We start from the raw sequence: 54918 nt of genomic DNA on the forward strand, positions 1-54918 counted from the left end.
AATTGATCTTGATGACTATAAAGGTCTCTTTGGATTGAGGAAACTGAGCAATGAACTGATCCGGGAGTTTAATCCTGACTGTATTGCCAATCTTCATGATGTAATCCGGACCAAGGTTTTAGACAGGATATATAGAAGAAAAGGACTTAAAGTTTTCAAAATAGATAAGGGTAAAGAGGAGAAAGAACACCTTACAGATGTCTGGAATCTTGAGAAAGTGCAGCTGAGGAAAACCGTGGAACGTTATGCTGATGTATTCCGTAAAATGGGATTCAAAGTTGAGCTTTCACATCAGCTCAGACCTACTTCGGAGCATCAATCAGGAATTGGTTTTGCCCCTTTTGCCCAACACAAAGGAAAGATGCTTCCTCTGGAAAAATCCTATGAACTGGTCAGAATTCTGGCTCAGAAACATACGGTGTACTTCTTTGGTGGAGGTAAAAAAGAAACCGAAACCCTTGACAAATGGGAAAGTGAGATTCCCAATACCAAAAATCTTTCCGGAAAATTAAACCTTACCGAAGAACTCAATCATATTGCCGGGCTGGAACTGATGATATCCATGGATTCTGCGAATATGCATCTTGCGAGTCTTGTAGGAACAAGATGTGTTTCTATTTGGGGTGCTACTCATCCCTATGCAGGATTTTTAGGATTCGGGCAGAGTGAAGAAGATGTTGTTCAGGTAAAAGATCTCACCTGCAGACCATGTTCTGTTTTTGGAGATAAAGAATGTTACAGAGGAGACTGGGCTTGTCTTGAGGAATTCAATATTCAGAAAGTGATAGATAGGGTTAATTTTTAAAAATAATCTTTACCATCTCTTCGGCTTTAGTATGATCCGAATGTGTTTTTTCTAAGATTTGCTTTCTTTTTTCAGTATCATTATAATCTTTTTCGGCAGAGCTGATAATCTGTTGGCGAATTTCAGCCATATCAGCCCCATACAGGCATAAATCCTTCAAAGCAGGGTTATCTGTAATATTTCCATTAATAATCACAAAACGACTATTGTAAAGGGTGTTGAAAAGCTTCACCTTGGTTCCTGAATTCTGGTAAGAAATCAGAATGTTGGCATGGGCATTTTCCAGGAGATGGTGAAGGTTTTCTGTCGTCAGGATAGGAGTGAGGGTGATATTTTCAACCGCTGACATCCTTTTTTTAATATCTTCATTGGCACGATCGGAGGCAACAATCAGTTTATACTGTGGAAGAGTTTTGAATAAATCAATAGTCTCAATCAGTGCTTTTTTATTATCAGCAGTAGTGAGATCTCCATGGAAAAGAAAATAATTTCCTTTTTTATCCAGTTGCTTTACCGATTGATTGCCATGGAAAATATGGATCAATTGTGCATTTCCCGAATAAATATTCACTTCATTATATTCTTTTTCAGACAGGCAGAATACAGTTTCAAACTTCTTTAAAAGCTTTTCCTGGTATCCTTTATATTTTAAAGATTCAATGCTGTAAACAATCTTTTTGAGGATGTTTTTTTCTGATAATGAAAGTCCTTTATAATACGCTGTTTCGTTGTTGTGGTGGCGAAGATACAGTTTATGACGACTGTTTTTCAGAAACTTGATAATATGCGTTGTCTGCAGGCCTTCAAACAATATTGGAGCTTTGATCTTTTCCAGATTTTTAAGGAGAGCTTCAGAATCTCTTATTGCGGCCGCGAAAGGCGTTTTTGAGAAATAAAGAAGAAAATTCTTTTTCTTTTCATAAAAAAATACGCTTTCTGTGATTCCTCCTATTTCCGGATCAATCTTTACAGGAATTTTGTCTACAAAACAATGAAGGTGAATTTTTATCCCCAGATCAGATAAAGCCTTGATCTTGTAATACACATCAATGATGCCGCCATAAGAAGGAGGGTAGGGATAGTTGAACGATATGATATGGAGTTCCTTCACGTCAAGCAAATTCAAATGCAGGCAAAGGTAAATAAATATAAGGAAAAGTGGTGAGGAAACTCTAAAATAGCTTAGGTATAAAAATAAAAAATCTCCCAATTTCTTGAGAGATTTTTGTGGGCCCTGAGGGATTCGAACCCCCGACCCTCTGGGTGTAAACCAGATGCTCTGAACCAACTGAGCTAAGAGCCCTGAAATTTTTTGAAAGGCTTCAGTATCCTTTTTGTGGGCCCTGAGGGATTCGAACCCCCGACCCTCTGGGTGTAAACCAGATGCTCTGAACCAACTGAGCTAAGAGCCCCTATAACTTGTTTCCTCGTTTAGAGTGGTGCAAATATACGACTTATTCGGAAATCTCCAAATTTTTTTCTAAAAAATCTCCCACAACAAAGTTACTTCCCCCGATAAAAATCATTTCTTCATTTGTACATTGTTCTTTTGCAGCAAGATACGCTTCCTGTACAGAATCGAAAATTTTATAAAAAATTTTCGCCTCCTGAAGCAGATTTTCATAATCTTCTGGATGTCTTCCCCTGTTGACAGATGGTTTTGCAAAATAGAACTCAGAATTTCCAGGAAGTAATTTCATCACATCATCTATTTTTTTGTCATTCACAAACCCCAAAATAATATGCTTGTGACGGTCAATTGAATTTAATTGCGAAAAAACATATTCCAAACCTGCCTGGTTGTGTCCCGTATCACAAATTGTAAGCGGATTTTTTGAAAACTCAAACCAACGGCCAATGAATCCTGTGTTCTGATGAACATGGAGCAGTCCGTTTTCAAGATCTTTGTAGGAAATAGGAACCTCCAGTTTTCTTAATTCCTCTACCGCAGCCAATACAACTCTGATATTTTTCTTCTGATAATTTCCTTTCAAATCAGATTCAAGGTTTGTATTAATAAGAGTGGCGTCTATAAGGGGAGCATTTTCTTTAATCGCTTTTTCCTGGATGATATTTTTGACTGTTTCATTCTCATCACCTGAAATAATCGGGATATTACTTTTAATAATTCCCGCTTTCTCAGTGGCAATTTCTTCAATGGTATCTCCCAAAATATTCTGATGATCCAGCTGAACATTCGTAATTACAGAGATCAGTGGTTTAATAATGTTTGTTGAATCCAGTCTTCCTCCCAATCCAACTTCAATAATGGCAAAATCTACCTGTTGCTGATAAAAATATTCAAAAGCCATGATAGTGGTAAATTCAAAGAAAGAAGGGCGGATATCTTCCGGAAGAGCCCTTAGCTTTTGAATAAACTCAAAGACAAATTTTTTATTACAGTTTTTTCCGTTAACCTTGATGCGTTCTGTAAAGTCTATCAGGTGAGGAGAATTGTATAACCCGGTTTTATAACCAGCTTCCTGAAGGACAGATGCCAGCATATTGCTTGAAGAACCTTTTCCATTGGTACCTCCAACGTGGATACATTTGATTTTATCTTGAGGATTTTCAAAGAAAGCACAAAGCTTTGTAATATTGTCAAGTCCGGGTTTATAAGCCTTCTGCCCATCTATCTGATAGTTGGGCATCTGCACGAAAAGCCAGTCAATAGCTTCCTGATATTGTTCATTTGTCATGGTGCAAAATTCCCAAAAGTTTTTTTAAAAAAAAATATAATTTTTCAATCTGTAACTTTTTTATATTTAATTCGTCTAATATTGAAAAATCTTAATATGAAATCGCTGTGATTTACAAATTACAATGCAGGTGACACGATTCCATATGCCATTAAAAACAAATAAACATCTACATAATATGAAAAAAGTTTGGATCATCGTTTTTGGATTAGGTTATCTGGGTTTAAGTGCTCAGAAGAAATGGTCCTTAAAAGAATGTGTAAGCTATGCAGTGGAGCATAATCTTCAGGTTATCCAAAATCAGTATAACAAACAAAACCAGGAATACAATCTTAAAGCAGCTCAAAAAGAATATTTGCCTTCGGTAACAGGGAGTATGACGACTGGGGTGAGTTTCGGACAAGGATCATTAGGAGCCGGAAGCTTTAGAAACGATAGATTCAATAACAGTGTTGGCCTGGGAGCCGATATCTTGGTTTATAATAATAGGAGATTAGAGAAGAATGTTCGAAAAGCTCAGTTTGATGTAGAAGCAAGCCAATATGACATTGAAACCATTAAAAATGATATTTCTCTTCAGATTGCTCAACAATATCTAACCACTTTGTTGAATAAAGAGATTGTTAAAATCTCTCAGAGTGCTGTGGGGAATGCTCAGAAGCAGTTTGACAGAGCTAAAATCACAACTCAGGTTGGAACAACTGCCCAGACGGTTCTGGCAGAGGCTGAAGCAGCACTGGCAAGAGAAAAACAAAACCTTAAAACAGCAGAAGTAAATGTTGGACGTGCTTTGTTTGCCATCGCTCAGCTTTTACAACTGTCAGATTATAAGGGTTTTGATGTGGAAGATGTGAATATTCCGGAAAAACTTGATTTACAACTTACTACCGCAGATGATGTGCTTGCAACTGCATATGAGATACAACCTCAGATAAAAGCAGCGGAAAGCCGTATAAGATCTGCCGAAGCACAAACTGAAGTAAGCAAAACAGCATTCTGGCCTACATTAACAGCAAGCGCTGGTCTTAACACTTTCTATAACAGGCAGTTTGATCCTATGCCAGGTACTGTGCAGGGGAATTTTTTTGAACAATATAAAGATCAGTTTGGACAAAATGTAGGGCTATCACTTAATATCCCTATTTTCAATAAAGGAAAAACAAAATTACAGGTAGAACAATCTAAGGTTAACGAAAGTCTTGCTAAAAATACACTTGAGCAGCAGAAACAGACCGTAAGACAGAATGTACAGAAAGCTCAGTTTGATGCAGACGCCAATTATGAAAATTACCTGGCAGCTGTGGAAGCCGAAAAAAGTTCCAAACTGGCTCTTGATTTTGCAGACAAAAGTTATGCTGCAGGAAGAACAACCATTTATGATGTCAATGTCGCAAGAAATAATTATGCAAATGCACAGGGATCAGTAGCACAGGCAAAATATAATTATCTTTTTAGTCTTAAACTATTGAACTTCTATGCAGGAATTCCATTAAGTTTGTAAAATGCCAATTCAATCATTAGAAAAATATTTACCTAAAAACAATACTCTTAAATATTTAAGGATCTGGTTTTCAGATCACTATATACACATAAAGGTTACTAGAAACAGAAATTCAAAGCTGGGAGATTACAGAAAGCTTCCGGACAATTCCCATGAAATAACGGTAAACTCTACGCTTACCCCGCAGCTTTTTTTCTTTGTATTGACCCATGAGCTCGCGCACCTGATTGCGTTTGAAAAATATGGAAGAAAAATCTCTCCTCACGGTAACGAATGGAAAGAAACTTTCAGAAATATGCTCCTCGAAAGCCTTGAAATTTATGATGAAGAACTAAAGCCTATCATTGTAAAATTTTCAAAATCCCCAAAGGCCAATTTCATGGCCAGCCCGGATCTGGTAAGATATTTTCATACTGAGAAACAAGATGATACTCTTCATTTTATTGAACAACTTCAGAAGGGTGAATTTTTTATATACCGCAACGAAAAGTATTTATTAGAAGGTCTAGTTAAAAAAAACTATCTTTGTAAGAACCTGGCTACTGGAAGGAAGTATTCTTTCAAGCCTTTAGCGAGGGTAGAAAAATGTAGCTAAGAATGTTAAAATCAGATAGATACTGCGTTATAATGGCGGGGGGAATCGGAAGCCGGTTCTGGCCCATGAGCACGCAGAAATTTCCAAAACAGTTTCAGGATATTTTAGGAACCGGACGCACTATGATTCAGCAGACCTATGACAGAATCAGCAAGGTAATTCCTAAAGAGCAAATATTCGTGATTACGAATAAAGAGTATGTGGCTCTTTCTCATCAGCAGCTTCCGGAGATTCCTGAAGAAAACATTGTGGGTGAACCGCTTATGAAAAATACAGCTGCATGTAACCTGTATATGGCCAACAAGATTGCTGAGATCAATCCGGATGCAACAATGATTGTGCTTCCGGCGGATCATCTGATCCTTAAAGAGGATGTATTTTTGGAAAAAGTGGAGCTGGCATTTGAGGTGGCTTCAAAACATGATTATCTGGTAACATTAGGGATTACTCCAACAAGGCCTGATACAGGCTACGGCTACATTCAATTTGTAGAAAAGAAGGGTTCTGATTATTTTAAAGTCAAAACATTCACAGAAAAACCGATCCTTGAAATTGCCCAAAGCTTCTTAGAGAGTGGTGATTTCCTTTGGAATGCAGGTATTTTTATATGGAACGTAAAAAGTATTCACCATGCTTTTGATCTTTATCTTCCTGAGATGATGCAGCATTTTATGGCTTGTGAATACAATTCAGAAAAGGAAAATAGCTGTATTGAAACCATTTATCCAAAAGTTCAGAAAATCTCAATTGATAACGGAATTTTAGAAAAAGCAAAAAATGTATATGTGATTCCATCGGATTTGGGATGGAGTGATCTGGGAACATGGACATCTGTTTACGAAAATACAGAAAAAGATAAAGACGGAAATGCTGTGAAATTAAAGCATTTACTTTCCTATAATTCAAAAGGAAACATTATCCGTCTGAGAAATAATAATAAGGCGGTAATCATTGACGGCCTTGAAAACTACATTGTTGTAGATACCGATAAAGCACTTCTTATCTGCCCGCGAGATAACGACCAGCTTATAAAGGATTATGTCCTTGACTTAAAAAACTTTAAGAAAGGAGATAAGTTTATGTAATATTTGGTATATTTTCTGCTGATTTTTAAATTATGAGTAAAGCCGCAACCCGAATTACAATTCTTACATTTTTACTTTTGGGAATCTTAGGATTTTCTCAGGAGAAGAAAAAATTTTCAAGCATCCCGAATATTTTACAGCAGATCAACCCAAGCAATAGGGTAGACTCATGGATTTTGGTATATAACAGCTATGGAAAAGGGGAGGAAATAAAGGTTTCGGGTAAACTGGATTATACCCCTCAGTTCTCTGGATTTAATCTTTTCCCTAGTGAAGACAGCTTTTATTATATTGCTTATTCAGAAGGTGGTAAAATCAATTATGTTGCCGATGTTGAGGGACTTAAGAAGTTTATAGACCGGATTGATAATGCTCAGGAAGCTGCTGTAATGCTGGCTGCCGAAGGATATATGGTGGATGAAGAATTCAAAGACCTTGCGGGTAACTATCATGAAGATAAATCAAACTATTATCTGGACCTTGGAAAACTGACCTCAAAGGAGTGTCCTTACCAAAAAACACATTATACAGTGACTGTAAATAAATCAACAGGCGCAGTAAGTAATGTGAAGGACAATGGAACCTATATTGAGCTTTACAATAAAAAATGTGCTAATAATCCGAGACTTTTAAAAATCGAAAAAAAAGAAGAACCAAAGAAAGATGAGCCTAAAAAAACACCCAAGCGCAGATAATACCTATGAAACGGAACGATTAATACTTCGTCCGATGTCCCGTGAAGACAGTGATTTTGTCTTTGAGCTTTACAACAGACCCAAATTTATTCAACATATCGGCAACCGTAATGTCAATAGCATTGAAGATGCCGAAAATTATATCCTGAACAGATTTGCTCCACAGATTGAAAGACTGGGATTTGGGAACTATCTTTTAGTAACTAAAGAAGGGAATGAAAAAGTAGGAGCAGTAGGAATCTTTGAAAGAGAAGGTCTGGATATTGTAGATATAGGATATTCTCTACTGGAAGAGTTTGAAGGCAAAGGATATGCTTTTGAAGCGGCTCAGAAGGTCAAATCCATTGGGATGGATGATTTTGGACTGTTAAAAATATCGGCTATCATTTCAAAAGATAACGTTTCTTCCCAAAAACTGATCGAAAAATTGGGACTAAGATTTAAAAATTTTGTAACTCTTCCCGGAGAAACAGAAGAATTAAACTATTACGAAACAGAATAATAAATACATAAAAATTTATTTTCACAAATAACACAGATACATAATTGTGTTATTTGTGAAAATAGTTGTGATATCTGTGTTTCAAAAGAGAAATTATCCCTCCAGAATCTGTTCAGCAGCAGTCTTTGAAGTCACTTTTTCAATGACTCTTGTGCAGATACCATTTTCATCAAAAATAAAAGTGGTTCTTACAATTCCCATATAGGTTTTTCCAAATGTTTTTTTCTCCTGCCATACCCCGAATTTTTCAATGATATTACGGTTTTCATCCGCAATCAGATCATAAGGAAAGGCAAATTTGCTGTGAAAATTCTTTTGTTTTTTTACAGAATCACCGCTTATTCCCAATAATTGGAATCCCGCTTTTTTAAGCTTAGTATAGTTATCACTCAGGTTGCAGGCTTCCACCGTACAGGTTGGCGTATTCGCTTGTGGATAAAAGAAAACCACTAGTTTTTTTCCAATTAATTTTGATGAGGCTACTGTTTCTCCGTCTTGGTTGAGTTCTTCAAATTCAGGTAATTTATCTCCAACTTTCAGCATAATGATTTAATTTTGTTCAAATTTAAGGGTTACATGACAAAAAAACAAAGAGCTGAGCTCGTTCAGATAGAACTGGAGAAATTATATCCTACAACGCCTATCCCGTTAGATCACACTGATCCGTATACATTGATGGTTGCCGTAGCACTTTCTGCACAAACAACAGATAAAAAAGTAAATCAGGTTACCCCTGATCTTTTTGCAGTAGCAGGAACACCACAAAGAATGGCGAAGCTGGAAGAATTTGAAATCAAAGAATTAATCAAAGAAATAGGATTATCCAATACCAAAGCCAAAAACCTGAAAAAAATGGCTGAACTTCTATTGGAAAGGCACAACGGTATTGTTCCCCAGACTTATGAAGAACTGGAAGCACTTCCGGGAGTAGGACACAAAACGGCTTCAGTAGTAATGAGCCAGGGATTCGGATTTCCTGCTTTTCCTGTAGATACACATATTCACCGTCTGATGACACAATGGAAACTTACTTCAGGAAAAAATGTTGTGGAAACAGAGCGTGATGCCAAGAGTTTATTCCCTGAAGAGGTATGGAATAAACTTCATCTTCAGATCATTTTTTATGGAAGAGAATATTCTCCGGCAAGAGGAAAAGGAGAGAAGGATTTTATTACGAAAATGATGTTTGAAAAATAATTTTAACATTATTTAAGATTTTTACAACTGTTTTTAGTTGCGAATCGGGTCATATAAACACCATTTTGTGGTGTTTTTTTTTATTCCATAATGTTTTTTTTGCTTTTTTTTTTCACCAATAAAGGATATTTATAAATTTTATTAAAAACTTTTTTTTCTCAGAAAAAGGAGTTATCTATTTGATTTATAATATCATTTAGAGACAATAGAATTATTTTCAAAATTTTCTTTGCTGTAAATAACTTCAGAAGTATTGTATTTCCACAAAAAGAGATATATTTGGCTCAGTACCATGAAGACCAAAATGAAAAAAGTTAATCTTTTCGTTTTTTTTGTAATTTTATTTTCCTGTGCCTGTACTGGGCAGGTTCATCGTTTTTACTATGAACTTACTTATAAACCTTCTACAAAAAATAAAGCTTTTAAGAAAGATATTTTCCACTTGGACAGCCTTGAAAAAGGGTCCGTCTTCATACGAAAAGAAAAATACGAGTCAGACTCTCTATTGGCCGCACAGGCTTATTTGCCCGTTTTATCATTGGAAACCATGAACTTTAAAGTGGTAAAAGACCTCGAAACTCCATTGGTTACTATAAAAGATGATTTGTTCATAGGGACTATTTCTTATAAAGAGCCGGTTGACATTCAATGGAAACTTTCATCAGAGAACAGAATCATAGGAACACTGCAGGTACAAAAGGCAGAGACAGACTATGGAGGAAGACATTGGATAGCCTGGTTTACTCAGGAGATCCCTGTTTTTGATGGTCCCTATATTTTTATGGGGCTTCCGGGGCTGATCGTAGAACTAAGCGATACTGATAATGAATATCACTGGAAATTCATAGGAAGTAAAAAAAATGTACGATCCAAACTGTTCACCGAATCAATAATGGATGAGGCTGTGATGCCAAAAGAAGGCTACATTAAAAATAAAGCAAACTTTATCAAAGATCCGCTGCCTTTTCTGATGCGAAGCATGTCTGATGTCTCTAAAAATGAAGAGGTTATGAGCAGGATGAATCATCAGGCTGAAGCAATAAAAAAATATTACAGGGATAATGATAATACTATAGAGAAATAGTATAAATAACTCAACTATAACCATGGAACTAAGAAAAGAAATTAATGCAGTTTTTTTATATCTGAAATCAATTGATATAAAGATTGATAAGAATGATTATATCTATCAGGTAGAATCTCATCCGGAAACACCGAGTCTATTGGCTTTCAGTGATGCTCTTGGCTTTTTTGGTATTCCCAATGGGGCTTTTACAATAGGTTTTGAAGATTTTGATTATTTACCAGATACTTTTCTTACCATATTAGATGTAGGAAACAGGCATTTGATTTTATCCTATATTGAAAAAAAGGGGCAAAGTATTTTATATACTGATCAGGAAGGAGTCCAAAAAAACATTCTCCTTTCTGAAATACAAAGTTTATGGACAGGAGCAGTCCTGGCCGCTGAAAACAATGGGGAGGTCGCAAAATCAGCCAATTCTTTTTATAACAAACTGCTACCAGCATTTATCTTTTCTGCGGTATTTGTGATGTTGTATTTTATCGGGGGATGGTTTTTAAGTGGTTTTGGAGCTATTACCATGCTGGGCTTACTCTTTTCCTTTGAAGCCATAAAAACAGAGTTAGGGCTGGAGTCAGGTTTTTCTGCACAGTTTTGTGATGGTAGTGAGAAATCAAGTTGCAGCCAGATCATTAATTCTGAAAAAGGGAAGATTGCGGGGTTCAAATTGAGCGATCTCAGTGTTTTTCTTTTTGGAACTCAACTTTTCTCATTGCTTGTTCTCAATCATGAGCTTATCAACAACTATTATTTTCTGATTGCTGTTTCTTTGCTGGCATGTATTCCGTTTACATTGTATTCTGTTTATTTTCAGATGAAAGTAGAGAAGAAGTGGTGTCCGATATGTTTAAGTATTATTGGGGTCATCTATACGCAGCTTATTTATCTGGCATTTAATACGACAGGAATTTTAAATAACATGCATCTTGATCTTTCAATAGTTTTGATCTTGGCTGCGGTAATAATTGCTTTTGCAGGAACGTACTTTTTAATTAAAAAAGCCTTAATAAACTATGGAAAATTAAAAAAAGACGCAGAGTTTGACTCAAGATACATAAGACATTATCCTTATTTCAAAAATATTCTGACAAGCACAGAACCTCTTATTTTAAAAGCTGAACCTATCTTACTGGGGAATCCAAATGCTCCTGTAACTATTACTTTTATTACAAGTCCTTTGTGTGGATACTGTAGAGAAGCGCATGATTTTTTGCAAAAAATTTACAATCAATATAAAGATAAGGTCAACATCAAAATCAGGTTTAATATGACAGGAGTTGTAACAGCAGAAGTAGAAGAAATGCTGATTCAATTACTGAATATATACCTAACAAAAGGCGAACAGAAATTTATTGAGGCACTTCATGATTGGTATAGCCACCGAGATGCAGAGAAATGGCTGAAAAAATATAGTGCTACTCTGGAAAACAGAACATTTTTATTGAATAAACTGGTTTCTGTCTCTTATGAGAATTTACAAAACAATCTGTTTTTTACGCCACATTACTTTATCAATGATTATGAGTATCCCGTAAGGCTGAATAAAAAATACATGGAAGTATTTATGCCGGATCTTATTGAAGATGAATGGAATGAGCAGTTTGATTCTGTGGAAGAAATGGAAATTCAGTATAACTAAAAGAAATTATTATAATAATTATAAAAGAGGAAGCTGAAAATCTAAAGAGTAGGCAAACAATTAAAACAAATTTCTATGAAAAAATTACAAAAGTTGAGCTTAAATGCTATGAAAAACGAAATGAGCAGAAACGAAATGAGAGTAATCAAAGCTGGTTCAGGAGGTGAGCCAGGAACTTGTAACTGTAACTCACAGTACTGCTATATGAATAGTATGAGAGCTGTATGTGGTGGAGGATGGCCAGCAAAATGCTGCTAGTCAAACAAAATAACTTATATTTTTTCTGTAATTGCAATTCTGCAATTACAGAATTTTTTTACCTATGAAGACACCAAGTTTAGTTTTAATTACCTGTTGGTATGGCAAATACCCATGGTATATGCCCTATTATCTGCATTCTTGTGCTTTTAATCCAACTGTAGATTTTATCATTATTACGGATAATACCGAACCGGTAAAAAATGTTCCTGACAATGTTAAAATAATTCATAAAAGCCTGGATAATATCATTGATGAAACCTCAAATAAGCTCGGGTTTACCATTAATATTGATTATCCTTATAAATTGTGCGATTTTAAGCCGGCTTATGGCTTTATGTTCCCTGAATTGATAGAAGGATATGACTTCTGGGGACATTGCGATCTTGATCTTATTTATGGAGATATAAGAGCTTTTTTTTCCAATGAATTTCTCGATAGTTATGATTATATCAGTGTAAGAGATGATTATACTACCGGCTGTTTTGGGCTGTACAGAAATAACCAGCTATTAAATACATTTTTCAAAAGAAGTAAAGATTATAAAAAAGTGTTTTCTATGCCGGATCATTTCTGTTTTGATGAATGCAACTTTGTTTGGGATGATCTTGCAGAGGGTATTTCTATTTTTGAAATTGAAACTGAGATTGAAAGTTTTACCCATATCATGAAAAATGCTGAAAGAGATGGAATTCTCAGAACCCATTTTGATTTTATTCTGATGGAAGGCTACACTGGCAGAGTAAAATTTGATAACGGAAAAATTATTTATAAAAATAAATATGAAGCCATTATGTTTCACATGTTCTGGCTTAAAAAAGTGTACAATCCCGAAAAAGTACCTTCAAAAATCCCTAATAGTTACAATGTAAGCCCAACCAGAATATACTGGTAATTAAATAATATTAATAAAAAATAATACCATGAAAAAATTACAAAAAATGAGCATGAATGTTATGAAAAAAAACATGAGCAGAAACGAAATGAGAGTTATTAAGGCTGGTTCAGGCCCAACATCATGTAACTGCAATGCAGTGATGTGTCTAAACAACGGAAGTATGACAGCTTATTGCGGACCTTCAGGAGTAATCTGTTGCTAAACATTTTATGCAAGGTTATAAAAAAGAGAGAATCTATATTGTTCTCTCTTTTTTATTAACTAAAACCAATTGTTTGTATTTTTTCTGATATAGCTGAAGGGTAATATCTGCCGTTTTAAAATAATGTTCAATATTTCCACTGATATTATTTTCTTCTGTGATGTCAGAATATCCAAAATCTTTCTGAACAGAAACAAAAGGATATAAAACCATTTTATGAGCTGTCAGTTGTGATAAAAAGTTATCCGCAGTATCTTCCGGGCCAAAATCAGCATTGAGAATCTGATCAAAAAAACGGCTGTATATCACCATGAACTGGGTACACCAGAAATGATTGATCCAAAATCTGTTTTCCGTAATAGGGACAACAAATCTAAAGCCTCCTCCAATACCTCCGGATAAGATATCGGCTCCCTGTTCATTAGATTCTATGACGTTTTCTATAAATGAATCCCTGTTGTAATGGTCTGTAAAGACATGATCATCTTCTACAATGATAATGACATCATCTTCATTTTGAATAGCAATTTTTACAGTCTTTTTAATGCTTTCCCACAGTCCTATATTTCCTTTCTCATGTACACAGGCTTCTACAATATGGCAATCAAATTCAGGTTTTCCATCAAATTCTTTTACAATACTTTCCCTTCGGTCTTCCCTGTGTTTCAGGTTAATAATATAAGTGGGAATCATTATATCTGAAAAATGATTAAGGCTCATAACTGTAGTATTTTTTTATTTGAGAAAGTTCCTCCAGAAGAGCTTCTGGATCTTCGTTAAGGTTTTGAAAATCAATAGTGTTTTCGAAGGATTGGGTGTCTCCATCATTTTTATACAGAGAAATAAATGGGTGTGTTAGGAAAACATCCTCCAGGTTTGATGACAAAAATACATCGAGAGGAATTTGATCATTCCCATCATTCTGTAAGAAAAGAGGAAATGTTCTATTGAAAATAATAAAGAATTGTGCTCCTTTAAAACCATCAATCCAAAAAATGTGATCAGTAACCTCAATAACTTTTTCAAAGCCTAAAACACCTCCAAGCAATACATTTCCATCGAGTTTTTTTACTTTATTAATGCAGCTCTGAATATACTCATCAGTGTAATAAGGGCTGAAACGGTGCTGAGAAGTAGAAATGATAACAAAGTCTTCTTCATGATTTTTTTTAATTACATTTTGTAATGCACTTGAGAAGCTTTGTTGTTTATCAAGGAAAATAAATTCAGTTTCAAAATGTCTTTCCTCATATTGTTTAAAATCATTGCATGACTTTTCAGGATGAGAAGCGAAAACAAAAATTTTCTTCATAACATGATTGGTTTCGGTAGTTAGTTTTTGTAAAAATAATGAATGACATTAAATATCCAATAATCTTCTGTGGTAATTGATCTGTCCCAAATGATAATCCAGATGAGCAATCAGATGAATCAGAAAGTAATCTGTTGTCATAGCGCTTTCAAAAACAACCAGTGGATATTCTTTTTTCAGATCATCATCTGATAATTGTGGAAGCACGGAATCTATCATGGCTGCTGTAGCTTCAATTTTTTCAATAAGTTCAGCTTTTGAAATATCTTTTAATGAAAATTCCAGCTCACGGTGTCTTATATATCCTGTATTTCCTAGCTGTGCACCTATAAAATGATTGATATTTCCAACCAAATGAAGACAAAGGTTACCAGCAGAATTGGCAATACTTTTATCAATTTTCCAGAGATTTTCTTCATTTTGATAGGCTTCTATCTCTGATTTTAGTTTGTTTAAATCTCTGTTGTAAAGAGATCTAAGGCTTTCTGTGATCATATCAATTTTTGTTTATTTAGAAGGGTAAATAAAAAAAGGTACTTTTTTCAATCGTACCCCTTTTTATTAGTATAAGTTTATTTCTGTTTTTGGGCCCAAAGCTCCATTTTTCTGTTCAGAACATCTAAAGGAAGACATCCCTGGCTTAATATTTCATCATGGAAGCTCGCCAGATTGAATTTGTTTCCAAGTTCTTTCTGATACTTTTCTCTCAGCTCACGAATTCTTAAAGAACCTATTTTATAGCCTAAAGCCTGTCCCGGCATAGCCATATATCTTTCCACTTCTGCTACAGCAGCTCCTTCATCATAAGAAATATTGCTTAAGAAATATTTAATAGCTTCTTCTCTTGACATTTTTCCCGTATGAAGCCCTGTATCTACCACAAGTCGTACAGCTCTTAGCATCTGATCGCTCAAGTATCCCATTTTCTGGTAAGGATCTGTATATAAACCGAACTCAGGACCTAGTGTTTCACAATAATGTGCCCATCCTTCACCATACGCTCCAAACCATCCGAATCTCATGAATTTTGGAAGCTTTGTGTTTTCCTGTTGAAGAGAAACCTGGTAATGATGTCCTGGAATTGCTTCATGAAGGAAAAGAGACTCCATTCCTGAAGTAACATTGAATTTCGTAGGATCTGGAAGCGGAACATAAAATATACCCGCTCTCTTCCCGTCAGGAGTTCCCGGAATGTATTCTGCACTGGCACTGGCCTCTCTGAATTTTTCCGTCTGTCTGATTTCAAACTTTGTTTTTGGAGTTACATTGAACATCGTTTTCAGTTTCGGAGTAATCTTTGTCAGAATACCGTTGAAGGCATTTAAAACTTCTTTAGACGTTTTATAAGGCATTGCCTTTGGATCTGTTTTCACAAAAGTAATAAACTCTTCCAGGCTTCCGGTAAAACCTACCTGCTGCTTTACTTTTTCCATTTCTGCACGAAGCATAGCTACCTGCTGCAGACCAATTTTATTGATCTCATCAGGAGATTTCTTCGTAGTTGTCCAGCTTTTTACGTAATAGCTGTAAATTTCATTGCCATTGGGAAGACTGTTGTATCCGTCTGTATTTCTAGCTTTGGGAAGATAATCCTTTTCTAAAAATACTCCCATTTTAGTATAAGCCGGAATAATTTTTTTCGTGATTGCCTCTTTAAAAAGTGCTGAAAATTTATCTTTCTGATCCTGCGTGAAGTTTTTCGGGAAATTTTTAACCGGTCCGTAGAAAATATTTTTTTCCATATCAGACGTTGTGATTTCCTCGGCTTTCATCTGAGGAATCATTTTGGCAACCAGTTTTTTAGGAAGTACCATCTTATTGTTGATTCCCTCACGGAAGTTGTCTGCTGCGGCATCCATCCATTCCGGGAATTTTTCCATTCTTTTCAGCCAGTCGCTGTAATCCTTTTCAGTTTTGAAAGGCTGACTGCCCTGTCCGCTCCCATACAACGGAAAAGTAAGCGGTAGACCTCCGAATTGGGTAAAAGGAATATATTCCGGATGATAGGCATAGGCCTCAATTTTATCTTTTAAAGTATAATCCAGTACATCATACACCACTTTATCTTCATCAGACAAGGATTTGTAATCTACATGCTCCAGTTGTTTCTGTACAGAATTGTAGAAAGCGATTTCTCCTGAGATAAAATCTTTATCAATATTAATAGGAAGCTGGTCGTTGTATCTTGTATCTCCCTGAGATGTAGCATCTAAAGGGTATAGCTTAAGATATTGCTCATAATAGTTGGAAGCAATAGAATCCAGGTTGCTGGGGGTTACTTTGGTAAGAGGAGAGTCCGTTTTTTTGCATGAAGCAAGCCCGATTATCAATCCTAATCCAAGAATACCTTTTGATAAAATGTTTTTCATTTTCAGAATCTTTATGAAAACAAAAGTAAGTATTATTGGGATATTCAGACTTATGGTATGAGTTGATTTTAAAAAATTATTTTCAAAATCCTTTCAACTTTGAATCAATTTTTTATCTTTGTCTAAAACGTTTAACAATCATATTATTACAGTTCTTTTTTAAGAAAAAATGAAAGGGATTTTAAAAATTTACCATCCGGAGGAGACGCTAAAATACAATATCAGAAATACTTATTGTAAGGCAGTTTACAGCAACCAACAACATTTTTTAGAGGTTGAAGTTATTACGGATGACAGTTTGGATCACGTAGACGATGATTCACTACAGTACAACTTTCCGCAGCTTTCACTTGAAGTTTTTGATTTTCCTATCGAATCAGCGGAAATAGAAGGAAAAACTATCACAATCAATGACTCTGATGAAGAAACCTACACAGAAGTAGACCTTTTCGATGACGAAGATGCCTATATCTATGACAATGAGCTTCTCTTCGAAAGGAATGAAGAAGGAGTGCTTCAGGTCATCTGGAAGGGTACCATTGATGATTTCTACACCGGATCAGATACACCTATTCCTTTTAGATTAAAATGCGAATTCAAGCAGGATGATATTGAGGTAGACGAGGATTAACGATCGTCTTCATCCTTTTTTAATACCGGATTTCTTTTCAAATTTATTTTTGGAAAGAAATTTGCTATTGGTAAATCATAACAAATTTTAAGTTGTTTTTAAGCAATTTTTAAGAGTTCAATTCATAATATTCTACTACATTTGTCGTTGAAATTTAATAAAATTTACATTTAATGCTGTTAACGGAACTTTCTCAGATTTTATTTGCACAAATCGCCACCCCTGCAGTTGCTGCAGACAACTTAGAGTTCTCATTCTGGAAAATTATGTTCCACGGAGGAGCGTTCGCTAAAATAGTGATGGTCACGGTATTGCTGTTGGGAATATTTTCTCTGTATCTGTTTTTTGAAAGATTTTTCTTTATCAAAAGACTGACTTCAAAAACGGATTCCAACTTCATGAATAATATTGAAGACTTTATTAAAGCAGGAAAAATAGAGGCTGCTGCAGATTACTGCAAAACACAAAACTCTCCGGAAGGAAGAATTTTAGAAAAAGGAATTTCAAGATTGGGACGTCCTGTTTCTGATATCGTGAGTGCTATGGAGGCGCAGGCCCAGGTAGAGGTTGCTAATATGGAGAAAAATCTGAATCTTTTGGCTGTAGTACCAAGTATTGCACCAATGTTAGGTCTTTTGGGTACGGTAATCGGGATGATTATCGCTTTCTTTAATTTATCCCATGCCACAGGATCTTTCTCTCCGAAAACACTTTCAGAAGGTATTTATACCGCTTTGGGACAGACTGCGGTAGGTTTGGCAGTGGCAATTCCTGCAAACTTCTGCTATAACATTCTTTTGACAAGGATTGATAAATTTGTACTAAAGGCTCAGAATATGTCAGGAGAATTTTTAGACCTTATCAATAAACCTTTATAAATCTTTCTTACGATGAAAATTCAGAGAAGAAATAAAGCAAACCCGGAATTCAGTTTAGCAGCGATGACAGACGTTATCCTGTTGATGCTGATTTTCTTTATGATCACATCTTCTGCCGCCAATCAAAGTGCCATTGATGTGAATCTGCCGAAAGCCGGAGCTGTTGACGATAATATACCCAATCCTGTGACGGTAAGCATTAAGCCGGACGGCTCATTCTTTGTAGATGACAATCCTGCCAATAAAGGAGAACTGGAGAAGATTATTGTAGATAAATTGACTGGTCAGACCAATCAATCATTCACAATCAGAGCTGACGAAAACACGCTGCATAAAGATGTTGTTTTTGTGATGGAAATTGCTGAAAAACATAAGTTTAATATTGCGATTGCAACAGTTAAAGATAAATAATAAATCCGGATCTCCGGAAATTACCTGCTAAGATGAGAAGCTATACAGCAAATAGAAACGAAGAAAACAAAGATAGGATAAAGAGCGCTCTGCTTTCTGTTCTTATCTGGGCTGCTATTTTGCTTTTTGTTTTTTTATATAAATTGAAACCTGAACTGGACAAAGATCCTGAAGTGATTACTACTATGCTGGTCAACTTTGGGGACAACAGAAATGGGAAAGGAATTGAAGAACCTGCTGAACAGCCGGGAAGTCTTGCTGCAGCAACAGAAGAAGTAACACCTGAACCCGCAGAAACACCTGTCCCGGAAACAAAAACTGTTGTAAAGCCGGAACCAACTCCTGAGCCAAAGAAAGCAGACGTTAAGGAGAAAGTTATCACAGGAAACAATTCAAAAGCAACAGTTCCTAAAAAAGAGGAATCAAAAAAAGCGGTAAAAAAGGAAGCAACAAGTACCAGCGCGTCTAAAAATACTAAGAAATCCGGGGCTGCAACAGCCAATTCAAAGACCGGAAATGGAGATGGAAAAGGAAATGCCGCTATTGGAAACCTGATTAAAGGAAGAGGAACAAAAGCCGGAAGCCAGGGAACGGGCGAGGGTATAGGAAACGCAGGAGATCCTTTAGGTGGTGACGGAAATGGAGACAGTAAAGTAGGAATCGACAGAAAGCTGGTTGGATATATTCCCGGGACAATGGGCAGAGGAGGAGCACAACCCTCTCACAGCTGTACAGCAAGTGGATCAATTACCGTTGCCTACACCGTAGATAAAGCAGGAAATGTGGTGTCTGCAAGAAGATTGGGAGGTGTTTCAGATCCTTGTGTATCATCTACATCAGTAGCTTGGGTAAAGAAATATGTAAAAGCAGAGAAAGCCAGTACTTCTTCCACCGGAACTTATAAAATTACATTCTAAAAATACAAAAGCACTTTATTCAAGTGCTTTTTTTAATTCGTTGATTCTGTTAATTATCGGAAGTGCAAAAATACCACTGGTCTGAAGATACAGCTCGTAGAATGTTTTTGCCTTATCCTGAAAATCTTTGTTATGATCATGTCTGCTGTTAAAGTAGAAAAGATTTCCCAGCATCTCATAATAATCTTTGTGATCTCTTTCCTGTCTTTCATTGACAATGGCAATCATTTCTTCCTTCGTTTTAGAAGAAATTTCTGTGAAGCTCATCTTGAAAATGTCTCTCATCAAAGTATCAAAATCCAGTTCTTTCTGCATTAAACTTTCTTCAGGTTTATCGAGAATAAGTTTTTCCAGTGCCTGGGTTAACTGGCGGATGAGTCTTAAGGTAAATTCTTTATCGGTAATCATATAATAGTTTAAAGTTTAGAGTTTAATGTTTTTAAAGGAGCGGGGTAGGTTAAGCAAAGAACAGATAAGCCAATGCAATTGCAGTGATAACACCCACCAAATCGGCCAGAAGCATAGCAATTACCGTATATCTTGTATTCTTAACAGCTACAGCGCCAAAATAGACTGCGATCACGTAAAAAGTAGTATCTGAGCTTCCCTGAAGTACCGCGGCTAATTTCCCCTGGAAGCTGTCGGCTCCGAACGTTGCCATTGTATCTACCATCATTCCTCTGGCTCCTGAACCTGATAAGGGCTTGATTAGCGCTGTCGGAAGCCCGTCCACAAATCTCGGATCCATATTGGCTATATTGGCAACCCATTTCATTCCGTCAATGATAACATCAAAAACACCGGAAGTTCGTAACAATGAAATAGCAATCAGCATCCCAACCAGATAAGGAATAATCTTAACGCAGGTAGTAAACCCTTCTTTCGCTCCTTCAATAAAGGCATCAAAAACATTTATTTTCTTGTAAACGGCTCCAAGCACAATAGCAAGGAATATGAACAGGATTAAACCATTGCTTAAGACTTTACTGAAGTCATCCAATTGATCTTTACTCAGCTGTACAAGGTATACGACCAATAAAGCGATAACTGCCGAAATTCCTCCTACATAAGCTATAACTACAGGGCGAAGCAGATTGATCTTCTGATAGAGAGAAACAATAATCATTGCAGCCAAAGTAGCCGCAAAAGTAGCAATCATACATGGAAGAAAGATATCAGTAGGTGTCTTTGAGCCCATAGATGCTCTGATAGCAATAATGGATACGGGAATCAAAGTCATACCTCCGGCATGGAGACACAGAAACATAATCTGTGAATTACTGGCTGTATCTTTATTTGGATTTAAAGACTGGAGGCTTTCCATGGCTTTTAGTCCAAAAGGAGTCGCCGCATTATCCAATCCCAGAAGATTGGCGCTGAAATTCATCAGCATATGTCCGAATGCGGGATGATTTTTAGGGATATCAGGAAACAGCTTTGAGAAAAATGGTTGAATCAGACGGCTTAGAAGGTTGATTCCTCCTGCTTTTTCAGCAATACTCATGAATCCCATGAATAAGGTCATGATCCCGATAAGGCCAAGGCAGATCTTCACCGCTGTTTCAGATGTTCCGATGACTCCATCAGCTTCCTGAACACGATAAACATTTACATTTTGTTTTAAAGAATCTGTTTTATAGTGAATTCTGCTGTCTGCAAAATCATTTTTTTTCATCAGGCTGTCTCTTACAACAGGGGAGAGGCTGTTCATCGGTTGTGATGCAATCTTCACTGTATCACCTCCTTTTCCTACCACCATATCATTGAAAATGGTTTTGTAGTGACCTGACGAAACGTATTTTATACTGGCAATGGCAATGGCAATGATAATAAAAGCCGACCAAATTCTGCTGAGAACCATTTGATTGATTTAATTGTTTAAACTTATCAAAAATACTTTAAACCACAAAAATAACTAAAGTCTTTTGTTATTCTGGAGTGAGAGAACTAATGATGGTTTACTGATTTCAAATTATTTTGACGCAATGTTCGCAAGTTTCTAATGAAGATAAATATGATTTTTTGTTCGCAAAGACTTTAACACTAAGCAAATAACCACAATCAGGAAATATTGCTGAATGAAATACCCTTGCGGACAAAAAATATACGTTAAGTTTTTAGATTTCCCTTGCGATCCTTAGCGTTTAAAATGAATTATTTACTCTTCCAAATAGACAAGGTGCCCTTCAAAATCATCATCCAGATTTTTCAGAACTTTGGCATCATCCATTTTTTTGACTAATGCATCCACAAAAAAACTTTTTTCAAAAAACTGGCGGTGAATACCCGGCAGAAGTTCCATAAAATAATCCATTCCGATTTTGTTATTGTGGAGATCCATTTTTGTTTCCAAAGGTTCATTCGGGAATAGCTCTTCATGCATGTCTGTTATTCTTTTGCAGAAATCAAGCGCTTTCTCAGGGGAAGAAATTTTACAGCAGTACATCATAATGAAGCTGCACCAAAGAGCATGTCTGAAAGCATTTCCAATTCCATTATTGGAAGCCGTATCAGGGAATCTTTTCTGAGCGATGGTAAATGCCTTTACAGTGGCATGAAAGCTCAACAGGGCAAAAAGAGGATGGGGAAGGATAAGTGATAAAAGACGGATAATCTTTTTAAAACTCATGCTTCTGATGGTATTGAAAAATATCTTAAAAGTCCTCATAAATAAAAATCTCTCCCTAATTAGAGAGAGATTGTATTGTTTTTGTTACAGATACTATGCTTTTACAGCTAATAAATTAACTGTTTTTGCAACAGTATCCTGAATTTCAGTTCTTTTTACAATGAAATCTACAAATCCTTTTTCTTGTAAGAATTCTGATGTCTGGAATCCTTCCGGTAAGTCTCTACCAATTGTTTCACGGATTACTCTTGGTCCTGCGAAACCGATCAGTGCTCCCGGCTCTGCCATAATGATATCAGCGGTCATTGCGAAAGAAGCTGTAATTCCTCCGAATGTAGGGTCACAAAGATAAGCGATGTATAAAAGCCCTGCTTCAGAAAGCTGAGCCAACTTAGCCTGAACTTTTGCCAGCTGCATCAAAGAGTAAGTGGCTTCCTGCATTCTTGCTCCTCCGGACTGACAGATAATCATATACGGAAGTTTGTGCTTGATACAGTAATCTATTGCTCTTCTGATCTTTTCTCCCATTACAGAACCCAAAGATCCACCGATGAAAGCAAAATCCATACAAGAAACTACCATTTCAGTTCCTTTTACGGTTCCTACAGCATTTCTGATAGAATCAGTAAGCTTGGTCTTTGCTTTTACTTCTTTCAAACGGTCTTTGTAAGGCTTTGTATCTTTGAAGTTTAAGATATCAATACTTTCAACATTGGCATCCAGTTCGGTAAATTTACCACCGTCAAAAAGGATGTCAAAAAATTCCGCACTTCCTATTCTTACATGAAATCCGTCTTCAGGAGAAACATAGTTATTTCTCTTTAGTTCATCATGTTCCACAACTTTTCCGGATGGAGTCTGATGCCAAAGGCCTTTGGGAACGTCCTTTTTTTCATCAGTAGAAGTGGTAATGTTTTTTGCTTTTCTTTTAAACCAGTCGAATGCCATTTTTGCTTGTATTAATGTATAAATGTAAAATGTACCAATGTAAATGTATTTCTTATGAATACTTTTTACATCGGTACAAATGTACAGTTCTTATTTTAAAGTATTTACGTTATTTAAATCTTCAAATGCTTTCACCAATCTTGTAGAGAATGTATCCTCACCTTTTCTTACCCAAACTCTTGGATCATAGAATTTCTTGTTAGGTTTTTCTTCTCCTTCAGGGTTTCCGATTTGAGTTCTTAAATAATCAATATTGTTTACCATATAATCTCTAACGCCTTCTGTATATGCAAACTGAAGGTCAGTATCGATATTCATTTTGATTACTCCGTAGTCGATAGCTTCTCTGATTTCCTCTAAAGTAGATCCTGAACCTCCGTGGAATACAAAGTTTACAGGTTTAGCAGCCGTTCCGAATTTCTCCTGAACATATTTCTGAGAATTGTCAAGGATTTTCGGTGTAAGAACTACATTTCCTGGCTTGTAAACTCCGTGTACGTTACCGAAAGCAGCAGCAATGGTAAAGTTGTCAGAAATAGCTTTTAGTTTTTCATAAGTGTAAGCTATATCTTCAGGCTGAGTATATAATTTAGAGTTATCAACGTCTGAGTTGTCAACACCATCTTCTTCACCTCCTGTAACCCCGATTTCTACTTCAAGAGTCATCTGAAGCTTAGCCATTCTTTCGAAATACTGAGCTGAAATCTCAAGGTTTTCTTCTAAAGATTCTTCAGAAAGGTCTAACATGTGAGAAGAGTAAAGAGATTTTCCTGTCTGCTTGAAGAATTCTTCGTTAGCATCCATCAACCCATCGATCCAAGGAAGTAATTTCTTTGCACAGTGGTCTGTGTGTAGAATTACTGTTGCTCCGTAAGCTTCTGCAAGAGTGTGAATATGTTTTGCTCCAGCGATTGCTCCTAAGATTGCAGACTTTTGTCCGTCATTGCTTAATCCTTTCCCTGCGTTGAATGCAGCTCCACCATTTGAAAACTGAATAATTACAGGAGAGTTCAATTTCGCTGCAGTTTCCATCACAGCATTAATGTTGCTTGATCCAATTACGTTTACTGCAGGCAATGCAAATTTGTTTTCTTTAGCATACTGAAAGATATCAGTAACTAACTGACCTGTGGCAACTCCTGCCGGAAAAATTCTGCTCATGTTTTACTTTTTATTATAAATTTATTAGGTGTTTTAATTTCGTGTAAAGGTAATCATTTTTAAGAAATTACTAATTTCTTTTATCTCTTCCCCAAAGTAACTTCTGACGGATCGTTTCATAGAAACTTAAACCGTTGGGCTGTACCAGAAGAAGCTGGAATGCGGCCTTTTTGATGATAATTTCCTTATCGGTTTCTATATGGATCAGTCGGGAGTCCAGAGAAAGGGAATACTGAGGTACACGGCTTTCCACCCTGAATTTTATTTCTACTTTGTCATTTACCACTAAAGGTCTCACATTCAGATTATGAGGAGCGATAGGGGTAATGACAAAATTTTCGTTGTTTGGAGAAATGATAGGCCCGCCACAGCTCAAAGAGTAAGCGGTAGAACCCGTAGGAGTAGAGATGATAACACCATCACCCCAGAAGACATTCAAAAATTCATCATTGATGTAAGAATCTACGGTAATCATTGATGTGGTTTCTTTTCTTGAAACAGTAACGTCGTTCAAAGCATAAGGGAAAGATCCCTCAAGTTTTGGAGAAACAACTTCAATTACGGAGCGGCGACTTGTTTTTACATCTCCTTTTAATATGGAATCAAGCTCTTTAAAGGCTTCTTCCTTAGTGAAAAAGGCTAAAAATCCAAGTCTTCCGGTATTAACTCCTACAACAGGAATTTCAAGATCTTCAATGAAGGTTAAAGAATTTACAATCGTTCCGTCTCCACCAAAAGTGAAAAACAGATCAACTTCCTTATCCAGAAGATCCTGCTTACAGTTGAAGGTTTCGAAAATTTTTGAGAACTGAAGTGCTTCAGCCATTTCATCATACAGAACAGATTTTACATCTCTGGCTTCAAGTTCAGAGATAAACTTGCTTAAATATAAAAAAGTATCAAGATCTTTTTTCTGAGAATATATGGCTGCCTTCATGTTATATTTCTATGAATTTTTGTAAAAAACCAAATCGGTCTTTAAACAGATCGGATTTCTCATCAGAATAGTATTTTTCAACAATTCTGTAGTCGTACCGGTCAAAAGTTGAGTCTATCGAGGCTAGGTTTTCATTGCTGATCTTTATTGTGATTTGGACCACTTCTTCAGACATAAAGCTTATAAACCCTCCATAAAACTTCGAGTTGTTGCTTTCTACGATATTGGTAATTTCCGTCATAGAATATTTTCTGGTAGGAGTTTCTACCGTAAGAATAGCACCTGTTTCTGAAAATAAAGGATAACGGGAAAGGTCTTGAAAAACATCTTCACAGGTAATATACCCCAGATACTTTTCATTTTTATTAATCACCGGGATCACATTGCTGGTGAAGGTGTAAAACAGACGGATACTGTCCATAATATTGCTGTCCTCCAGGATAGCGAACCGTTCAATCTGATGTTCAAGATCCTTCAGAGTCCCGCCATCTTCTTCATACAGAAAGTCCATTGCAAGAGCTCCGTAGAAATGGTGGGATTTTTTGATGAAAATATGGGAATATCCAAAATCCTCCAACATATTTCTGGCTGACTCTATGGAGTCAGACAGGCTAAAACATGGAAAGTCTTTTGAGATATAGTCCTTGATAAACATTGTGCTAATTTATAAAAAATTAAATGAAACTTTTTCTGAAAACCCGACTTTTTTTAAGCTGAAACAAAAAAAATGCCATCAAAATTTGTTTGTAAGGAAAAAAAAAGTACCTTTGTCGCCTTTCATTTTTACTTTTTATTAGATTTATTTCAAACTGCACTGTCTACTAAGGACATATGCAGTTTTTTTTATTTTAACGCTTTTGCAAATTCCCACATTACAATTCCGGCACATACACTTACATTCAGAGAATGTTTTGTTCCAAGCTGTGGAATTTCTAAAAATACATCAACATTTGGAAGTACTTCATCACTGATTCCTTCTACCTCGTTTCCTAAAATCAATGCATATTTTTTCGAGTTGTCAATCGTAAAATCAGTAATCAGCTGGCTGCCGGTAGTCTGCTCAATTCCGATGATTTCGTACCCTTTGCTTTTCAGATCAGAAATCGCCGTATTGGTTTCTGCCTTATGAGACCAGTCTACACTTTCTGTTGCTCCCAATGCCGCTTTATGGATCTCACGGTGGGGTGGTTGTGGTGTAATTCCACAAAGGATTATTTTTTCAATTAAAAAGGCATCTGCCGTTCTGAAAGCAGCACCTACATTGTGCATACTTCTGATATTATCTAAAATGATGACCAACGGAATTTTTTCAACCTTCTTAAATGTTTCTACATCTATTCTGTTAAGTTCTTCCAGTTTTAGTTTCTGTACCAATTGTATTATTTTGTTGAGATTAATTTTCCGTCTTTATAGACCTCTGTTTTTTCTATGCTTCCGTCTTCACGGTAATGAACCCTGTTGCCATTTCTCTTGTCGTTGGCAAGTTCAGTTTCACGCTGTAATTTTCCTGATGGATAAAATACTTTCCATTTTCCGGTTGCAAGGCCGTTGTCATACTGGCCAATGTCTTTCACTGATTTTCCGTCTTCATGGAAGGTTTTGCTTTCACCCTGTAATTTATTGAATTTATAATTTGAAATTTCAGTTATTTTGCCGGCTGGAGAATAAAAAGTAGCCGTAAGACTGTTATCATAAATATTCTTTTCTCCGTTTCTGAAAGCCTCTTTGGAAGTAAGTACTCCGTTCTTATCAAAATAGGACCATTCTTTTACTTTAAATCCTTTTTTATACTCTCCTTTAGACTGCATTTTTCCGTTGTCATAATAAAAAACAGCCTCTCCGTCCAGCTTTCCTTTTTCCCATTCTACTGTATTTTTTACCTGCCCGTTGTCATAAAATTCTTTACAGGATCCTTCCTGTAACCCGTTTTTATATCCACATGGTTTCTGTGCCATAATCATGGCAGACGTGGAAAAAAACAATAGAAACATGTACTTCATAGCTATTTTTATTTCAAAAATAGTAAAATACTTATATTTGACTCAAAAATATACTATGAAAAAATTATTCACATTATTCATATTGATGTGGGGATTTATGTATCTGGGAGCACAAAATACATATTATCCTCAAGCTTTTTTTGATAAAAAACTAGCCAGAGACATGCTGGGATTCGGGAATTCTACGATTGAAGGCGTTGCTTCCACAAAACAAAAAAACAATTGGGGCATCAAACCATTGCTTGGAGAAAAACATTATGCACCCAAAGGAACAGTTATCATGCTTTTTCCTGTCACTCCTTATTTTGAGGAATTTTATGACATGAGAAGGAAGTATGAAAACAAAAAAACAACGGTGTACATGTCTGAAGAAGCTTTTAAATACAGAGTGGAAGCTTTAACGGATGATCACGGCAGGTTTAAATTCGAAAAACTGAAACCTGGTAAATATTATCTTGAAACGATCGTAAATTTTACAGCGACGGCAAGCTATCAGCAGCAGACAGGAACTTCAAATGCTTATAACGGGTATGGAGCTTATCTGTATTCAACCCCCATATACAGTACGTTTTTCTATGGATACTCGGCTGCCAACAGGGAAAGCAAGTTTGTAGAAATAAAACAGGACGGCGAACTCAAAGAAATCAAGCTTTAAAAGCTTGATTTTTTATTTTCTGTTCATAATCTGATGTACATTCTTCTCAATATTCTGGGCTAAGGTCTCCATTGGAATATCATTTTCATCATTATTGAAAGGATCTTCAATTTCTTCTGCAATAAGCTCAAGACTCATTAAAACATAATATACAAAAACAGTAAGAGGAATCATGAAAAGACCAATAGTGATCACATAAGCAATAGGCAGAGCGAAAACGTACAGAATAATAAATTTCTTGATAAAAGAAGAATATGAATAAGGGATCGGAGTGTTTTTGATTCTCTCACAGCCTCCGCATACATCAAGAAATCCTGAAAGCTGAGTGTCTAAATACAGCATTTCAATTTCTGAAATTTTACCTTCTTTTTTTAATAAGTTCAATTTATGGGTGAGCAGGATGACAATTTCACTTGGGCCATGGTTTTTTAATGAACTTTCTATTTCAGAATAATCTTCATCCAAAGCCAGCCTTGTAGATTCTTTAGAAAGATGTTTGGCTAAAAAGTGAGGGAAATATTTTAAATATCTTGCAATCTGTTCAGCATCCTGACGGTTGTCACCAAGAATAGCATTGATTTTTATAGCGAAATTTCTGGTATCATTGACCAGTTTCCCCCAAAGCTTCCGGCCCTCCCACCATCTGTCATAAGCCGTATTGGTCCTGAAAACCAATAAAAGCGAGAGTACGAAACCTAACAGCGAGTGAATCATCCCCACATTACTGATTCCTGATTTTGAGGTAAGGTGCAGATATTCCACTTCCAGATACTGAATTCCCCAGGAATACAACCCTATAAGAACCATACTTGGAAAAAGAATCTTCAGTGTATCACTTTTGTGTAAACTGAAAAGGATTTTAAGGAAATGTTTGGTATTGTAGACTCTCATAAATTCACTTGTTACCACAAATATAAATTTTTCATCTGAGCTCTGCTAATAAAGTAAAGAAGCCTGAAGCTGGAAGAGGGAAATTATTGAAGCCGAAGAAGAGGTCTAAGTTTCCATAAAATCTTTTTATGGAATGAGGTATAGATGTTTGTAGACAAATTTTAACTTCCAGCATCTCTCTTCCAGCTTCCTGCTCTTTTAATCTTAATTTTCTCAGGTTTCAAAAAAACACTATTTTTATTTCGCATTAAATACAAAATACATGATCCTCGAAAACGTAGATATTGTAAATGATATCAGTAAAGAAGATTTTCAGAAGAATTATTTTAAAAAGCAGAAACCTCTTTTAATTAAGAATTTTGCCAGTCGATGGGATGCTTTTGACAAATGGAATCTGGCTTACATCCGTGAAAAAGCGGGAGATCAGGAAGTGCCGCTGTATGACAATAAACCTGCGGATGCTGCGAAAAGCTCTGATGCTCCGGTAGCCCGGATGAAAATGAAAGAATATATTGATACTATAAAAAGTAAACCTTCAGATCTGCGTATCTTTTTCTATATCATTACAGACAGACTTCCTGAGCTGCTGAAAAACTTTACGTATCCGGATTTGGGGATGAAGTTTTTTAAAAGACTTCCAACGTTATTCTTCGGGGGAAGTGATGCTCATGTTTTAATGCATTATGATGTGGATTTGGGTGATTTTATGCATATCCATTTTGAAGGAAAGAAAAGAATTCTTTTGTTTGATCAGAAGCAGTCACCATTTTTATATAAAGTTCCTTTATCTGTTCATACCGTTTATGAGCTGGATTATGAAAACCCTGATTATGAAAAGTTTCCGGCTTTACAATATGCCAAAGGGTACGAAATTTTTATGGAGCATGGTGATGCACTCTTTATTCCGGGAGCTTTCTGGCACTTCAACAGATATCTGGAGCCTGGTTTTTCACTTTCTTTGAGAGCGCTTCCCAATAAACCGAATGTCTTTGCCAATATGCTGTATCATGTTTTCATTATGAGATATACGGATAAACTCATGAGAAAACTTTTCAAAGCCAAATGGGTGAGCTATAAACAAAAATGGGCTTACAGAAAGAGTTCGGAAGCCCTGGAAAAACATCTAAAGTCGGGAAAATAGACAGTATACCTTAGATTATTTTAACGCAGGGAACGCAAACTTTTATTTGCTGATAAGGGTTCGCAAAGGCGTTTCACTCAGCGAAGAAAGCTTTCGGTTGCTAAATGAAATGCCTTCGAACGAAAATAAAAGGAGTCAATATCAATTTTCTTTGCCTCTTAGCGTTAAATTTTGGATTAATTTTATTTATTGATAAGACCGAAGATTGTTGCATCTACGAATTTTCCTTTTTCAAAAAAATAATCTTTCAAGGTTCCTTCTTTACTGAAATTTAATGAAGACAGTAGCTTTTCAGAAGAAATATTGGAGGGATCAATGAAAGCATCCACCCGGTGAAGTCTCATAGATTCAAATCCGTAAGTCAGAATAGGGAGAATAGCTTCTTTCATATAAGATTGCTGCCAGAATTTAGGATTGAGCTCATAACCAATTTCAGCTCTAAAGTGTTCCCTGTACCAATTATGATAGCCGCAGGTGCCAATGACTTTTCCATTGGATTTCAGCTCCAAAGCCCATCTGAAACCTTTCCCATTTTCGAATTCATTGTTAAAATGCTGAATAATGCGTCGGGAGTCTTCTTCTGTTTTGAAGGTATCCAGATCATAATATTCCATAACTTCATCCAGAGAAAAATACTCGAACAGGTCTTGGATATCATCGAAAGTAAGCTGACGTAAAATAAGCCTTTCAGTCTCTAAAACAGGAAATTCCATGAATGATGTGATTTGATGGTGAAAATACAATTAATTACTGATAAAGAAAAGTGGGGAAGATTAACCTCTAAACAATTCTCTTACCCTGAATTTATTTTTCTAAATTTGGGGCTCATTTTTTACTATGGCAAAAGCAGCGAAGAAAGAAACTCCGTTAATGACGCAGTACAATACCATCAAGGGTAAATATCCTGATGCGCTATTATTATTCAGGGTTGGGGATTTTTATGAAACTTTTGGGCAGGATGCTGTCAGAACTTCTCAGATTCTGGGAATTGTCCTTACCAAAAGAGCCAATGGCGATGGGCATATAGAGCTGGCCGGATTTCCGCATCACTCTGTAGATTCTTATCTTCCAAAATTGGTAAGAGCAGGGATGAGGGTGGCGATCTGCGATCAGCTGGAAGATCCTAAAATGGTGAAAGGGATTGTAAAAAGAGGGGTAACTGAATTGGTTACACCCGGTGTTACCTTCAATGATCAGGTTTTAAATTCAAAAAAGAATAATTTCCTGCTTTCTCTACACAAAGAAAAAGAGAAATATGGAATTGCTTTAGTGGATATTTCTACAGGAGAATTTCTGGTAAGTGAAGGAAACCTGGAAAAGCTGCTTCATATTGTCAATACTTTTGACCCAAGTGAGATTATTTACCAGAGAAGTGTACAGATTCCGGAGCAGATTAAGAATAAAAGTGCCTTTAAACTGGAAGACTGGGCGTTCCAATATAATTTTGCCTACGAGAAATTAACGAATCATTTTAAAACCAATTCTTTAAAAGGGTTTGGAGTAGAAAACCTTCCACTGGCTATTACTGCAGCAGGAGCTATTTTTGCCTATCTGGTAGAAGATACCCACCACAATCTGCTGGCCCATATTACAAAACTTCAGATCATTCCACAGGAAGATTATCTGATGATGGATAATTTTACCCTGAGAAACCTTGAAATTGTTTATCCCAGTAATCCACAGGGAAAATCGCTGCTGGATATCATTGATAAAACCTCTACTCCGATGGGAGGAAGGCTTTTGAGAAGAAGAATCATTCTTCCTTTAAAATCAGTGGATGAGATTATGAGAAGGCTTTCTCTGATTGATTTCTTAAACGAAAATGATCATCTGAAATATGAAATCTGCCAGCTTATGAGATCGATTTCTGACTTAGACCGATTGATGGGAAAACTGGCTGCAGAGAAAATTTCACCTAAAGAATTGGGATATCTTCGCCAAAGTTTAATTAATATCCATAAAATCAAAGCATTACTGCATCCTCATGCGGATGTGCTGGCGTGGCTGGAACCTTTGTTTGATCTTGAAGAATTGATTAAGTTCCTGCAGAATCATCTTAATGAAGAACTTCCGGTAAGTATTGCCAAAGGAAATATCATTAAAGAAGGGGTTTCTGAAGAGCTTGACAGATTGAGAAATCTACAGAATAAAGGACGCGGATTCCTGGACGAAATGTGCCAGAGAGAAATTGAGAGAACAGGTATCACAAGCCTTAAAATTGATTTTAATAATGTTTTCGGATACTATATTGAAGTTCGAAATACTCATAAAGATAAAGTTCCGGATGATTGGGTAAGAAAGCAGACCCTGGTGAATGCTGAAAGATACATTACCGAAGAATTAAAGGAATACGAAAGCCAGATCCTGGGTGCCGAAGAAAAAATAGGGGTTCTGGAAACTTCACTGTACAGAAATTTATGTGCAGAAACAATGGTTTATATTGATCAGATCCAGGGGAACTCCAATATTATTGCACAGCTTGATGTGGCTGCCGGACTATCTGAACTGGCTGTTTCTGAGAGCTATACTAAGCCTGTTTTAAATGATGGCTATGCTATCGATTTAAAAGAAGCCAGACACCCGATCATTGAGAATGCACTTCCTCTGGGTGAAAAGTATATTCCGAATGATATCTTTCTGGATAAAGATTCCCAGCAGATTATCATGGTGACAGGACCGAACATGGCCGGTAAATCTGCAATTCTGCGCCAGACGGCAATTGTTTGTCTTTTGGCTCAGATTGGAAGTTTTGTGCCTGCAAAACATGCTGAAATAGGAATGCTGGATAAGATTTTCACAAGGGTAGGAGCTACAGACAATATCTCTGCAGGTGAATCAACTTTCATGGTAGAAATGAATGAAGCCGCCAATATTCTGAACAATATTTCAGAGCGAAGCCTGATTTTGCTTGATGAAATCGGTCGTGGAACTTCCACTTATGACGGGGTTTCTATTGCATGGGCGATTGCTGAATACCTTCATCAGCATCCAACGCAATCCAAGACTTTATTTGCCACGCACTATCATGAGCTGAATGAAATGACAGTCAATTTCGAAAGAGTGAAAAACTTTCACGTTTCTATTCAGGAAAATAAAGGAAACATCATTTTCCTGAGAAAACTGATTCCTGGTGGAAGCGAACACAGTTTCGGTATCCATGTGGCAAAACTGGCCGGAATGCCCGCCAAAGTGGTCAACAGAGCCAATGAAATTCTTAAAACACTTGAGGCGAGCAGAACTCAGGGAGGAGGAGGTACTTCTGAAAGTATCAAAAGAGTGACTGAGGAAAATATGCAGCTTTCCTTCTTCCAGCTGGATGATCCTGTTCTGGAAAATATCCGTGAGGAACTTACAAAAATAGATATCAATACATTGACACCTATTGAAGCTTTAATGAAGCTGAATGCGATAAAAAAAATGATTGGAGGTTAATCCAATCATTTTTTTTAATGATGTTAAAGTTTAGTTTTAATTAGCAGCAATAGCCGTCTTTACCCCTCGGTCCGATAATAAGGAAATGGCTTACTCCTCTTAGTTTACATAGACCTTCTGCACATGCAGCTGCACCTCCGTTGATTTCTTTGAGCTCAGCTTTGGTGAGCCTTCTTTTAAGGTTTGAATTTTTCATATCCGCCTTGTTTAAATATTATCAACCTGGTTAACAGCAAAATCCATCCTGCATGCCAGGCACTCCTGAGCGTTCTTCTCCGGTGTGAGGATCTGTGCAGCTTATTACTCTTGGGCAGATGGGTCTGTTGGCTCCGCCACTGATTTCTTTAAGCTCATTTTTACTAAGCTTTCTTTTTTGATTTTTTGAATTTTTCATAATAATTTGAATTTGGTGAAAGCTAATTTACAAGTTATTTTATCATGTTCAAAATATTGTAAGTCAAATTGTTAACTTTTTTTTGACGCAAATATCATTTCATAAAAAAGATTGAGGAAACCCCTCAATCTTTTTTATTTAACAAAGTTTTTTGCTATTAACAGCATCTTCCTTTGGTGTCACATGAGCCTATAGTCATTTCACCGTCAATATTGCAGAAACAAGTTCCCGGGCAAAGGGGGCCGCTACCTCCATTGATTTGTTTCAATTCACTTTTTGTCAATTTTCTTTTTTGAATGTTTGATTTTTTCATGATAATTTTAGTTTTGATTTGATTTCTTGAAATTTTTTTGATTAGCAACAGAATCCGTCTTTTCCTACAAGACCCGGAACCATTTCTCCCGAATCAGGATGTGTACAGAACCCTCGAAGGCATCTTGGAGGAAGTGCTCCACCATTAATTTCTTTTAGTTCGCTTTTGGAAAGCTTTCTCTTTTGAGTTTTTGATTTTTTCATGGTAATTTAGTTTTTGATTCTACTCAAATATACAAAATCATCTGTATAATTCTATAGCTTGTGAAAAAAATTAACACCTCTGTGTCTAAAAATAAAAAAGAGCGCCTTAAGCGCTCTGTGTTTTATAAATGATTGTATTCGTAAGTATTAACATCCGTGGAACCTGAAGGTGTATTCCCTGTTTTCTCGTAATAGCTTCGAATTTCTTTTGTAGGGTAACCACTGGCATTGTATTCAAAATTGGATTTGAAGATTGTCCATTCAGTTCCGGTTCCATTATTGTAACTGACGATGTGATTGTAGCTTAATGTATTGTGAGCAGATCCGCTTTCATCTTCATTATCAATGATTTTTAGGTATCCGGTAATATTTTTTAAAGGAGCATTTTTGGTATCATATACCACTGTTTTTAAGGTAGAAGTTGCTGTTTCAGTAGTGTTATTTTGAGTTCTTGAAAGAGTACCAGTCCAGCTACTCATCGATCCATCAGCATTCAGTACAGCATTTCTTGTTTCAGATCTTGTTGATCCTGAAGTAGACGCAGTGTATACTATTTTCACATTGTTATTCGCTTGATAAGTATAGTTGGATTCTGAGTTCCATGATCCACCGAAATCAATCCCGTTAATTGTTTTTTTTGATAATCTGCCATTTCCGTCGTAGGTAAATTTCGTAGTAAGAGAGGTATTTGAACCATTGACTACAGACTGGGAAATAAGATCACCTGCATAGATAAATGTAGTTACACTTCCTTCAGTAAGATTTTTGATCTGAGAAATTTTTGAACCGTTATACGTAAACGTTAAAACATCTCCGTCCATCGTCATTTTTGTTACCAAAACCGGACTGTTATCATTGTTATTTCCGTTGTTGTTAGGTGAATCATTATCGTCGTTGCTGCTAGAGCATGATGCCAACAAGAAAATTGGCAGAAGCAAATAAGTTTTTTTCATGGTTTTAAGTTTAAGGCTGTAAAAGTATTAAAAAAATGTATCCATGATAAAAATAAATTGTTCATTTGTAAATAATTTATGAAATAGGTGAATTTTATTTTTATATATCGTTGAATTTTAGTATTTTATGGTTTTTAATATGAAGAATTTAATAAAGATATTAGCTATATTTATATTTTGTACGGTTTTTAAAGCCCAGCAGACTGAAGTTTCTGTGATAAAATATGAAGATCTGGAAAAGCGGATTCAGCAGGAAAAAAACAAATTATTGGTTGTCAATTTCTGGTCAACAACCTGTGGGCCATGCGTAAAAGAGCTTCCTCACTTTATGGAAGTGAATGCTGAGTTTGCTGATAATCAGAAATTTAAAATGATTTTGGTTTCACTGGACAGGCTTGCAGATAAAGAAAGAGTATTGAAATTTATTAAAAATAAAAATCTTACTGCTGAGGTTCTCTTGCTGGATGATATCAAAAGAATGAATACCTGGATCCCCAAGTTTGAAAAAGACTGGGATGGGAATATTCCTGTAACGCTGTTCTATAAAAATGGAGTGAAAGTTCATTTCAATGACGGTGAAATGAGCAAAGAAGACCTTGAAAAAACAATTAAAGAAAATCTACAATAAATAATCAATTATGAAAAACCTGAAAATTTTAATGACCGCATTCATCGTTGGGCTTGGATTACTGAGCTTTACAACGACAGATCATGATAAAAACAAAATTCAGAAAGAGAATATTTCTTCAAAAGGCTATGAAGTAGGAGATGAAGCTGCTGATTTTAAGCTTAAAAATATTGATGGCAAAATGGTTTCTTTAAGCGATTTTAAGAGTGCAAAAGGATTCATTGTTGTATTTACATGCAATCACTGCCCATACGCCAAGAAATATGAAGACAGAATTATTGAGCTGGATAAAAAATATAAAGCTCAGGGTTACCCGGTAATCGCGATTAATCCTAACGATCCTAATGTACAGCCTGAAGACGGCTTCCAGCAGATGATTGAAAGAGCAAAGCAAAAAAGTTTTACTTTCCCATACCTAGTAGATGAAGGGCAGAAAATTTATCCACAGTACGGAGCGACAAAGACTCCTCATGTTTTTGTACTGAAGAAAGAAAACGGAAAGAATATTGTGAAATATATTGGTGCTATCGACAATAATTATGATAACCCGAATGATGTATCCGAATATTATGCTCAGGATGCCGTAAATGCTCTGATAAAAGGAGAACCGGTAAAAATGACTAAAACGGTAGCTATCGGATGTACAATTAAAATAAAGAAATAATATATTTGCTCACATAAAAATAAAATCGGTGTTCCTTGAATACCGATTTTTTATGCCTAATCCCTTTTGAAATGAAATTACAATTCAGCCTTAAATATCTCCTTCTGACCCTATTTATTTTTCTTGTAGAAGTATTGATTGCCACTAAACTGAGCGGTATTTTCTTCGTAAGAGCTTATCTCGGGGATGTTATTGTGGTGATGCTTCTTTATACTTTCGTAAAGAGTTTTGTAAAAGTAAATGATGAGAAACTGATTCTGGGGATTCTTATTTTTTCATTTTTGATAGAATTTGCACAGTATTTCCATATTGCAGAAAAATTAGGCTTCCGTTCTGGAAGCCTGATGTATATTGTTATTGGAAATTCTTTTTCATGGATTGATAACCTTTGCTATGCCATAGGCTGTCTACTGCTCTATATTTTCGTAAGAATAACAAAAAGTGAAGGCGTAACCTCAACCTCTAATTCCTAATCCCTGCAACCTAACCCCTATTACCTACCTCCCAAAACTGTCATATTTATCCTCTGCATATTTGGTAAAACGGTTCAATAAAGCCACATTTTCCTTTTCCATTGGAGAAAGATCATTGTCTACATTGCTGGAAACCGGGATGTACCAGTCTGTTTGTTCGAAGAAATTTCTGTAGGTTTCTTTTTTGAAAGAGTAACCATGTCTTGCAAATACGGAATTTTTGATGATCTCAAGATCAAGTTTTCTTAAGTTTTTAAGATCTTTTTCTGTCAGTTTCTGCTTGGAGGCATTTAGTTTGAATATTGCTTCTGAAGCGATACGGTTCTTAGACGTTTTATAGCTTTCTGTCTTTCCGGTTTCTTCATCTTTGTACTTTTCTGTAAATTCTTTGGGATTGGACCAGTCTACCAGATCAGAATCCTTATCAAGCATAAAGTTGGGATTATAAACAAACTCTTTTTTAGTGAGCTTAAGTGTTTTTGAAGGCGCTTTAACTGTTGTTTTATCGAAGGCATTCCATTTTCCGGTTAAGCTGTCACCTTTTAGTTTTACTTCAAACCTTCCGTCTGTTTTGTCATTTCCCGGTTCATCCAGGACAAAAGAGGTAGATGTTTCATTGAAAACACCTCTGAACGGGCGTTGGTTGCCATTTACAATACTTTGTCCGTAAACGCTGTCCTTTGTAATTCTGTTGATCTTTAAAGAAATTCTTTTATAATTGTTGACATCATATTCCGAACCATCTGTCTCGTCAACTACCTTTTCCATTCCGGCAAATTCACCTGTGTAAATTCCGTAATATTCTTGATGAACTTCAGGTACTACGACAGAGTCCTTTTTGGCGGTCAGAGAATCTTTCCCCGATTCATTGGTATTTCCCTCTTTTTTACAGCTTGCCAAAGAAACTGCCAGTAAAGAAATAAGAGTGTAATTTACAATTTTCATATATGTTTTTTTGTGATTAAATATTCAATAATAAGGATATTGGGAATCCAGCCCAACCAGGCAATGATCTGATAGACATCCATTGGATTGGGATGAAATAAATATACAATAATTACTTTCCACATTCTCAGAGTAATGGCAGATAATGTAAAAGCAAAACTCCGCCACATCCATTGCTTGTGCTCTTTGAACCTTTTCTGTCTTGCCAGTTGATATGCTTTATATGTTGAAAACCACCATGAAAAGCCCAAAATAACAAAAGAAACCTTTGATAAAAGCCCTCCGTTTGCAAAGAGTCCCATATAGATTCCAGAAGGGGCAGCGAAAATCAGAATGAGAAAAATATACATTTTTCCCATATTCCGATGAAAGTTTTTTAATCCAAAATTCAGTCTGAGAATAGCCAGAAATCCTGAAAGAAGGACAAAAATGCTTGTATAAACGTGAGTATAAAAAAATGTAAGATATTCAGGTCTGTCTATAACTTCCGTCTGTTTGATCATCAGAAAACTGACTTCAGGATTAAAAGGAATGTATTCTAAGGTGATCTTCAGCATCAGCCAAAAGAAATACCCGAATCCTATGATGAGAAGGATTTTAAAGAAGGAATTACTATTTCTTTTAGCAGAGAGCATTTTAATTATTCAAAATTGATAGTGAAAGGGACGGTAAACCAAATCAACGCAGGATGCCCTTTGTATTCTCCGGGAGTCCACTTGGTTTTCATAGATTTCATAGCTCTTTCCACTTCATGATTAAGAGATTCATTTTCTCCTGTTACGATAATAGTTTCTATCTCACCTTTAGCATTGACTGAGAATTTTGCATTGGAGCGGGCTTTACCTTTTGGCCCTTTTATTCGATTAGAATTAATTTTTTGAGTTACATCCCGCATGAATGCAGAAATTCCACCAGGATATTCTGATGGCTTACTTTGCTCAGGTATATTCTCATTTCTGGAATGATCTTCTGTGGGCTGCGTTTTAGTTTCCTGTGTCTGAGCAAAAGCCAGCCCAAATCCAAGGCATAAAATGAATGTTGATATTTTTTTCATCATATTAGTTTATAGTCTGTTTGGATTAGTTTTTTAAATACTTAGGCCCATCGGCATGGTAAATTTGGTTTTAACCGGTTGTCCGTTTATAGTACCGGGCTTCCATTTTTTCTTTAATTTCTTCATAATACGATCCATTTCTTTATTCAGAATAGGACTATTGCCAGTTGTAGAAATTGAGCTAATACTTCCATCAGGATTAACATCAAAAGTCGTTACAGATTTAAATGTTCCAGGAGAGTTCGAAAATTTAGAAATATCCATTTCACTGCTTATATACTTTCTTATGGCTACCATTCCACCTGGAAATTCCGGAGCAATAGATATAGTATCATCTACCTTATGCTCATCTTTATTTATCTCTGACGAAGGAGATGGTGATTGCTGCTCTTCTTTTTGTGTTGTTTGGGAAAAGGCAAACTGAGCTCCTAACAGTAAAATCAGTATTGATATTTTTTTCATGGTTTATGGGGAATTCAGATTATTTATTTTCAAAAAAATCGATAACGAGTTCATTGAACAATTCTGGTTTTTCTTCAGGAACATAATGGCTTGTATTCGGAATAATAGCCAGTTGCCCTTGTGGAATAGATTCCGCTATTTTTACCGTATGTTCTGTTTTTATAAGATCTTTATCTCCAGCAATAATCAATGACGGACACTGAATTTTTTTCAGATCTTCATATTGCCAGTTTGGATATTTAAGGTCAAGATTCAAAAGGTCTATGAAAACATCATTTTTATGGTCTTTATTCTCTTTAGTAAGGCTGGCGAGCATTTCTTTCATAGATTTAAACTCATCATCTTTGACTCCTTCAGGGAAAATATTGGCTCCGGAACAGGCAATTTTATCTACTAGCTGAGGGTATTTCATAGCCATGGATAAAGCAAGAATTCCGCCGTCACTCCAGCCCAGAATCTTTGTTTTTTTGATGTTCAGTTTCTCTAAAAACTGCTTAAGGTCCTCTGTCTGAATATCAAAGGTAAGTTCTTTCGTTTTGTCATAAGTAGATTTTCCACGCTCACGGCAATCTACAATGATAACTTTGTACTTTTTAGCAAAAGTATCCTTTTGGTTCATAAAAGCACTGATGGATTGTCCATTCCCATGAAGCATAAGCAATGGTTCTCCTTCTCCATAGATCTCGTAATATAATTTAATACCATTGACCTCCATAAATTTTCCATCCGGCATGGAACCTATAATGCCCTGACCCTTTATCAGCAATGATTTATGGCCACTGAATGGCTTGTAATCTGAAGATCCAACCGTAAAATGTTTTACATGGGTTATTTTCTGAGAATGGATTCCTTCAAACCAGGCATTTGATGCAGTAATATCGTTCTCAAAACCTGAATTTTCTAAAGGAATTTCAAGCCATTTTTTTGACTTTCCATCATTGACTTCCAACTTGAAATCGTCAAAATAAAAATCTCCATTGTCTTGTGCAAAAGCTCCGATATTGATTGTTTTCGCATTGGTATTGATGATTCCTTTTATTTCATATGTTTTCCATTCATTAGTGACTTTGATTCCATAATATTGATTCTCAAAAAAACCAGTAGAACGGTCTTTATTGTCTATTCTGCACCATAGGCCGCAGTTGGAATTATTATCTTTATTGTCTTTTCGGATTTTTGCCGTTACCCGGAAATTCCAGTTTTGTTTATTCTCTATATTTAGGGCTTGTGCAAATGCGGTCCAGCTAGAAACAATAGATCTTTCCTGGCTATATCCTAAGAACAGCCAGAACAGAAGAAGGAATACGAAATTTTTTTTCATGTATTTAGTTTTTAGTAAAAATAGTGTTTTTTACAAATTATTGAGATCCTGTGCAATAAGCCATCCTTCACTCCAGCATGCCTGGAAATTGAAACCGCCAGTCACTGCATCTATATTCAAAACTTCTCCGGCAATATAGAAATTAGGAAGTAATTTTGAAGACATGTTTTTAAAGTTAATTTCCTTTAAATCAACACCTCCAGCCGTCACAAACTCATCTTTAAAAGTAGACTTTCCGGTTACCTGAAACTTCTTTTGACAAAGATTTTCCAGGATCTTCTGCATTTCCTTTCCGGAAATATTAGCAACCTGTTTGTTCAGGTCAACCTTTGAAATGTCTAAAATCTTCTGCCAGAATCGGTTGGTAATATCAAAAATCTTCGATTGTCCGATGGTCTTTTTAGGATTGCTTTGTTTAAAATTATGGAAGATTTCCTCAGCCTCATCCATTTCTATGGAAACAAAATTAACTTCAATTTCAAAGTTATATTTAAGTTTTGCCAGACTTATAGCTTCCCATGCGGAGATTTTCAGAACAGCAGGTCCGGAAAGTCCCCAGTGGGTAATAAGCAGCGGCCCGCTCTCGTCAGTTTTCAGCTTTGGAATGGAGATTCCTGCATTTTCAAAGCTTGTTCCCGGAAGATCTTTAAGCAATTCATCTTTAATATTAAATGTAAAAAGGGAAGGGACGAGGTCTACAATTTTATGACCCAGATTTTCAACCATTTTTAGAGATTTTGGTGAGCTTCCGGTAGTATATACGATATAATCGGCTTCAAAATCCCCCGAATTGGTCTTTACGATATATTTTTCATCCTGCTTTTCAATCTCTTTTACCGTACATTTTGTTTTTACAGAGACATTTTTCTTTTGGGTTTCGTTCAGAAAAGTATTGATGATCGTCTGAGAAGAATTACTTTCAGGGAAAGTTCTGTTGTCATTTTCAATTTTCAACGGAACATTACGCTGGTCAAACCATTCCATCGTGTCTCCAGGCTGAAATTTGCTGAAAACACTTAATAGTTCCTTATTTCCACGAGGATAAAACTGAACAAGCTCTCTGGGATCAAAGCATGCGTGAGTCACATTGCAACGCCCACCTCCGGAAATTTTAACCTTCTGAAGAACATCCGAGTTCTGTTCTAAAATCGTAATTGTATATTTCTTTTCGTCAAGATTGGATGCGCAGAAAAAGCCTGCAGCACCGCCTCCGATAATAATGATCTGTTTCATGTATATGTAATCCTATGCGGAAGATTATTTTTTCAAAAGTACAATTTTTATAAACCATCTTATTTGAGTATTTTTGAAGATTATAATTTTAACGAGACCAAAAATGATTTTCTACCATAAATTTGAAGTGCGATGGAGCGATCTTGATGCCAATAAGCACTTAGCCAATTCATCATATGTACAGTATTGTGCGCAAGCCAGAATGGCTTTTATGACTAAAGAGAAAATGGGAGTTACCCAGCTAAGCAGATGGGGAATTGGTCCTGTTATCCTGCACGAAAGATATTCTTTCTTCAAAGAAATATATGCAGATCAAATTGTCATTGTAAGTGTGGAAATAGATGGTTGTGCAGAAGATTCTTCCATTTATCGTTTCGTACACAAATTCTATACACCAGATGGAATGCACTGCGCCACTGCAGAAGCTACAGGAGTATGGATTGATATGATGCTTAGAAAAATGACCACTCCGCCGGATGATGTAGTGGAAGCAATGAATAAATATAAAAGCCCGGAAACGGTTGTATTATCGAAAGAAGATTTCAAAAAATTTCCTTTCCATCCACACAATATCGACCCGGCAGAATTGATTAAATAATTCAAAGTTTAAAATTCAAGGTTCAAGGTTTAGAGTTTGAGAAGCAATTTTAAATCATTCATACTTTTTACATTGGACATTAATAAAAAAAAATCATGTTTGAAGATAAATCACAGGAGCTGACGCCCATTTCAAAATTAGGAGAATTCGGTCTTATTAAGCATTTGACAGAGCATTTTCCGTTATCCAATGAATCTTCGGAGCTTGGAGTAGGAGATGATGCAGCGGTTATCAATCCTGATAACAAAAAAGTAGTTCTTACCACAGATGTACTGGCGGAAGGAGTACACTTCAATCTTGGATATGTACCATTGAAGCATTTAGGTTATAAAGCGGTGGTAGTAAACCTTAGCGATATTGCAGCAATGAACGCAACTCCTACACAGATATTGGTTTCTCTTGCGGTTTCCAACCGTTTTCCGGTGGAAGCTTTAGAAGAAATCTATTCCGGAATTCAGGCTGCTTGCGGAAGATACAAGGTTGATCTGATTGGAGGAGATACTACAAGTTCCAATTCGGGGCTGGTGATGAGTATTACCGCTGTAGGAATTGAAAATGAGGAAAATATCGTAAAAAGAAGCGGAGCAAAACCTAATGATCTTCTTGTGGTAACCGGAGATTTAGGGGGTGCCTACATGGGATTACAGATTCTGGAAAGAGAACATGCTGTGTATCTTGCAGATCCGAACATGCAGCCGGAAATGGAAGGCTACGACTATATACTGGAAAGACAGCTGAAACCTGAAGCAAGAACAGACGTTAAAACGATTTTGGAAGAACTGGATATAAAGCCAACTTCTATGATTGATATTTCAGACGGCCTGGCTTCCGAAATCCTTCACCTTTCAGATCAGTCAAAAGTAGGATTCAGATTGTATGAAGAAAAAGTACCACTGGACAACCTTACGATCTCTACCGCGGATGAAATGAATTTGAATCCGGTAATGACTGCTTTAAGCGGTGGTGAAGATTATGAACTTTTATTTACGATTTCGCCAGATGATTTTGATAAAATTAAAAATCACCCGGATTTTACCATTATAGGTCATGCCGTAGAAAAAGAAGAAGGAAACTTTATGGTGGCGAGAGGATCTAACCAGTTGGTAGCACTTACTGCTCAGGGTTGGGATGCTTTTTTAAACCAATAAAATGTATACGTTTACCGTACTACCGGTTTTAGTTATTATTGCATTCATAATAGTGACTCTTTATAAACATTACATTAAAAAACAGGATCAGAATCTGAAAGAATCGCTCTTTTTTGTTTTTTTCTTCGTAACAGTCTGGAGTTTGATTTATTATTTTGTTTTTAGCTAAAAATAGACTGATGATTATAAATATCAGTCTGATAAAATTGAAAAATTATATTTAATTTTAAATATTGTAAGAGAACCGCAGCACTTTTTTTGCTGTGGTTTTTGTTTATAGTTAATTACTTTACAATATAGTGATGATTACACCCGAAAAAGAAATCCCGGTTCACCATCTGACTTCCGAAGAATTTCAGATGAGTACTCTGAGTGCAGCAGGCCCGGAGAATTTTCATGATGTTCACCGGCATAATTTTTTTGAAATTATCTGGTTCAGAGAAGTGTATGAAAATAGCCGTTTGGAACTGGATTTTGAAAGCTATAAACTTGAAAACAATCAGATCTGTATCATTGCACCAGGACAGGCATTCAACATGAAGCTGGAAGGAGAGGAGGGATACGCAATGGCGATAAGCAGGGAGATTTTCAACGAAGCCTGTGATATAGAATCGGTACTTACAGGAGGAGAGCTTCCCTTTTTTTTAAATCCGGAAAATGAAAAAACCTGCAGTACAATTATATCATTGATTGAGCAGGAATATAAAGCTACATCAAGAACAGAACTCTTAAAGGCATATCTGAAAGCATTTTGTATCATTATTGGAGAACAAATTCATACTCAGGAACCTTTATTGAATGACCGTCAACGGATTCAGGAACTGGTGGGGCTTATTGAGAAGCATTATATAGTGCATAAAGAAACAAGTTTCTATGCAGCTCAATTAAAGATAAGTACACATCATCTTAATGATATTGTGCGCCTTTTGAGAGGAACGACAGTCAAAAAAATGATTTCCCAGCGTCTTATCCTGGAAGCCAAAAGAGAACTTAGCTTTGGAGCGCTCACAGTAAAGGAAATTGCTTTTAAACTCGGTTTTAACGATGCTTCATATTTTTCAAGGTTTTTTAAGAAACATACTAGCCAAAATCCTGACAGTTTTAAGAATAATGAAAAAATATAATCCTCAATATTTACTGTAATGATGGGCTTAAAATAATATTTTTCATTTATTGTTGTATTTAAATCTTCAGTTTGTCCTATACTTCCTTCAGTTCTTTTATTGAAATGTGGTGCTTTTTACAGCAACTTTGCAGCTGAAAAACCGCCTGTGAAGGCTTATGTATTTATGAAGAAGAATTTGAATATTGTAGTGTTTATTTTGGCACTGCTCAACACACTGGAGTCGCTAAGTATAGATCTTTATCTTCCCGCTTTCCCAAGTATGGCTAAAATCTTTAATACCGATATCGGACATATCCAGATATCCATTTCGGTGTTCTTTGCCGGGTTTGCTTTTGGACAACTGTTATGGGGGCCTTTATCTGACAAAAAAGGGAGAAAACCCATGCTGTATTGCGGGCTTTTACTTTTTATTATAGGAGCTACGGCCATCTATTTTACCTCAGATATTTATGTTTTATGGGCAATGCGTTTTCTGCAGGCGTTCGGAGGAAGTGCCGGAATTGTTATTGGTAGAGCGATCATTATTGATCTTTATGATAAACAAAAATCGGTAACAATCTTTTCCCAGCAGTCTCAGATCAGTGGTATCGCTCCTATTGTGGCTCCGCTATTGGGAAGTGTTTTCCTTAAATTCTGGGGCTGGAACAGCTCTTTTGCCTTTTTATGCATCATGGGACTGATCACATTTTTCATGGTATACAAATATGTACCGGAAACCAACAGCAGAATCAATCTTCCTGATGAGGAGCTGGTGAATGAAAAAGGATTAAAAGACCAGCTGAAAATGATCATTTCCAACAAAGATTTTATCAACAGTACAATGGTGGGAAGTATTGCTTTTGCATCCCTTATTATTTACATTTCAAATGCGCCTTTTCTATTCATGGAGATCCATGGGCTTTCGAGCAGTACATTTAGTTTTATATTTGCTTTTAATTCCCTGGCATTGATCACTGCGGCCTATATTACCCCAAAGCTGATCAAGAGAATAAGCAACTCAGCACTGTTATTTATAGCTACCATTGTATTACTGGTGGTATGTTCCCTTCATATTCTGATTGCCGCTGAAAACGTTTCTGTAGCCCTGGAAATTGCAATGCTTTATCTGTCATTATTGGCTATCGGTATCTTATTTCCTATTACATCCGCTCATGCGCTGTCTCCATTTAAAGAAGGAAGAGGAACAGCGGCGGCTTTACTTGGATTCATGCAGTTGATGGTTACATTCTTAATCTCAGCATTACTGGGTTTTTTAGAAGCAGATTCTATCATTCCAATGGTGGTAACACGCTCTGCAATGGCATTGATTGCAGTATGGTTCGGGTATTGTATTTTTAAAACTCAAAAAAGAGAAAGCTTACTTGCCAGTTCTAGTCCGGAAACTCATCCTCTTATTTGATCCTGTTGTCATACTATCCGGACACTTAATCAAGTAATTTTTGTGAAAAATAACCAAAGGGTTCTCTTTGCATAAAATTTAAAATATGAAAAGAACCCTTTCGACAGTTTTATGCTGTTTATTGCCATTAGGATATTGGGTAAATGCACAATCCGGGCTCTCTGCGGAGCTAAAAACAGAATATATTCCGGGCTCAAACTATATCCGCCCTGAAGACAGTACAAAGACAAATTCTAAAAGTGATTTTAAAAGAATAGATCTTAACCTGAGTATTCCTTTATCTGTAAAAAAAGATACCGACGGAAAAGTAAGATCATGGTCGATGTTATTGAGCGGATCTTATGCGAAGATGACGCATAAAAATTATGAAACTCAATTATTTCCGGATGAGATGCTGAATGCACAGGTCGGAATACAGCATATGAGACCTTTAGGCAAAAAGTGGAGTATGATGATGACGGCATCCGTGGGAGTGTATACAGACCTTGAAAGAGTCAGTTTTGATGATGTACTGGGACAGGGAGGAATTTTGTTTATCAGACATTTTAATCCAAATCTTTCGTTGGGTGGAGGGCCGGTGCTCACCACAGCTTTTGGAGTTCCTATGATTTTACCATGGATCTATTTTGACTGGAAGACCAACGGGAAAATTAAATTCAACATCAATTTCCCACAAGGGATGGAAGCCGGTTATCTGTTTTCAGATAAATTTGCTTTAAAAGCTGTTGTAGATCTTAACGGGATGACGGCAGAGAGAAATGTAGGCGGAAAATCTATACTTTTGGGTTATCAGCAAATCACTGCAGGACTCAGACCGGAATTAAAAATCAATGACAATCTTAAATTGCGTCTCACGGGTGGAACAGCAATATTGAGAAGTTTCAACGAAAATGACCGAAAGATCAAAAGTATTTTCAGAGACAAAAAAGTAGCAGATCCAAGGTTTGCAAGTACATTCTACGCTGCCGTATCACTGCGCTGGAATCTGCCATAAAAAATGCCGGAGGCGGGGAATTTGATAACTCCCAGCTTCCAGCTTCTCTCTTCCACTACTTACTTATTAATTTCTTATACACCACCTGATTAAGCAACTCTTCTTTACGGGTACGGGAAATAGGAAGCTCAATTTTATTAATGAAAAGACGTCCTCCCGAGATCATATCAATATGGGTAATATTGATGAGGTAAGATTTATGAATCCTGAAAAAATGATCTGAAGGAAGAGATTCCTCAATCGCCTTCATCGTCTGGTGAATAGTCAGTGATTTGTCTTTAAAATGAAGTCTGGTGTAATTCTGCATACTTTCAATATATAAAATATCTACCCAGGAAACCTTAATAAAGGAGTCGGACTGTCTCACATACAGAAAAGGATCATCCAGAGGGGTATTCTTTTTTAGTTTTTCACTGATGATAAACTGCTGCTGGGCCTTATTTACAGCCTGATAAAAACGGTTAAAGGCAATGGGTTTTAAAAGATAATCCACTACCTGTAAACGGAATCCCTCCAAAGCATATTCAGAATAGGCTGTGGTAAGAATACACAAAGGCGGATTTTCCAGCTGTTCCAGAAATTCAAGACCAGTAAGATAGGGCATGTTGATATCCAGAAAAAGAAGATCTATTTGGTTTTCCTTTACTTTGGTGTCTGCTTCCAGTGCTGTAGCGCACGTATCTTCAACGGATAAAAAATCAATTTGACCAGCCAGTTCTTTAAGATGGAATCTTGCAAGAGGTTCATCATCTATAATCAGGCATTTCATTTTAGGAATATTACAGCTCATGATGATCAGATAAAGTAAGAATTAAAGTTATTTTAAAGATATGATGATCTGATTCAATTGTTAGATCATGAGAATCAGGATACTGCAGCTTTAAACGTTTTTTTACATTTTGAAGACCAATTCCGCCCGCTCCGTCTTTCTTTTTATGGGTTGCCATATCGGAATAGGGATTTTCAACATAGAAATAGAGGTTATTGTCTTTTTCTTTACAGGAGATTTTCACATACCCTTTATGCCCGGGAAGTCTGCAGACATATTTAAAGGCATTTTCAATAAAAGGAACCAGCAGTAAAGGAGCAATAAATGTTTTCCTGTTATCAATTTCCCAGGAAGCCTTTACCCCAAGCTCATTTCCCCATCTTAATTTTTCTACCTCCACAAGATTCTGAAGGTATTCTATTTCTTTATACAAAGGAACCAAAGGCTGGTTACAATGATACAGCTGATACCGTAGAATATCTGAAAATTTCATCAGTAAAAAATCTGCAAGCTGCGTGTCCGTTTTCATCAGAATATGAATGTGGTTCAGAATATTGAATACCACATGCGGATTGATCTGATCCTGTAGAAGTTTGAGCTGGTTTTCAAGATGGGCCTGCTGCAGGAGAATATGGTCACGTTCTATTCTTCCGTGTTCTTTATAAAATTTTATGCCACATGCCACTCCGGTAATAAGAAAGGAGGCTGGTAAAGACATATAAAAGCCCTGCCATACAATAGGCAGCTGATCTGGAAAACTCTGTGGAAGAGGGTTTTTTGGAGTGACTTCAAGATAAGTAAAAATAACAGCGAAGATCAGGCTCAATATGAAAATAACAATGACTGCCTGTATCAGAAACTGGTTCATCTTTTTTTCCCGTAAGGCTTTTGATAGAAGCTTATTGGTTAAAAAATGGGTGAATGTAAAAGAAGAAGCTGTAATGATAATAGCTTGAATAACAGCAAGATATTTTTCTGTAGAAATCTGAATATTACACCACAATACAATAGCAAGAGTAAGCCAGAATATAAAAGTAAATACGTATTCTTTGAAAACAAAAGATTTTGTCATAGAACTGGAAATAGGTTGATAAAAAAATAGAAACTGCAGGGAAACAGTTTCTAATGGTAAAGATAATTTAAGTTTTTTAGAACAGGAAATAACCTATTCCAAGGGAAAAACTATGAGGTTTGGATTTAAACTCTTTACTGATGCTTGAAAGACCTGTTTCATACCTGAGATCTACCGTGAAGTTTTTATAATCTACCCCGATACCTCCCGTAATTCCAATATTGGATTTGTCGAATTTTTTAAAACCTTCCTGCAAAGCCTCAGAAGAAGATAAATTATTATTAAAGGCATAGCTGTAAACACCTCCGGCAAATGCTCTTACATTAAAATCATTGGTTTTGATGAATTTATACCCTACCACTACAGGAATATCAATAGCGTTCCATGAAAGTTTGGAAGAGCTTCCGTCTTGGGATTGGTATGATGTTTTTCTTTTGTTGAACAGGGCCTCTCCCTGCACATATAGTCTTCCGATATCCATTCTTGTCATTACTCCTGCCTGATAACCGAATCCGTATTTCCCTTCTAAGGAAGAAGATTCCGTTGAGGTTTTTGTAAAATTTGCTCCTCCCTTTACTCCGATGTGAAAAGCCGGGGTCTGCTGTGCTTTCGTTTCTATGGTGCAGGAAATGCACAATAATAGTGAGCTCAGCGCTAAAAATTGCTGCTTCATAAATTAAGTGTTGTTAAAAATCTGTTGCAAAACAACAATTATGAAGTATGGGATGAAATTTTATTTGATGAATGGTAAAGATACTTTGACAAGAATCTGTTTTAGGGTGAAAAATAAAACCGAAAGTATCTCTACTTCCGGTTTGCTATTACTAATACGGTTGTTCTTCACAGATCGAAGGTGGATTACATCCGCCGCCGCCAGGATTTCCGCCTCCTACAAAGATGCATTGTCCCGGATTTCCGTCTTCATACATTTCACATGCATGCCCCCAGGCACATTGGCAGTCGTCCTGACAATTATAAGAATTGCCTCCCATGTGGCAGCCATCTATTCCGCTGCCCAGAATTGTAGTTAAGTCCTTTCTCAAAAGTTTTTTCATTGTTTTCATGATTAATTTGGTATTAAATGTTATTGTTTAAAATTGTACACCCTTGTAAATATAATAAAATTGTCTTAATGGATTGTAAATGAATTGCATGCAGATGCATTATATGAAGAAAGCCACTACAGGAGTGGCTTTATTATGATAGATAGAAAGTTTTGTCTTAGAAACTGAAATCCTTTTGATACAGCATATATTCTTTTTTGAAAAGAGGAATCGTTCCTTCATATCTGAGAGGAGCTATTCCAAAACCATAAAACATATCAGCCTGAATTTTGCCTTTTACGGAGATCACGCCTTTTCTTTCAGGAATGAATGTGAGCCCTAAAGATGAAAGGGCAGAAGCTCTTCCTCTCAATCCGGAATTAGCAATTGGAATAGAAATAAACATCAGTCCTACTGCTCCTTTAGCCTCTACGCCTGCTTCAGCAGACAGGTTTCCTTCAGCACCGGTGATAACGGGATCTGACTTCTTTTTCAGATTGATATTGAGTGCCGGGGTTTTGCTTACCAGAAAGTTGGCATTTCCTTCAAGATCCAAAAGCTGTCCCTGTACTTTTCCTGCCGCTTCTACACCCAGAAAAGGTCCGGCAGAAAGGGTAGGACTTAAAATAAGTCCTGTAGGTCCCAACACAATAGGAACAATAGGAATATTCAGGTAATCTGTAGTACTTGCTGTATACCCTAAGCTTCCTACAATACTCGCAGAACTTTTAAGCTGGATGTCATCCATGATAAGATTGACATAAAAATCAGCTAAATGTCCCCATGAGAATGTGATATTATAATCAATTTTTGGAGTAAATCCACCTTTTACGTTCACGCTGGATGTTCCTGCTGAAGATAAAGGAAAAGAAAAAGTTTTATCAAAATTAAAACGGTTGAAGGCAACTATCTTTTGATTTTGGAGATTCTTTGCTTCAATAGAAAGTATTTTACGATTAATTTCCTGGGAAACCAAGCCTTCTACGGGAACATAATTCACCATTTTCCCATTGATGCTTACAGGTGCTTTATCTGAAGGATCATACACTCCGCTTAACGTTCCGCTATAGATAAATTCTTCAAGCTTCGCGCTGGAGGCTTGTACAGTAAACTGATTATTGGCCTTAGAAACAGAGCTTACTTTTGAAAGGATTGTGCTCACCTGGTCACCTTCTACTTTTGTACCAACAATAACGGTTCCTGCCGAAATACTATCCGTTTGCGGAGTTGTACGGCTAAATGTAATTTCCCTGTCATTGTGAATGGAAATCGCATTGACAGATTCATCATTCAGAATGATAACATTTCTCTGTAAAGTAAGATTTCCTAATGTTTTCATAGGAAATGACTCTGCAGGATTTTCAACAGGAGCTTCCACCGGATCTTCATGAAAACAAGACGTTAAAAGAAACAAACAGAAAATAGAAAAAAGAAGAGAAAAATAAAATTTTCTGTTGATTTTGAAGAAATTAGATTTCCTTTTCATAAGCAGTGATTTTAAGTTTTCTCTAATTTAAGTGAATTATTTAAAGATTACAAAAGAATCATATTAAATTACTGTCAATAACATAATGGTTTTCAATGGAATTTATATTTTAATTCCTCATAATATATTCCTAAAAAGGCAAAGAAAAACCCGCTCTTATGGGAGCGGGTTACTTATATTATTTTTTAAAAGTCAACGCCAAAGGAATAGAAACATTTGATGACACTGGTTTTCCTTTGTCTTCTGCCGGTTTCCACTTGCCTTTATCTTTCATCCGGTAAAAAGCGGCTTCAATAAATGCATTTACATCTTCATTATTTCCTTTTACATTAGGATTCAGAGCATTTCCTTTAGAATCAACAACAAAAGTTATTGTTGATTTGTATGTTTCTGAAGAAAAGTTTAAAAAATCAAGATCCACAGCTTCATATAATAATTTTTGAAAGGCTGCTTTGCCTTTATCATATTCAGCTTCTTTAGTGACTTTTGCTTTTGTCGGAGGATCTGCAGCAATCATTTTCTGATCTTCAAGAGAGGCTTTATCTAAAGCATCCTGGTAAGCCGCTATTTTATCTTCCGTCAAAAGCCATTCTTTTTTCGTTCTTAAATCATTAGGCTTAGGATATTTGTTATACAGAGCCGTTTTCTTTCTTTCATAGCGTGAATCTGCCCTTTGAAATTCAGAAATCTGGGCACTGCCGAAAATAAAAGTGAAAATGAATGCTGATGCTAAGACCTTTTTCATGATTTATTAAGCTTTTACAATATTAATAATTACTTCAGTCGCTTTTTCCATACTTTCCAGAGCTACATACTCATAGGGTCCGTGGAAGTTGATTCCTCCTGCGAAAATATTCGGACATGGAAGTCCCATATAAGAAAGCTGAGCACCGTCTGTTCCTCCTCTGATTGCCTTGATCTTAGGTTCAATACCAGCTTCAGTCATTGCTTTTGCAGCAAGATCTACAATGTGCATTTTACCTTCAAACTGCTGCTTCATGTTTCTGTATTGCTCCTTGATCTCCACTTCAGCAGTTCCTTCACCATGCTTTTGATTGAATTCCGCGATTTTTCCTTCCATGAATTTCTTTCTGGCTTCAAATTTATCTGCATCATGATCACGGATAATGTACTGAAGTTTAGCTTCAGAGATATCAGCGGTAATATCCATTAAATGATAGAATCCGTCAAAACCTTTTGTTGTTGAAGGTGTTTCATTAGCCGGAAGTGTCTGAGCAAATTCAGCCGCTAAAAGAGCTGCATTGATCATTTTTCCGTAAGCATAACCCGGGTGAACGCTCAATCCATGAATTTTTACCACAGCTCCGGCAGCGTTAAAGTTCTCATATTCAAGTTCTCCAACTTCTCCACCGTCCATTGTATACGCCCATTCAGCACCGAATTTAGCGACATCAAATTTATGTGCTCCTCTTCCGATTTCTTCATCAGGAGTAAATCCTATAGCAATTCTTCCGTGTTTGATTTCCGGATGAGCAATAAGATATTCTGCAGCCGTTACAATCTCTGCACAACCCGCTTTATCATCAGCACCGAGAAGAGTAGTTCCGTCAGTAGTAATTAACGTCTGGCCGATATATTTTTTTAAACTTTCAAATCTTGCAGGAGATAATGTGAATCCTGTCGTCTGGTTCAAAAGAAGATCATTTCCATCATAATTTTCCCAAACCTGAGGTTTTACATTTTCTCCACTGAAGTCCGGTGAAGTATCATAGTGTGAAATAAATCCGATCGTAGGTCTGTCATCATTTTCAAGGTTAGAAGGAACATATCCCATAATATATCCATGCTCATCAATTGAAACATTTTCCAGGCCGATAGTTTTCAGCTCTTCAGTAATGTAATTGGCAATATCCCACTGGCGGGGAGTAGAAGGTGTAGTTTCACTTTCTGCATCGCTGGTTGAATATATTTTTACATAGCTAAGAAAACGGTTCAGTAATTTCTCTTTCCACAATGGGTTGAATTCTATTGTACTCATCAGATATCATAAATTTTAACAAAGTTAGCAAATTTGATGCTGAGAATACGTTATTTGCGATTTAATATCAGTTATCGAAATTATAAATCAGATATAAAACTTTGAAAATCAAAATAGTGTTAGCTTTGTATGTACAGTATATTAAGTAGTTTAGTTTTATTATATTTGAGAAAATCAAAAAGTAACAATGTTTCTTACCGAATGTCCTAGAGATGCCATGCAGGGATGGGGAGAATTTATCCCTACCGATAAAAAAATAGATTATATCAACTCCTTGATGGATGTTGGCTTTGATGTATTGGATTGTCTGAGTTTTGTTTCTCCGAAAGCAATTCCGCAGATGGCTGATTCTGATGAGGTGGCCGAAAATATTGACAAATCACGTTCCAAAACGAAGGTTTCAGCAATTATCGGTAATTATAGAGGTGCTGAAAAAGCATTGAAACACCAATCTGTTGATATTCTTGGTTTTCCGTTTTCTATTTCCGAAACTTTTCAGCACAGAAATACCAATAAAAGTCAGGAAGAAGCTTTTGATGAAATCATTAAAATGCTTGATCTGGTAAAAAGTGAAGGCAAGCAGCTTAACATCTATTTCTCCATGGCTTTTGGAAATCCATACGGAGAAATGTGGAAATGGGAAGATGTTGATCATTGGGCACAAAGATTCTCAGATATCGGAGTGAAAGATATTTTATTATCGGATACAACAGGGGTGGCAACACCGGAAACTATTGCCCTTTTGTTTGAAAAAATACCTTCAAAATATCCTGAAATCAACTTCGGAGGACATTTTCATAACCGTTATGAAGATTCTTATTCAAAATTAAAAGCGGCTTATGATAAAGGCTGCAGAAGATTTGACAGCGCCATCAAGGGAATCGGAGGATGTCCTATGGCTAAAGATGATCTTGTTGGAAATATGCCTACTGAGCAGGTGATTAACTTTATGAGCGTTGAAAAAGCAGAACATAAACTGAATCTTCTGAATTTTGAAAGTTCTTATAATAAAGCGAAGGATATTTTTCATTTTTAAAAAGAATAAATCATAAATTTCACAGATCTAACAATTTAAATAGATCTTAGGATGGATAAGAGTTAAATTTGTCATTCCGTAGGAATCCAGATTGTTTTTTCAATAATGGAATTAAGATTCCTACGGAATGAAA

At 36.3% G+C, this 54918-nt stretch carries 64 protein-coding genes and 2 tRNA genes (1 of these 66 running past the window's edge); 28 read left to right on the plus strand and 38 right to left on the minus strand.

The annotated features are described in order from the left end of the window. A protein-coding gene (locus KYG33_RS14880; RefSeq protein ID WP_077413663.1) for a glycosyltransferase family 9 protein crosses the window boundary here: on the plus strand, window positions 1–805 show its 3' portion. 119 nt of this gene lie to the left of the window's left edge; the window shows 805 of its 924 coding nt (coding positions 120–924); its start codon lies beyond the left edge, outside the window; the stop codon is at window positions 803–805. On the opposite strand, the gene KYG33_RS14885 is transcribed toward KYG33_RS14880, so the two are convergent. The 4 genes from KYG33_RS14885 to KYG33_RS14900 all read right to left on the minus strand — a co-directional run bounded on the left by KYG33_RS14885 (window position 795) and on the right by KYG33_RS14900 (window position 3504). Continuing rightward, window positions 795–1916: a glycosyltransferase gene (locus KYG33_RS14885; protein WP_180564889.1), complete on the minus strand. Its 1122-nt coding sequence runs from the start codon at window positions 1914–1916 to the stop codon at window positions 795–797. The two genes, KYG33_RS14880 and KYG33_RS14885, sit on opposite strands and share 11 nt — an antisense overlap. Window positions 1917–2033: 117 nt before the next feature. Beyond that, window positions 2034–2108 (minus strand) — tRNA-Val (locus KYG33_RS14890). A 34-nt stretch (window positions 2109–2142) separates the two neighbouring features. Beyond that, window positions 2143–2217, minus strand: a tRNA-Val gene (locus KYG33_RS14895). A gap of 42 nt (window positions 2218–2259) precedes the next feature. Beyond that, window positions 2260–3504 carry a bifunctional folylpolyglutamate synthase/dihydrofolate synthase gene (locus KYG33_RS14900; protein ID WP_180564890.1) on the minus strand — a complete coding sequence of 415 codons (1245 nt, stop codon included), beginning with the start codon at window positions 3502–3504 and terminating at the stop codon, window positions 2260–2262. Between the two features lie 178 nt (window positions 3505–3682). On the opposite strand from KYG33_RS14900, the gene KYG33_RS14905 reads away from it, so the two are divergent. From KYG33_RS14905 to KYG33_RS14925, 5 genes are read left to right on the plus strand one after another with little or no spacing between them, the layout of a single operon-like run. Continuing rightward, a complete protein-coding gene (locus KYG33_RS14905; protein ID WP_219071999.1) occupies window positions 3683–5005 on the plus strand; it encodes a TolC family protein in 1323 nt (440 codons plus the stop codon). Between the two features lies 1 nt (window position 5006). Continuing rightward, window positions 5007–5600 carry a SprT-like domain-containing protein gene (locus KYG33_RS14910; RefSeq protein ID WP_219072000.1) on the plus strand — a complete coding sequence of 198 codons (594 nt, stop codon included), beginning with the start codon at window positions 5007–5009 and terminating at the stop codon, window positions 5598–5600. Window positions 5601–5602: 2 nt separating this feature from the next. Then, entirely contained in the window at window positions 5603–6685 is a 1083-nt protein-coding gene (locus KYG33_RS14915; RefSeq protein ID WP_228408576.1) for a mannose-1-phosphate guanylyltransferase, read from the plus strand. Window positions 6686–6717: 32 nt separating this feature from the next. Further along, window positions 6718–7380: a hypothetical protein gene (locus KYG33_RS14920; protein ID WP_077413265.1), complete on the plus strand. Its 663-nt coding sequence runs from the start codon at window positions 6718–6720 to the stop codon at window positions 7378–7380. Further along, window positions 7349–7882, plus strand: a complete 534-nt coding sequence (locus tag KYG33_RS14925) for a GNAT family N-acetyltransferase (protein WP_219072001.1) — start codon at window positions 7349–7351, stop codon at window positions 7880–7882. Before KYG33_RS14920 ends, KYG33_RS14925 begins: the two co-directional genes overlap by 32 nt. A 93-nt stretch (window positions 7883–7975) precedes the next feature. On the opposite strand, the gene bcp is transcribed toward KYG33_RS14925, so the two are convergent. Next, on the minus strand, window positions 7976–8425 hold the full coding sequence (gene bcp / locus KYG33_RS14930) for a thioredoxin-dependent thiol peroxidase (protein ID WP_077413267.1): 450 nt from the start codon (window positions 8423–8425) through the stop codon (window positions 7976–7978). 33 nt (window positions 8426–8458) lie between these two features. On the opposite strand from bcp, the gene KYG33_RS14935 reads away from it, so the two are divergent. The 6 genes from KYG33_RS14935 (at window position 8459) to KYG33_RS14960 (ending at window position 13160) form a co-directional block, all read left to right on the plus strand. Further along, window positions 8459–9079, plus strand: a complete 621-nt coding sequence (locus tag KYG33_RS14935; RefSeq protein WP_077413268.1) for an endonuclease III domain-containing protein — start codon at window positions 8459–8461, stop codon at window positions 9077–9079. Between the two features lie 304 nt (window positions 9080–9383). Beyond that, complete coding sequence (locus KYG33_RS14940) at window positions 9384–10163, plus strand: GLPGLI family protein (RefSeq protein WP_219072002.1); 780 nt, start codon at window positions 9384–9386, stop codon at window positions 10161–10163. Between the two features lie 22 nt (window positions 10164–10185). After that, window positions 10186–11802, plus strand: coding sequence for a vitamin K epoxide reductase family protein (locus KYG33_RS14945; RefSeq protein ID WP_219072003.1), 1617 nt, complete (start codon window positions 10186–10188; stop codon window positions 11800–11802). 75 nt (window positions 11803–11877) lie between these two features. Continuing rightward, window positions 11878–12060, plus strand: coding sequence for a TIGR04149 family rSAM-modified RiPP (locus KYG33_RS14950; RefSeq protein ID WP_077413271.1), 183 nt, complete (start codon window positions 11878–11880; stop codon window positions 12058–12060). 64 nt (window positions 12061–12124) lie between these two features. Beyond that, window positions 12125–12955: a DUF6625 family protein gene (locus KYG33_RS14955; RefSeq protein ID WP_219072004.1), complete on the plus strand. Its 831-nt coding sequence runs from the start codon at window positions 12125–12127 to the stop codon at window positions 12953–12955. A 28-nt stretch (window positions 12956–12983) separates the two neighbouring features. Further along, entirely contained in the window at window positions 12984–13160 is a 177-nt protein-coding gene (locus KYG33_RS14960; protein WP_219072005.1) for a hypothetical protein, read from the plus strand. Window positions 13161–13193: 33 nt separating this feature from the next. Here the strand turns inward: KYG33_RS14960 and KYG33_RS14965 are convergent, their stop codons facing one another. The 4 genes from KYG33_RS14965 to KYG33_RS14980 all read right to left on the minus strand — a co-directional run bounded on the left by KYG33_RS14965 (window position 13194) and on the right by KYG33_RS14980 (window position 16841). Continuing rightward, the gene (locus KYG33_RS14965) at window positions 13194–13880 is read right to left on the minus strand and encodes a glycosyl transferase (RefSeq protein WP_077413273.1); all 687 of its coding nucleotides are present in this window, start codon (window positions 13878–13880) and stop codon (window positions 13194–13196) included. Further along, window positions 13870–14472 (minus strand): hypothetical protein, encoded by a 603-nt coding sequence (locus KYG33_RS14970; RefSeq protein ID WP_077413274.1) that lies wholly within the window; start codon window positions 14470–14472, stop codon window positions 13870–13872. Before KYG33_RS14970 ends, KYG33_RS14965 begins: the two co-directional genes overlap by 11 nt. Before the next feature lie 48 nt (window positions 14473–14520). After that, on the minus strand, window positions 14521–14967 hold the full coding sequence (locus tag KYG33_RS14975) for a DinB family protein (RefSeq protein WP_077413275.1): 447 nt from the start codon (window positions 14965–14967) through the stop codon (window positions 14521–14523). Between the two features lie 77 nt (window positions 14968–15044). Continuing rightward, a complete protein-coding gene (locus tag KYG33_RS14980; protein WP_219072006.1) occupies window positions 15045–16841 on the minus strand; it encodes a DUF885 domain-containing protein in 1797 nt (598 codons plus the stop codon). Window positions 16842–17010: 169 nt separating this feature from the next. Here KYG33_RS14980 and KYG33_RS14985 point away from each other — a divergent pair, with 169 nt between their 5' ends. The 4 genes from KYG33_RS14985 to KYG33_RS15000 all read left to right on the plus strand — a co-directional run bounded on the left by KYG33_RS14985 (window position 17011) and on the right by KYG33_RS15000 (window position 19678). After that, window positions 17011–17472, plus strand: coding sequence for a hypothetical protein (locus KYG33_RS14985; protein ID WP_219072007.1), 462 nt, complete (start codon window positions 17011–17013; stop codon window positions 17470–17472). Window positions 17473–17645: 173 nt separating this feature from the next. Continuing rightward, a complete protein-coding gene (locus KYG33_RS14990; protein ID WP_077413278.1) occupies window positions 17646–18350 on the plus strand; it encodes a MotA/TolQ/ExbB proton channel family protein in 705 nt (234 codons plus the stop codon). A gap of 12 nt (window positions 18351–18362) precedes the next feature. Then, the gene (locus KYG33_RS14995; RefSeq protein WP_077413279.1) at window positions 18363–18761 is read left to right on the plus strand and encodes an ExbD/TolR family protein; all 399 of its coding nucleotides are present in this window, start codon (window positions 18363–18365) and stop codon (window positions 18759–18761) included. 32 nt (window positions 18762–18793) lie between these two features. Further along, window positions 18794–19678: a ferric siderophore ABC transporter substrate-binding protein gene (locus KYG33_RS15000; protein ID WP_180564892.1), complete on the plus strand. Its 885-nt coding sequence runs from the start codon at window positions 18794–18796 to the stop codon at window positions 19676–19678. A 15-nt stretch (window positions 19679–19693) separates the two neighbouring features. Here KYG33_RS15000 and KYG33_RS15005 read toward each other — a convergent pair whose 3' ends face one another. The 9 genes from KYG33_RS15005 to KYG33_RS15045 form a co-directional block, all read right to left on the minus strand. After that, entirely contained in the window at window positions 19694–20086 is a 393-nt protein-coding gene (locus KYG33_RS15005) for a hypothetical protein (protein WP_047375971.1), read from the minus strand. Window positions 20087–20135: 49 nt separating this feature from the next. Continuing rightward, window positions 20136–21539: a nucleoside recognition domain-containing protein gene (locus tag KYG33_RS15010; RefSeq protein ID WP_047380110.1), complete on the minus strand. Its 1404-nt coding sequence runs from the start codon at window positions 21537–21539 to the stop codon at window positions 20136–20138. Window positions 21540–21836: 297 nt separating this feature from the next. Next, the gene (locus tag KYG33_RS15015) at window positions 21837–22346 is read right to left on the minus strand and encodes a DUF6973 domain-containing protein (protein WP_077413281.1); all 510 of its coding nucleotides are present in this window, start codon (window positions 22344–22346) and stop codon (window positions 21837–21839) included. Window positions 22347–22400: 54 nt separating this feature from the next. Beyond that, on the minus strand, window positions 22401–23255 hold the full coding sequence (gene accD / locus KYG33_RS15020) for an acetyl-CoA carboxylase, carboxyltransferase subunit beta (protein ID WP_047380112.1): 855 nt from the start codon (window positions 23253–23255) through the stop codon (window positions 22401–22403). A gap of 90 nt (window positions 23256–23345) precedes the next feature. Next, window positions 23346–24416, minus strand: a complete 1071-nt coding sequence (gene fbaA / locus KYG33_RS15025) for a class II fructose-bisphosphate aldolase (RefSeq protein WP_077413282.1) — start codon at window positions 24414–24416, stop codon at window positions 23346–23348. A gap of 70 nt (window positions 24417–24486) precedes the next feature. Continuing rightward, on the minus strand, window positions 24487–25353 hold the full coding sequence (locus KYG33_RS15030; RefSeq protein WP_077413283.1) for an NAD kinase: 867 nt from the start codon (window positions 25351–25353) through the stop codon (window positions 24487–24489). Between the two features lies 1 nt (window position 25354). Continuing rightward, window positions 25355–26008, minus strand: a complete 654-nt coding sequence (locus KYG33_RS15035; RefSeq protein WP_219072008.1) for a CBS domain-containing protein — start codon at window positions 26006–26008, stop codon at window positions 25355–25357. Window positions 26009–26196: 188 nt separating this feature from the next. Further along, window positions 26197–26727 (minus strand): RNA methyltransferase, encoded by a 531-nt coding sequence (locus tag KYG33_RS15040; protein ID WP_077413285.1) that lies wholly within the window; start codon window positions 26725–26727, stop codon window positions 26197–26199. Window positions 26728–26732: 5 nt separating this feature from the next. Then, the gene (locus KYG33_RS15045) at window positions 26733–27344 is read right to left on the minus strand and encodes a toxin-antitoxin system YwqK family antitoxin (protein WP_228408578.1); all 612 of its coding nucleotides are present in this window, start codon (window positions 27342–27344) and stop codon (window positions 26733–26735) included. A 64-nt stretch (window positions 27345–27408) separates the two neighbouring features. On the opposite strand from KYG33_RS15045, the gene KYG33_RS15050 reads away from it, so the two are divergent. Beyond that, window positions 27409–28008 (plus strand): hypothetical protein, encoded by a 600-nt coding sequence (locus KYG33_RS15050; protein WP_228408580.1) that lies wholly within the window; start codon window positions 27409–27411, stop codon window positions 28006–28008. A gap of 12 nt (window positions 28009–28020) precedes the next feature. Here KYG33_RS15050 and KYG33_RS15055 read toward each other — a convergent pair whose 3' ends face one another. After that, complete coding sequence (locus KYG33_RS15055; RefSeq protein ID WP_257468798.1) at window positions 28021–28917, minus strand: bestrophin family protein; 897 nt, start codon at window positions 28915–28917, stop codon at window positions 28021–28023. 244 nt (window positions 28918–29161) lie between these two features. Between KYG33_RS15055 and KYG33_RS15060 the strand changes: the two genes are divergently transcribed. Continuing rightward, a complete protein-coding gene (locus tag KYG33_RS15060) occupies window positions 29162–30040 on the plus strand; it encodes a cupin-like domain-containing protein (protein WP_180564893.1) in 879 nt (292 codons plus the stop codon). A 182-nt stretch (window positions 30041–30222) separates the two neighbouring features. Here KYG33_RS15060 and KYG33_RS15065 read toward each other — a convergent pair whose 3' ends face one another. Next, on the minus strand, window positions 30223–30753 hold the full coding sequence (locus tag KYG33_RS15065) for a GNAT family N-acetyltransferase (RefSeq protein ID WP_077413289.1): 531 nt from the start codon (window positions 30751–30753) through the stop codon (window positions 30223–30225). Between the two features lie 124 nt (window positions 30754–30877). Between KYG33_RS15065 and mutS the strand changes: the two genes are divergently transcribed. Next, window positions 30878–33472, plus strand: coding sequence for a DNA mismatch repair protein MutS (gene mutS / locus KYG33_RS15070; RefSeq protein ID WP_219072009.1), 2595 nt, complete (start codon window positions 30878–30880; stop codon window positions 33470–33472). Between the two features lie 40 nt (window positions 33473–33512). On the opposite strand, the gene KYG33_RS15075 is transcribed toward mutS, so the two are convergent. The 5 genes from KYG33_RS15075 to KYG33_RS15095 all read right to left on the minus strand — a co-directional run bounded on the left by KYG33_RS15075 (window position 33513) and on the right by KYG33_RS15095 (window position 35335). Further along, window positions 33513–33668 carry a hypothetical protein gene (locus KYG33_RS15075; RefSeq protein WP_175627169.1) on the minus strand — a complete coding sequence of 52 codons (156 nt, stop codon included), beginning with the start codon at window positions 33666–33668 and terminating at the stop codon, window positions 33513–33515. Window positions 33669–33698: 30 nt separating this feature from the next. Next, entirely contained in the window at window positions 33699–33866 is a 168-nt protein-coding gene (locus KYG33_RS15080) for a bacteriocin (RefSeq protein ID WP_139348444.1), read from the minus strand. 157 nt (window positions 33867–34023) lie between these two features. Continuing rightward, window positions 34024–34179, minus strand: coding sequence for a bacteriocin (locus tag KYG33_RS15085; RefSeq protein WP_139348445.1), 156 nt, complete (start codon window positions 34177–34179; stop codon window positions 34024–34026). Between the two features lie 41 nt (window positions 34180–34220). Further along, a complete protein-coding gene (locus tag KYG33_RS15090) occupies window positions 34221–34382 on the minus strand; it encodes a hypothetical protein (RefSeq protein ID WP_172625708.1) in 162 nt (53 codons plus the stop codon). A gap of 122 nt (window positions 34383–34504) precedes the next feature. After that, window positions 34505–35335 carry a hypothetical protein gene (locus tag KYG33_RS15095; RefSeq protein WP_077413292.1) on the minus strand — a complete coding sequence of 277 codons (831 nt, stop codon included), beginning with the start codon at window positions 35333–35335 and terminating at the stop codon, window positions 34505–34507. Between the two features lie 139 nt (window positions 35336–35474). Here KYG33_RS15095 and KYG33_RS15100 point away from each other — a divergent pair, with 139 nt between their 5' ends. The 3 genes from KYG33_RS15100 to KYG33_RS15110 all read left to right on the plus strand — a co-directional run bounded on the left by KYG33_RS15100 (window position 35475) and on the right by KYG33_RS15110 (window position 37100). Continuing rightward, window positions 35475–35963: a TlpA family protein disulfide reductase gene (locus KYG33_RS15100; RefSeq protein ID WP_219072010.1), complete on the plus strand. Its 489-nt coding sequence runs from the start codon at window positions 35475–35477 to the stop codon at window positions 35961–35963. A 10-nt stretch (window positions 35964–35973) separates the two neighbouring features. Then, window positions 35974–36627 (plus strand): thioredoxin family protein, encoded by a 654-nt coding sequence (locus KYG33_RS15105; RefSeq protein WP_077413293.1) that lies wholly within the window; start codon window positions 35974–35976, stop codon window positions 36625–36627. A 71-nt stretch (window positions 36628–36698) separates the two neighbouring features. After that, window positions 36699–37100: a DUF2809 domain-containing protein gene (locus KYG33_RS15110; RefSeq protein WP_219072011.1), complete on the plus strand. Its 402-nt coding sequence runs from the start codon at window positions 36699–36701 to the stop codon at window positions 37098–37100. Between the two features lie 24 nt (window positions 37101–37124). On the opposite strand, the gene KYG33_RS15115 is transcribed toward KYG33_RS15110, so the two are convergent. From KYG33_RS15115 to KYG33_RS15140, 6 genes are read right to left on the minus strand one after another with little or no spacing between them, the layout of a single operon-like run. Then, window positions 37125–38045 (minus strand): YARHG domain-containing protein, encoded by a 921-nt coding sequence (locus KYG33_RS15115; protein WP_180564896.1) that lies wholly within the window; start codon window positions 38043–38045, stop codon window positions 37125–37127. After that, complete coding sequence (locus KYG33_RS15120) at window positions 38042–38680, minus strand: DUF2306 domain-containing protein (protein ID WP_180564897.1); 639 nt, start codon at window positions 38678–38680, stop codon at window positions 38042–38044. The genes KYG33_RS15115 and KYG33_RS15120 overlap by 4 nt, the downstream gene beginning before the upstream one ends. Window positions 38681–38685: 5 nt before the next feature. Next, window positions 38686–39099, minus strand: a complete 414-nt coding sequence (locus KYG33_RS15125; RefSeq protein ID WP_139348446.1) for a hypothetical protein — start codon at window positions 39097–39099, stop codon at window positions 38686–38688. Between the two features lie 33 nt (window positions 39100–39132). Continuing rightward, a complete protein-coding gene (locus KYG33_RS15130) occupies window positions 39133–39561 on the minus strand; it encodes an energy transducer TonB (RefSeq protein ID WP_077413298.1) in 429 nt (142 codons plus the stop codon). A 19-nt stretch (window positions 39562–39580) separates the two neighbouring features. Continuing rightward, the gene (locus tag KYG33_RS15135; protein ID WP_180564898.1) at window positions 39581–40882 is read right to left on the minus strand and encodes an alpha/beta fold hydrolase; all 1302 of its coding nucleotides are present in this window, start codon (window positions 40880–40882) and stop codon (window positions 39581–39583) included. A 30-nt stretch (window positions 40883–40912) separates the two neighbouring features. Then, on the minus strand, window positions 40913–42115 hold the full coding sequence (locus tag KYG33_RS15140; protein ID WP_047380130.1) for an NAD(P)/FAD-dependent oxidoreductase: 1203 nt from the start codon (window positions 42113–42115) through the stop codon (window positions 40913–40915). A gap of 103 nt (window positions 42116–42218) precedes the next feature. Between KYG33_RS15140 and KYG33_RS15145 the strand changes: the two genes are divergently transcribed. From KYG33_RS15145 to KYG33_RS15165, 5 genes are all read left to right on the plus strand, one after another. Continuing rightward, a complete protein-coding gene (locus KYG33_RS15145) occupies window positions 42219–42713 on the plus strand; it encodes an acyl-CoA thioesterase (protein WP_047380131.1) in 495 nt (164 codons plus the stop codon). Between the two features lie 95 nt (window positions 42714–42808). Next, on the plus strand, window positions 42809–43861 hold the full coding sequence (gene thiL / locus KYG33_RS15150) for a thiamine-phosphate kinase (RefSeq protein WP_077413300.1): 1053 nt from the start codon (window positions 42809–42811) through the stop codon (window positions 43859–43861). 302 nt (window positions 43862–44163) lie between these two features. After that, entirely contained in the window at window positions 44164–44985 is an 822-nt protein-coding gene (locus KYG33_RS15155) for a helix-turn-helix domain-containing protein (RefSeq protein ID WP_077413301.1), read from the plus strand. Window positions 44986–45150: 165 nt separating this feature from the next. Further along, window positions 45151–46386 carry a multidrug effflux MFS transporter gene (locus tag KYG33_RS15160; RefSeq protein WP_219072012.1) on the plus strand — a complete coding sequence of 412 codons (1236 nt, stop codon included), beginning with the start codon at window positions 45151–45153 and terminating at the stop codon, window positions 46384–46386. 85 nt (window positions 46387–46471) lie between these two features. Continuing rightward, window positions 46472–47380, plus strand: coding sequence for a DUF6268 family outer membrane beta-barrel protein (locus KYG33_RS15165; protein ID WP_219072013.1), 909 nt, complete (start codon window positions 46472–46474; stop codon window positions 47378–47380). A 55-nt stretch (window positions 47381–47435) separates the two neighbouring features. Here KYG33_RS15165 and KYG33_RS15170 read toward each other — a convergent pair whose 3' ends face one another. The 7 genes from KYG33_RS15170 to pepT form a co-directional block, all read right to left on the minus strand. Continuing rightward, window positions 47436–48170 (minus strand): LytR/AlgR family response regulator transcription factor, encoded by a 735-nt coding sequence (locus KYG33_RS15170; protein ID WP_077413304.1) that lies wholly within the window; start codon window positions 48168–48170, stop codon window positions 47436–47438. Beyond that, window positions 48160–49221: a sensor histidine kinase gene (locus KYG33_RS15175; RefSeq protein WP_219072014.1), complete on the minus strand. Its 1062-nt coding sequence runs from the start codon at window positions 49219–49221 to the stop codon at window positions 48160–48162. Before KYG33_RS15175 ends, KYG33_RS15170 begins: the two co-directional genes overlap by 11 nt. A gap of 76 nt (window positions 49222–49297) precedes the next feature. Continuing rightward, entirely contained in the window at window positions 49298–49894 is a 597-nt protein-coding gene (locus tag KYG33_RS15180) for a porin family protein (protein ID WP_077413306.1), read from the minus strand. Window positions 49895–50045: 151 nt separating this feature from the next. Further along, entirely contained in the window at window positions 50046–50276 is a 231-nt protein-coding gene (locus tag KYG33_RS15185) for a hypothetical protein (RefSeq protein WP_219072015.1), read from the minus strand. 166 nt (window positions 50277–50442) lie between these two features. Continuing rightward, a complete protein-coding gene (locus KYG33_RS15190) occupies window positions 50443–51750 on the minus strand; it encodes a hypothetical protein (protein WP_077413308.1) in 1308 nt (435 codons plus the stop codon). A 178-nt stretch (window positions 51751–51928) separates the two neighbouring features. Beyond that, complete coding sequence (locus tag KYG33_RS15195) at window positions 51929–52495, minus strand: hypothetical protein (protein WP_180564900.1); 567 nt, start codon at window positions 52493–52495, stop codon at window positions 51929–51931. A 6-nt stretch (window positions 52496–52501) separates the two neighbouring features. Continuing rightward, window positions 52502–53749, minus strand: coding sequence for a peptidase T (pepT, locus tag KYG33_RS15200; protein WP_077413310.1), 1248 nt, complete (start codon window positions 53747–53749; stop codon window positions 52502–52504). A gap of 187 nt (window positions 53750–53936) precedes the next feature. On the opposite strand from pepT, the gene KYG33_RS15205 reads away from it, so the two are divergent. Then, window positions 53937–54785 carry a hydroxymethylglutaryl-CoA lyase gene (locus KYG33_RS15205; RefSeq protein WP_180564902.1) on the plus strand — a complete coding sequence of 283 codons (849 nt, stop codon included), beginning with the start codon at window positions 53937–53939 and terminating at the stop codon, window positions 54783–54785. Window positions 54786–54918 lie beyond the last annotated feature (133 nt).

It is taken from the genome of Chryseobacterium sp. D764, assembly GCF_019317325.1.
Lineage (GTDB): Bacteria > Bacteroidota > Bacteroidia > Flavobacteriales > Weeksellaceae > Chryseobacterium.

What these genes read in the sequence shown, in the direction of transcription:
- KYG33_RS14900 (WP_180564890.1), bottom strand. Translation starts at nt 3,504, where the DNA reads ATGACAAATGAACAATATCAGGAAGCTATTGACTGGCTTTTCGTGCAG.
- KYG33_RS14905 (WP_219071999.1), top strand. Translation starts at nt 3,683, where the DNA reads ATGAAAAAAGTTTGGATCATCGTTTTTGGATTAGGTTATCTGGGTTTA.
- KYG33_RS14910 (WP_219072000.1), top strand. Translation starts at nt 5,007, where the DNA reads ATGCCAATTCAATCATTAGAAAAATATTTACCTAAAAACAATACTCTT.
- KYG33_RS14915 (WP_228408576.1), top strand. Translation starts at nt 5,603, where the DNA reads ATGTTAAAATCAGATAGATACTGCGTTATAATGGCGGGGGGAATCGGA.
- KYG33_RS14920 (WP_077413265.1), top strand. Translation starts at nt 6,718, where the DNA reads ATGAGTAAAGCCGCAACCCGAATTACAATTCTTACATTTTTACTTTTG.
- KYG33_RS14925 (WP_219072001.1), top strand. Translation starts at nt 7,349, where the DNA reads ATGAGCCTAAAAAAACACCCAAGCGCAGATAATACCTATGAAACGGAA.
- bcp (WP_077413267.1), bottom strand. Translation starts at nt 8,425, where the DNA reads ATGCTGAAAGTTGGAGATAAATTACCTGAATTTGAAGAACTCAACCAA.
- KYG33_RS14935 (WP_077413268.1), top strand. Translation starts at nt 8,459, where the DNA reads ATGACAAAAAAACAAAGAGCTGAGCTCGTTCAGATAGAACTGGAGAAA.
- KYG33_RS14940 (WP_219072002.1), top strand. Translation starts at nt 9,384, where the DNA reads ATGAAAAAAGTTAATCTTTTCGTTTTTTTTGTAATTTTATTTTCCTGT.
- KYG33_RS14945 (WP_219072003.1), top strand. Translation starts at nt 10,186, where the DNA reads ATGGAACTAAGAAAAGAAATTAATGCAGTTTTTTTATATCTGAAATCA.
- KYG33_RS14950 (WP_077413271.1), top strand. Translation starts at nt 11,878, where the DNA reads ATGAAAAAATTACAAAAGTTGAGCTTAAATGCTATGAAAAACGAAATG.
- KYG33_RS14955 (WP_219072004.1), top strand. Translation starts at nt 12,125, where the DNA reads ATGAAGACACCAAGTTTAGTTTTAATTACCTGTTGGTATGGCAAATAC.
- KYG33_RS14960 (WP_219072005.1), top strand. Translation starts at nt 12,984, where the DNA reads ATGAAAAAATTACAAAAAATGAGCATGAATGTTATGAAAAAAAACATG.
- KYG33_RS14965 (WP_077413273.1), bottom strand. Translation starts at nt 13,880, where the DNA reads ATGAGCCTTAATCATTTTTCAGATATAATGATTCCCACTTATATTATT.
- KYG33_RS14970 (WP_077413274.1), bottom strand. Translation starts at nt 14,472, where the DNA reads ATGAAGAAAATTTTTGTTTTCGCTTCTCATCCTGAAAAGTCATGCAAT.
- KYG33_RS14975 (WP_077413275.1), bottom strand. Translation starts at nt 14,967, where the DNA reads ATGATCACAGAAAGCCTTAGATCTCTTTACAACAGAGATTTAAACAAA.
- KYG33_RS14980 (WP_219072006.1), bottom strand. Translation starts at nt 16,841, where the DNA reads ATGAAAAACATTTTATCAAAAGGTATTCTTGGATTAGGATTGATAATC.
- KYG33_RS14985 (WP_219072007.1), top strand. Translation starts at nt 17,011, where the DNA reads ATGAAAGGGATTTTAAAAATTTACCATCCGGAGGAGACGCTAAAATAC.
- KYG33_RS14990 (WP_077413278.1), top strand. Translation starts at nt 17,646, where the DNA reads ATGCTGTTAACGGAACTTTCTCAGATTTTATTTGCACAAATCGCCACC.
- KYG33_RS14995 (WP_077413279.1), top strand. Translation starts at nt 18,363, where the DNA reads ATGAAAATTCAGAGAAGAAATAAAGCAAACCCGGAATTCAGTTTAGCA.
- KYG33_RS15000 (WP_180564892.1), top strand. Translation starts at nt 18,794, where the DNA reads ATGAGAAGCTATACAGCAAATAGAAACGAAGAAAACAAAGATAGGATA.
- KYG33_RS15005 (WP_047375971.1), bottom strand. Translation starts at nt 20,086, where the DNA reads ATGATTACCGATAAAGAATTTACCTTAAGACTCATCCGCCAGTTAACC.
- KYG33_RS15010 (WP_047380110.1), bottom strand. Translation starts at nt 21,539, where the DNA reads ATGGTTCTCAGCAGAATTTGGTCGGCTTTTATTATCATTGCCATTGCC.
- KYG33_RS15015 (WP_077413281.1), bottom strand. Translation starts at nt 22,346, where the DNA reads ATGAGGACTTTTAAGATATTTTTCAATACCATCAGAAGCATGAGTTTT.
- accD (WP_047380112.1), bottom strand. Translation starts at nt 23,255, where the DNA reads ATGGCATTCGACTGGTTTAAAAGAAAAGCAAAAAACATTACCACTTCT.
- fbaA (WP_077413282.1), bottom strand. Translation starts at nt 24,416, where the DNA reads ATGAGCAGAATTTTTCCGGCAGGAGTTGCCACAGGTCAGTTAGTTACT.
- KYG33_RS15030 (WP_077413283.1), bottom strand. Translation starts at nt 25,353, where the DNA reads ATGAAGGCAGCCATATATTCTCAGAAAAAAGATCTTGATACTTTTTTA.
- KYG33_RS15035 (WP_219072008.1), bottom strand. Translation starts at nt 26,008, where the DNA reads ATGTTTATCAAGGACTATATCTCAAAAGACTTTCCATGTTTTAGCCTG.
- KYG33_RS15045 (WP_228408578.1), bottom strand. Translation starts at nt 27,344, where the DNA reads ATGTTTCTATTGTTTTTTTCCACGTCTGCCATGATTATGGCACAGAAA.
- KYG33_RS15050 (WP_228408580.1), top strand. Translation starts at nt 27,409, where the DNA reads ATGAAAAAATTATTCACATTATTCATATTGATGTGGGGATTTATGTAT.
- KYG33_RS15060 (WP_180564893.1), top strand. Translation starts at nt 29,162, where the DNA reads ATGATCCTCGAAAACGTAGATATTGTAAATGATATCAGTAAAGAAGAT.
- KYG33_RS15065 (WP_077413289.1), bottom strand. Translation starts at nt 30,753, where the DNA reads ATGGAATTTCCTGTTTTAGAGACTGAAAGGCTTATTTTACGTCAGCTT.
- mutS (WP_219072009.1), top strand. Translation starts at nt 30,878, where the DNA reads ATGGCAAAAGCAGCGAAGAAAGAAACTCCGTTAATGACGCAGTACAAT.
- KYG33_RS15075 (WP_175627169.1), bottom strand. Translation starts at nt 33,668, where the DNA reads ATGAAAAATTCAAACCTTAAAAGAAGGCTCACCAAAGCTGAGCTCAAA.
- KYG33_RS15080 (WP_139348444.1), bottom strand. Translation starts at nt 33,866, where the DNA reads ATGAAAAATTCAAAAAATCAAAAAAGAAAGCTTAGTAAAAATGAGCTT.
- KYG33_RS15085 (WP_139348445.1), bottom strand. Translation starts at nt 34,179, where the DNA reads ATGAAAAAATCAAACATTCAAAAAAGAAAATTGACAAAAAGTGAATTG.
- KYG33_RS15090 (WP_172625708.1), bottom strand. Translation starts at nt 34,382, where the DNA reads ATGAAAAAATCAAAAACTCAAAAGAGAAAGCTTTCCAAAAGCGAACTA.
- KYG33_RS15095 (WP_077413292.1), bottom strand. Translation starts at nt 35,335, where the DNA reads ATGAAAAAAACTTATTTGCTTCTGCCAATTTTCTTGTTGGCATCATGC.
- KYG33_RS15100 (WP_219072010.1), top strand. Translation starts at nt 35,475, where the DNA reads ATGAAGAATTTAATAAAGATATTAGCTATATTTATATTTTGTACGGTT.
- KYG33_RS15105 (WP_077413293.1), top strand. Translation starts at nt 35,974, where the DNA reads ATGAAAAACCTGAAAATTTTAATGACCGCATTCATCGTTGGGCTTGGA.
- KYG33_RS15110 (WP_219072011.1), top strand. Translation starts at nt 36,699, where the DNA reads ATGAAATTACAATTCAGCCTTAAATATCTCCTTCTGACCCTATTTATT.
- KYG33_RS15115 (WP_180564896.1), bottom strand. Translation starts at nt 38,045, where the DNA reads ATGAAAATTGTAAATTACACTCTTATTTCTTTACTGGCAGTTTCTTTG.
- KYG33_RS15120 (WP_180564897.1), bottom strand. Translation starts at nt 38,680, where the DNA reads ATGCTCTCTGCTAAAAGAAATAGTAATTCCTTCTTTAAAATCCTTCTC.
- KYG33_RS15125 (WP_139348446.1), bottom strand. Translation starts at nt 39,099, where the DNA reads ATGAAAAAAATATCAACATTCATTTTATGCCTTGGATTTGGGCTGGCT.
- KYG33_RS15130 (WP_077413298.1), bottom strand. Translation starts at nt 39,561, where the DNA reads ATGAAAAAAATATCAATACTGATTTTACTGTTAGGAGCTCAGTTTGCC.
- KYG33_RS15135 (WP_180564898.1), bottom strand. Translation starts at nt 40,882, where the DNA reads ATGAAAAAAAATTTCGTATTCCTTCTTCTGTTCTGGCTGTTCTTAGGA.
- KYG33_RS15140 (WP_047380130.1), bottom strand. Translation starts at nt 42,115, where the DNA reads ATGAAACAGATCATTATTATCGGAGGCGGTGCTGCAGGCTTTTTCTGC.
- KYG33_RS15145 (WP_047380131.1), top strand. Translation starts at nt 42,219, where the DNA reads ATGATTTTCTACCATAAATTTGAAGTGCGATGGAGCGATCTTGATGCC.
- thiL (WP_077413300.1), top strand. Translation starts at nt 42,809, where the DNA reads ATGTTTGAAGATAAATCACAGGAGCTGACGCCCATTTCAAAATTAGGA.
- KYG33_RS15155 (WP_077413301.1), top strand. Translation starts at nt 44,164, where the DNA reads ATGATTACACCCGAAAAAGAAATCCCGGTTCACCATCTGACTTCCGAA.
- KYG33_RS15160 (WP_219072012.1), top strand. Translation starts at nt 45,151, where the DNA reads ATGAAGAAGAATTTGAATATTGTAGTGTTTATTTTGGCACTGCTCAAC.
- KYG33_RS15165 (WP_219072013.1), top strand. Translation starts at nt 46,472, where the DNA reads ATGAAAAGAACCCTTTCGACAGTTTTATGCTGTTTATTGCCATTAGGA.
- KYG33_RS15170 (WP_077413304.1), bottom strand. Translation starts at nt 48,170, where the DNA reads ATGAGCTGTAATATTCCTAAAATGAAATGCCTGATTATAGATGATGAA.
- KYG33_RS15175 (WP_219072014.1), bottom strand. Translation starts at nt 49,221, where the DNA reads ATGACAAAATCTTTTGTTTTCAAAGAATACGTATTTACTTTTATATTC.
- KYG33_RS15180 (WP_077413306.1), bottom strand. Translation starts at nt 49,894, where the DNA reads ATGAAGCAGCAATTTTTAGCGCTGAGCTCACTATTATTGTGCATTTCC.
- KYG33_RS15185 (WP_219072015.1), bottom strand. Translation starts at nt 50,276, where the DNA reads ATGAAAAAACTTTTGAGAAAGGACTTAACTACAATTCTGGGCAGCGGA.
- KYG33_RS15190 (WP_077413308.1), bottom strand. Translation starts at nt 51,750, where the DNA reads ATGAAAAGGAAATCTAATTTCTTCAAAATCAACAGAAAATTTTATTTT.
- KYG33_RS15195 (WP_180564900.1), bottom strand. Translation starts at nt 52,495, where the DNA reads ATGAAAAAGGTCTTAGCATCAGCATTCATTTTCACTTTTATTTTCGGC.
- pepT (WP_077413310.1), bottom strand. Translation starts at nt 53,749, where the DNA reads ATGAGTACAATAGAATTCAACCCATTGTGGAAAGAGAAATTACTGAAC.
- KYG33_RS15205 (WP_180564902.1), top strand. Translation starts at nt 53,937, where the DNA reads ATGTTTCTTACCGAATGTCCTAGAGATGCCATGCAGGGATGGGGAGAA.